Annotated in this window: 32 protein-coding genes; 24 read left to right on the top strand and 8 right to left on the bottom strand. The window is 65.2% G+C overall.

Going from position 1 to position 42,476, the window contains the following annotated elements; translation table 11 throughout:
* Window positions 1-167 precede the first annotated feature (167 nt).
* The 3 genes from B447_RS18020 to B447_RS18010 all read left to right on the top strand — a co-directional run bounded on the left by B447_RS18020 (window position 168) and on the right by B447_RS18010 (window position 4,843).
* Window positions 168-1,379: a ChaN family lipoprotein gene (locus tag B447_RS18020; RefSeq protein WP_002943847.1), complete on the top strand. Its 1,212-nt coding sequence runs from the start codon at window positions 168-170 to the stop codon at window positions 1,377-1,379.
* A 4-nt stretch (window positions 1,380-1,383) separates the two neighbouring features.
* Complete coding sequence (locus B447_RS18015) at window positions 1,384-3,522, top strand: M1 family metallopeptidase (RefSeq protein WP_002943845.1); 2,139 nt, start codon at window positions 1,384-1,386, stop codon at window positions 3,520-3,522.
* A 106-nt stretch (window positions 3,523-3,628) separates the two neighbouring features.
* Window positions 3,629-4,843: a lytic murein transglycosylase gene (locus tag B447_RS18010; protein WP_037983130.1), complete on the top strand. Its 1,215-nt coding sequence runs from the start codon at window positions 3,629-3,631 to the stop codon at window positions 4,841-4,843.
* A 110-nt stretch (window positions 4,844-4,953) separates the two neighbouring features.
* Here the strand turns inward: B447_RS18010 and B447_RS18005 are convergent, their stop codons facing one another.
* Window positions 4,954-5,724 carry a GntR family transcriptional regulator gene (locus tag B447_RS18005; protein WP_002943841.1) on the bottom strand — a complete coding sequence of 257 codons (771 nt, stop codon included), beginning with the start codon at window positions 5,722-5,724 and terminating at the stop codon, window positions 4,954-4,956.
* Between the two features lie 334 nt (window positions 5,725-6,058).
* Between B447_RS18005 and B447_RS18000 the strand changes: the two genes are divergently transcribed.
* The 4 genes from B447_RS18000 (at window position 6,059) to B447_RS17985 (ending at window position 10,779) form a co-directional block, all read left to right on the top strand.
* Complete coding sequence (locus tag B447_RS18000; RefSeq protein ID WP_002943837.1) at window positions 6,059-7,756, top strand: L-lactate permease; 1,698 nt, start codon at window positions 6,059-6,061, stop codon at window positions 7,754-7,756.
* An 84-nt stretch (window positions 7,757-7,840) separates the two neighbouring features.
* Window positions 7,841-8,665: a (Fe-S)-binding protein gene (locus B447_RS17995; RefSeq protein ID WP_002943834.1), complete on the top strand. Its 825-nt coding sequence runs from the start codon at window positions 7,841-7,843 to the stop codon at window positions 8,663-8,665.
* Between the two features lie 2 nt (window positions 8,666-8,667).
* A complete protein-coding gene (locus tag B447_RS17990; protein ID WP_002943832.1) occupies window positions 8,668-10,107 on the top strand; it encodes a LutB/LldF family L-lactate oxidation iron-sulfur protein in 1,440 nt (479 codons plus the stop codon).
* On the top strand, window positions 10,108-10,779 hold the full coding sequence (locus B447_RS17985) for a LutC/YkgG family protein (RefSeq protein WP_002943828.1): 672 nt from the start codon (window positions 10,108-10,110) through the stop codon (window positions 10,777-10,779).
* Window positions 10,780-10,878: 99 nt separating this feature from the next.
* On the opposite strand, the gene ubiG is transcribed toward B447_RS17985, so the two are convergent.
* The 3 genes from ubiG to B447_RS17970 all read right to left on the bottom strand — a co-directional run bounded on the left by ubiG (window position 10,879) and on the right by B447_RS17970 (window position 13,827).
* Window positions 10,879-11,583 carry a bifunctional 2-polyprenyl-6-hydroxyphenol methylase/3-demethylubiquinol 3-O-methyltransferase UbiG gene (ubiG, locus tag B447_RS17980; protein WP_002943823.1) on the bottom strand — a complete coding sequence of 235 codons (705 nt, stop codon included), beginning with the start codon at window positions 11,581-11,583 and terminating at the stop codon, window positions 10,879-10,881.
* Between the two features lie 120 nt (window positions 11,584-11,703).
* A complete protein-coding gene (locus B447_RS17975; protein ID WP_002928097.1) occupies window positions 11,704-12,408 on the bottom strand; it encodes an OmpA family protein in 705 nt (234 codons plus the stop codon).
* A 99-nt stretch (window positions 12,409-12,507) separates the two neighbouring features.
* Window positions 12,508-13,827 carry a TRZ/ATZ family hydrolase gene (locus B447_RS17970; protein ID WP_002943820.1) on the bottom strand — a complete coding sequence of 440 codons (1,320 nt, stop codon included), beginning with the start codon at window positions 13,825-13,827 and terminating at the stop codon, window positions 12,508-12,510.
* A 242-nt stretch (window positions 13,828-14,069) separates the two neighbouring features.
* Between B447_RS17970 and B447_RS17965 the strand changes: the two genes are divergently transcribed.
* The gene (locus tag B447_RS17965; RefSeq protein ID WP_002943818.1) at window positions 14,070-15,431 is read left to right on the top strand and encodes a serine/threonine protein kinase; all 1,362 of its coding nucleotides are present in this window, start codon (window positions 14,070-14,072) and stop codon (window positions 15,429-15,431) included.
* A 39-nt stretch (window positions 15,432-15,470) separates the two neighbouring features.
* Here B447_RS17965 and hemH read toward each other — a convergent pair whose 3' ends face one another.
* Window positions 15,471-16,568 (bottom strand): ferrochelatase, encoded by a 1,098-nt coding sequence (gene hemH, locus B447_RS17960; RefSeq protein WP_002928106.1) that lies wholly within the window; start codon window positions 16,566-16,568, stop codon window positions 15,471-15,473.
* 57 nt (window positions 16,569-16,625) lie between these two features.
* Complete coding sequence (gene hrcA / locus B447_RS17955) at window positions 16,626-17,654, bottom strand: heat-inducible transcriptional repressor HrcA (RefSeq protein WP_002928114.1); 1,029 nt, start codon at window positions 17,652-17,654, stop codon at window positions 16,626-16,628.
* A 119-nt stretch (window positions 17,655-17,773) separates the two neighbouring features.
* Between hrcA and B447_RS17950 the strand changes: the two genes are divergently transcribed.
* Window positions 17,774-18,658 (top strand): NAD kinase, encoded by an 885-nt coding sequence (locus tag B447_RS17950; RefSeq protein ID WP_002928116.1) that lies wholly within the window; start codon window positions 17,774-17,776, stop codon window positions 18,656-18,658.
* Between the two features lie 111 nt (window positions 18,659-18,769).
* Window positions 18,770-20,425 (top strand): DNA repair protein RecN, encoded by a 1,656-nt coding sequence (gene recN, locus B447_RS17945; protein ID WP_002943814.1) that lies wholly within the window; start codon window positions 18,770-18,772, stop codon window positions 20,423-20,425.
* Between the two features lie 20 nt (window positions 20,426-20,445).
* Here recN and fur read toward each other — a convergent pair whose 3' ends face one another.
* Window positions 20,446-20,877 (bottom strand): ferric iron uptake transcriptional regulator, encoded by a 432-nt coding sequence (gene fur, locus B447_RS17940; RefSeq protein ID WP_002943812.1) that lies wholly within the window; start codon window positions 20,875-20,877, stop codon window positions 20,446-20,448.
* Window positions 20,878-21,102: 225 nt separating this feature from the next.
* On the opposite strand from fur, the gene B447_RS17935 reads away from it, so the two are divergent.
* The 6 genes from B447_RS17935 to greA all read left to right on the top strand — a co-directional run bounded on the left by B447_RS17935 (window position 21,103) and on the right by greA (window position 30,149).
* Window positions 21,103-21,516 (top strand): outer membrane protein assembly factor BamE, encoded by a 414-nt coding sequence (locus B447_RS17935; protein ID WP_002943810.1) that lies wholly within the window; start codon window positions 21,103-21,105, stop codon window positions 21,514-21,516.
* Window positions 21,517-21,593: 77 nt separating this feature from the next.
* A complete protein-coding gene (gene dapB, locus B447_RS17930; protein WP_002943806.1) occupies window positions 21,594-22,400 on the top strand; it encodes a 4-hydroxy-tetrahydrodipicolinate reductase in 807 nt (268 codons plus the stop codon).
* Window positions 22,401-22,415: 15 nt separating this feature from the next.
* Window positions 22,416-24,869 (top strand): response regulator, encoded by a 2,454-nt coding sequence (locus B447_RS17925; protein WP_002943804.1) that lies wholly within the window; start codon window positions 22,416-22,418, stop codon window positions 24,867-24,869.
* Between the two features lie 345 nt (window positions 24,870-25,214).
* On the top strand, window positions 25,215-26,357 hold the full coding sequence (carA, locus tag B447_RS17920; protein WP_002943803.1) for a glutamine-hydrolyzing carbamoyl-phosphate synthase small subunit: 1,143 nt from the start codon (window positions 25,215-25,217) through the stop codon (window positions 26,355-26,357).
* Between the two features lie 88 nt (window positions 26,358-26,445).
* Window positions 26,446-29,676 carry a carbamoyl-phosphate synthase large subunit gene (carB, locus tag B447_RS17915; protein ID WP_002943802.1) on the top strand — a complete coding sequence of 1,077 codons (3,231 nt, stop codon included), beginning with the start codon at window positions 26,446-26,448 and terminating at the stop codon, window positions 29,674-29,676.
* Window positions 29,673-30,149 carry a transcription elongation factor GreA gene (greA, locus tag B447_RS17910; RefSeq protein ID WP_002928138.1) on the top strand — a complete coding sequence of 159 codons (477 nt, stop codon included), beginning with the start codon at window positions 29,673-29,675 and terminating at the stop codon, window positions 30,147-30,149. The genes carB and greA overlap by 4 nt, the downstream gene beginning before the upstream one ends.
* 86 nt (window positions 30,150-30,235) lie before the next feature.
* Here greA and yhbY read toward each other — a convergent pair whose 3' ends face one another.
* Window positions 30,236-30,691 carry a ribosome assembly RNA-binding protein YhbY gene (yhbY, locus tag B447_RS17905; protein ID WP_002928139.1) on the bottom strand — a complete coding sequence of 152 codons (456 nt, stop codon included), beginning with the start codon at window positions 30,689-30,691 and terminating at the stop codon, window positions 30,236-30,238.
* 97 nt (window positions 30,692-30,788) lie between these two features.
* On the opposite strand from yhbY, the gene B447_RS17900 reads away from it, so the two are divergent.
* The 8 genes from B447_RS17900 to pstB all read left to right on the top strand — a co-directional run bounded on the left by B447_RS17900 (window position 30,789) and on the right by pstB (window position 42,348).
* Complete coding sequence (locus B447_RS17900; protein WP_002928141.1) at window positions 30,789-31,412, top strand: RlmE family RNA methyltransferase; 624 nt, start codon at window positions 30,789-30,791, stop codon at window positions 31,410-31,412.
* Between the two features lie 122 nt (window positions 31,413-31,534).
* Window positions 31,535-33,427, top strand: a complete 1,893-nt coding sequence (gene ftsH / locus B447_RS17895) for an ATP-dependent zinc metalloprotease FtsH (protein ID WP_002943801.1) — start codon at window positions 31,535-31,537, stop codon at window positions 33,425-33,427.
* A gap of 130 nt (window positions 33,428-33,557) precedes the next feature.
* Complete coding sequence (gene folP / locus B447_RS17890) at window positions 33,558-34,388, top strand: dihydropteroate synthase (protein WP_002928143.1); 831 nt, start codon at window positions 33,558-33,560, stop codon at window positions 34,386-34,388.
* Window positions 34,389-34,419: 31 nt separating this feature from the next.
* Window positions 34,420-35,772, top strand: a complete 1,353-nt coding sequence (glmM, locus tag B447_RS17885; protein WP_002928147.1) for a phosphoglucosamine mutase — start codon at window positions 34,420-34,422, stop codon at window positions 35,770-35,772.
* 274 nt (window positions 35,773-36,046) lie between these two features.
* Window positions 36,047-37,024 (top strand): PstS family phosphate ABC transporter substrate-binding protein, encoded by a 978-nt coding sequence (locus tag B447_RS17880; RefSeq protein ID WP_002943800.1) that lies wholly within the window; start codon window positions 36,047-36,049, stop codon window positions 37,022-37,024.
* Window positions 37,025-37,101: 77 nt separating this feature from the next.
* On the top strand, window positions 37,102-39,735 hold the full coding sequence (locus B447_RS17875; RefSeq protein ID WP_002943798.1) for an ABC transporter permease subunit: 2,634 nt from the start codon (window positions 37,102-37,104) through the stop codon (window positions 39,733-39,735).
* 50 nt (window positions 39,736-39,785) lie between these two features.
* Complete coding sequence (gene pstA, locus B447_RS17870; protein WP_157384725.1) at window positions 39,786-41,507, top strand: phosphate ABC transporter permease PstA; 1,722 nt, start codon at window positions 39,786-39,788, stop codon at window positions 41,505-41,507.
* A 19-nt stretch (window positions 41,508-41,526) separates the two neighbouring features.
* The gene (gene pstB, locus B447_RS17865) at window positions 41,527-42,348 is read left to right on the top strand and encodes a phosphate ABC transporter ATP-binding protein PstB (protein ID WP_002943794.1); all 822 of its coding nucleotides are present in this window, start codon (window positions 41,527-41,529) and stop codon (window positions 42,346-42,348) included.
* Window positions 42,349-42,476 lie beyond the last annotated feature (128 nt).

Genomic DNA, 42,476 nt, shown 5'->3' with positions numbered 1-42,476 from the left:
GGCGCCGCTCCCGCACCGCGCCCCGCCGTAGGAGCGGCGCCAGCCGCGAGCCGTTGAAGGCGATGCGTTCATTCAAGCTCAAGCGACGAGGCTTCCCCGTCGGCCCTTACCGGAACTCGGCCAGCGCCGTGTGCTCTACCGCTAGTCTCTTCTGTGAGCTGCTCATCATGTCCCCGACGATCCGCGCCAGCGCCCTCATTCTTACCGCTGGCCTTCTGGCACTGGCCTCCTCCGCAGCCCTTGCTCAGCCGGGTGGTTCATGCCTTGCACCCGGCGCCTGGACCAGGCTCGATACCGCGCAGCCCGAGCGGGCCGAGTCGAGCGCGCTGCTCGCTGCCATGGCGCGGCGCGATGTCGTGCTGCTGGGGGAGCAGCACGACGACATGGATCATCACCGCTGGCAGTTGCACACGCTTGCAGCGCTGCATGCGCAGCGGCCGCACATGGTGATCGGCTTCGAGATGTTCCCGCGCCGGGTGCAGTCGGTGCTTGACCGCTGGGTAGCGGGCGAACTGAGCGAAGCCGAGTTCCTGACGGCGTCCGACTGGGGCAAGGTGTGGAGCATGCCGGCCGAGCTCTACCTGCCGCTGTTCCATTTCGCGCGCCTGCATCGAATCCCGATGGTGGCGCTCAATGTCGAGGCCGTGTTGACACGCAACGTGGCGCAGAAGGGCTGGAACGCAGTACCCGAGGCCGAGCGCGAGGGCGTGGGCACGCCTGCGCCCGCCTCACGCGACTACGAGGACTTCCTGTACGAGATCCATCGCCAGCATGCCGGCATGCGCGGCCACGGTCCGCGCACGAGCAGCCGGCGCGATGCCGCTTTCCGCAACTTTGTCGACTCCCAGCTCACCTGGGATCGCGCAATGGCGGAGGCCTTGGCGGCGGCGCGCAAGGCCCACACCAAGCCGGATGGCGACAGCCCGCTGGCGGTGGGCATCATGGGCAGCGGTCATGTTCGCTTCGGGCATGGCGTCGCGCACCAGCTCGATGATCTGGGCGTGGGCTCGATAGGGCAATTGCTACCGATGCCGGCAAGCACCGATTGCCGGCTCCTGGCGCCGCGCCTGGCTGACGCCGTGTTCGCGGTACCCGACGCTGTCCAGGCGCCACCGCCCCCGCCGCGGCTTGGTGTGTCGCTGGATGAGCAGGCCGACGGGGTGCGTATCGCCGAGGTCAGCGCCGGCAGCCTGGCTGAACGCAGCGGGCTGCTGAACGGTGATGTCATCACCGAAGCCGCCGGTGCGCCGGTCAGGCGCAACATCCACCTGATCGCTGCCGTGCGCCAGCAACCGCCGGGCACCTGGCTGCCGCTCAAGCTCAGACGCGGCGATGAGGTGCTGGAGTTGGTGGTCCGCTTCCCGGCGCAGGCGCGCTGAGGGCGTGGCGGTGCAGGTCGCGCGCACCCTGTGGCTGCTTGTGCTGGGCTGGTTGCTGGTCGCGCCTCTTGCGGCATCGGCGGCCACTGGCACCGCCGCGCTGCGTGACGGTCTGCGCGACAGCGAGGCCGATGCCTTCGAACTCAGGCTGGATGTCCGCCTCGATCCGGCGGTGCGCGTGCTCGTCGTGCGTGCGGAGGTGCTGCCTGCCGAGCGCGACTTTCGCTTCGTGCTTCATGAGAGCCTGACGCCGCGGGCTGCAAGTGCGGCAGGCAGACCGTTGAAGCTGCAGCCCGCCGGGCAGCGCGGCAGCCTGCGAGGGTGGCGGGTACAGGTGCCCGACGGTGCGCCCCTGAGCATCGAGTACTCGGGCACGCTCGCTGTGCTCGAAAGGGGCCGCGACCATCGCGGCGTGCTGCAGGGCATGCCTCCAATGGCGGCGCCCGAGGGCAGTTTCCTGCCCGCCGGCAGCGCCTGGTATCCGCGCCCGGCCGCGCTGTTCTCCTACCGGGTCGAGTTGTCCGTGCCTGGAGAGCAGCGTGCACTTGTCGCCGGGCGTCTGGTGGAGGAGGCGCTGCCCTCCGCTGCCGACCCGCACTACCGCGCCGTTTTCGAGTTCGACCAGCGCAGCGACGGTATCGACCTGATGGCCGGGCCTTGGGCAGTACGCGAGCACAAGCATGTACAGGCCGATGGCCGGCCCCTGCGCCTGCGCACCTATTTCCCGCATGCGCTCGACACCGAGATGGGGTTGGCGGAAGGCTACCTCGCCGACAGCCTGCGCTACATCGAGCACTACAGCGAACGTATCGGCGCCTATCCCTTCACCGAGTTCTCGGTGGTTGCCAGCCCGCTGCCGACCGGTTTCGGCATGCCGACGCTGACCTACATCGGCGAGCAGGTGCTGCGCCTGCCGTTCATCCGTGCCACCTCGCTCGGCCATGAGGTGCTGCACAACTGGTGGGGCAACGGCGTGCTGGTGGATTACATGCGCGGCAACTGGTCCGAGGGGCTGACGACCTTCATGGCCGACTACGCCTACAAGGAGGCCGAGTCCGCTGAGGCGGCGCGCGAGATGCGCCTGGGCTGGCTGCGCGACTTCGCCGCGGTGCCGGCCGGTGGGCACCAGCCACTGGCGGCCTTCCGGTCGCGCACCCATGCTGCTGCGGCGGCGGTGGGCTATGGCAAGGCGGCGATGGTGTTCGTGATGCTGCGTGACCGACTGGGCGAGGAGGTATTCGAACGTGGCATTCGACTGTTCTGGGCGCAGCAGCGTTTCCGCATCGCCGGCTGGGCTGAGCTGCAGGCGGCGTTCGAGCAGGTGTCGGGGGAGAACCTGGAGGGCTTCTTCCGCCAGTGGGTCGCCTTGCACGGCGGGCCGCAGGTGCGCGTCGTCGCGGCGAGCATCGTCGATGCCGGGGGTGGGCAGGCGAGGGTGGATGATGGCTTGGCTGGCGGCCGTTCTCAGGATACGTCCGGGGCTCGGGTGCGGATCAGCCTGGCGCAGGACGAGCCCCTGCATACGCTTGACTTGCCGCTCGTGGTCCACGGCGAGTCCGCGCGCGAGATGCGCTGGGTGAGGCTGGAAGCTGCGTCGGCCGATGTCGAACTTGACTTCGACTTCGAGCCGGTGCAACTGCATCTCGACCCCGAGCTGCGGGTCTGGCGCCTGCCCGAGGCCGAGCAATTGCCACCGATCCTGCGCCAATGGGTGCTGGCGCGCTCGCCACACCTTGTGATTGCCGATGCGCAAGCCGATATGGTGCAGGCGGCCAGCGCGCTGGCGCAGCGCATCTTCGAGCGCTCGCCCAAGGCGTCCGGGGTAGAAGCGTTGACGCGTGGTCGCGAGCCGGTGTTGCTCGTCGGCAGTCATGACGCCATCGATGCCGTGCTCGCCGATCACGGCCTGCCTGCCCGGCCGGAGGCCTTGCGGGGCAGGGGAACCGCCCAGGTATGGACGCTGGCGCAAGGCGACGGCCCGCCGCTGGCGGTGGTGTCGGCGCAGGATTCCGCCGCACTCGAGGCCTTGTTGCGTCCGTTGCCGCATTACGGCGGCCAGAGCTGGCTTGTCTTCGAAGGCAGCCGTGTCGTGGCGCGCGGCGTGTGGGATGCACCTGGCCGGGCGGTGGCGGTCGGGCGCTGATATAGACTGCCATGTGCGCTTGCCCGTCCCTCTGCCGGTCATGTCCCGCATGCCTCACCGCTCTTGACCCTTCTGCGCACCATGCGCCCCTTTCGACAGCAACGGAATGTCCATGCGCCGCTCCATTCTTTCCACCGCCCTGAGCCTCTGCGTGCTCTCCACCGCTACCCCAGCGCTTGCTGACGAGGCTGCCTTTGCCGCCTGCCTCTCGGGCTTGCGTGCCGAGGCGGCCGCAAAAGGGGTGAGTCGCACAACCTTCGATGCGCACGCTGCGGGGCTGGCACCGGACATGGCGGTGCTCGGCTTCCTCGACGCTCAACCCGAGTTCATCACCCCGATCTGGGACTACATGGCTGGCCTGGTGGATGAGGAGCGCGTGGCCGACGGCCGTGCCATGCTCGCCGAATGGCGTGCGGTGCTCGCACGCGTCGAGGCCGAGTATGCGGTTGATGCCGCTACCGTCGTTGCGGTGTGGGGGGTGGAGAGCAACTACGGACGCAACTTCGGCAGCCGGCCGCTGCTGACCTCGCTGTCGACGCTGTCCTGCTTCGGCCGCCGGCAGGCCTTCTTCCGCGGCGAGTTCTTCACCACGCTCAAGATCATCCAGGATGGCCACGTTGCACCCGAGCGTCTCACCGGCTCGTGGGCCGGTGCGTTTGGCCACACCCAGTTCATGCCCAGCACCTTCATGCGTCTGGCGGTGGATTTCGATGGCGACGGACGCCGCGACCTGGTCGATAGCGTGCCCGATGCGCTCGCCTCGACGGCCAACTTCCTCAAGCGCGCGGGCTGGCGCAGCGACCAGCCCTGGGGCTTCGAGGTGAGCCTGCCGCGCGGCTTCGACACCGCGGGCGCGGGCCGGCGCAACAAGCAGCCGATGAGCGAGTGGGCGGCTCGCGGCGTAAGGCGGGTCGATGGTTCGCCGTTGCCAGCCGGCGCAACCCCGGTCGGCCTGCTGCTGCCTGCGGGGCAGCCTGGGCCGGCCTTCCTGGTGACGCGTAATTTCGATGCGCTGTATTCCTACAACGCCGCCGAGAGCTATGGACTGGCGATCGCCCATCTCTCCGACCGGCTGCGCGGCGCGGGCAGTTTCGTGACGGCGTGGCCGACCGATGATCCTGGACTGTCGCGTGCCGAGCGTCGCGAACTGCAGCAACTGCTGATCGAGCGTGGGCATGACATCGGTGCCGCCGATGGCATGATCGGCGCACGCACCCGCGAGGCCCTGAAGCTGGAGCAACTGCGACTGGGGCTGACGGCAGACGGTCGTGCCGGCCAGCGTGCGCTGGTCGCACTGCGCGCGCAGGCGGGGCGCCAGTAGGCGCTGGTGATGGAATGCTGATCGCTGAGCCGGAGCAGGGCCCTCGGCCCGTCAGGGCCGTCGTAGGGGGCGTTGCCGGCTCGACCGGCGGCGATCGCGCCGGCTGAGGGTCAGGCTGTTGCCTGCCGACGCTGGGCGCGGGCGACGCGCTGAGCTTCGTCGCGTGTCTCGGCCAGCACTTCCTGAACATAGTCGAGATGGGCGCAGGCGATCTGGCGTGCATCCTCGGCACGGCGGTCCATGATTGCCCGGTACAGGGTGCGGTGCTGGTCGAGCAGGGCGTCGCGGATGTCGCTGCCCAGGGGGATCATGCCGCCGATATTGGTCACCACGTTGCGCTCGAGCAGGTCGAACAGGCTGCGGATGGTGTGCAGCAGCACTGCGTTGTGGCTGGCTTCGGCGATGGCAAGGTGAAAGTGGGCGTCAGCCGCGCCTTCCTCGGCGCGACTGACCCGGCCCTTGCGCAGGTAGCAGTCCTGTACGCGCTCGAATGCCGCGCTCAGCCGCTCGCGGTCGGGCTCGGTGGCGCGCAGCGCCGCATAGTAGGCGCAGGAACCCTCCAGCGTGTGACGGAATTCGATCAGGTCGCGCTGCGCCTCCGGGTTGCGCTCCAGCAGATCGTTCATCGGGTCACGGAATGAGGAGCCCAGCGTCTCGCTGACGAAGGTGCCCCCGCCATGGCGGCTGGTGAGCAGGCCGCGCGCGATCAACTTCTGCAGTGCCTCGCGTACCGACGGCCGCGACACGCCGAACTGCTCGGCCAGCGTACGTTCGGCCGGCAGGCGCTCGCCGGGGCGCAGGCTGCCCTCGAGGATCAGGGTCTCGATGCGGTCGATGATGTCGTCGGCGAGGCGGCGTTGCTGCAGGGGGGTGGCTTTCATGGATCCTTCTCCGAGGGCCGGCATGCACTGAGTGTTTGGTCGGCGGCTGGAATCTAGCTGCTGTGGCTGCTGCCGGCAAGCGGTGGATGAACAGCTGCGGCTGCCGCAGGCAGGTCGAGCTGGCGCCCCCTTATGCATGTATCCGAAAAATTGATGTTTTTGATTGACAGCACTCCAGGGCACCCTTAGTCTAGCTCAGCAATTGGTATAGTGGTCTGACCAATTTAGCGATCATGAGTCCTCTTTGAATCCTTGCTGGAGACTTCTATGTCCGGTCTGGTCCTTGTGAATGTGGCGGGCGCAAACAGCCTGCCGTTGCGGGCGGGGTGCTGAGATGCAATCCGGAACGCTCGCGCTGCTCGCGTTTTCCCCGATCCTGCTGGCTGCCATCCTCCTTGTCGGTTTGCGCTGGCCAGCGCGGCGCGCCATGCCGGTCGTGTATGTGCTGACGGCAGGTATCGGTCTGTTCGTGTGGGAGATGAGTTTCAACCGCATCCTGGCGTCGACGCTGCAGGGGCTGATCATCACCATCGGTGTGCTGTGGATCATCTTCGGCGCCATCCTGTTGCTCAATACGCTGAAGTACTCGGGGGCGATCTCGACGATCCGTTCCGGCTTTGCCACCATCAGCCCCGACCGCCGCATTCAGGCCATCATCATCGCCTGGCTGTTCGGCTGCTTCATCGAGGGGGCGTCGGGCTTCGGCACGCCGGCCGCCATCGCCGCGCCGCTGCTCGTTGCGCTCGGCTTCCCAGCCCTGGCGGCGGTGCTGCTCGGCATGCTTGTGCAGAGCACGCCGGTGTCCTTCGGCGCGGTCGGCACGCCGATCATCATCGGCGTCAATAGCGGCCTGGACACGGCAACGATCGGTGCGCAGCTGGTCGAGCGCGGTTCGAGCTGGGAGGTGTTCCTGCAGCTGGTGACCAGCAACGTGGCGATCATCCACGCCATCGTCGGTACGGTGATGCCGCTGATCATGGCGATGATGCTGACGCGCTTCTTCGGTAAGGAGAAGAGCTGGAAGGCAGGGCTGGAAGTGCTGCCGTTCGCGCTCTTCGCCGGCTTTGCATTCACCATTCCCTACGCCATCACCGGTGTGTTCCTCGGCCCCGAGTTCCCCTCGCTGCTGGGTGGCCTGGTGGGCCTGGCGATCGTCACCTCGGCGGCGCGGTTTGGCTTCCTGGTGCCGAAGAAGGCCTGGGATTTTGCCGAGCCCAAGGACTGGCCGAGCGAGTGGATGGGCAGTGTCGAGATGAAGCTGGACCAGCTGCCGCGCCATCAGCAGATCGGCATCGTGCGTGCCTGGCTGCCCTATGTGCTGGTGGGTGCGCTGCTCGTCGCCAGCCGCGTCATGCCCGAGTTTGGTAATGCGCTCAAGGCTGTGGTGCTGAGCTTCCCCAACCTGCTTGGCGAGAAGGGCATCAGCGCCAACTTCCAGCCCTTGTATCTGCCGGGTGGCATCCTGGTTGCGGTGGTGCTGGCCACGGTCGCGCTGCACGGCATGCATGCGCGCTCGCTGGCCAAGGCGGTGGGTGAGTCGTCGCGGGTGCTGCTCGGTGCCGGCTTCGTGCTGCTGTTTACGGTGCCGATGGTGCGCATCCTGATCAATTCGGGCGTCAATGCCGCCGAGCTGCCAAGCATGCCGATCGCGATGGCGCAGTGGGTGGCCGACAGCGTGGGCGGGGTGTATCCGCTGCTGGCGCCGGCCGTGGGGGCGCTGGGCGCCTTCATCGCGGGCTCGAATACCGTGAGCAACATGATGCTCAGCCAGTTCCAGTTCGGTGTCGCCAGCACGCTCGGCATCTCCGGCGCGGTGATCGTGGCCGTCCAGGCGATTGGCGCTGCTGCAGGCAACATGGTGGCGATCCACAATGTGGTGGCGGCCTCGGCAACGGTGGGTCTGCTCGGCCGCGAGGGTGCGATCCTGCGCAAGACGTTCTGGCCGACGGTGTACTACGTGCTGATGACGGGCGTGGTGGCGATGATTGCCATCTATGTGCTCGGTGTCACCGATCCGCTGGTCGCGCAATAGAGCGGCAAGTAGGTAATAGCAGCAGTCGCGGGGCGACCCGCGCTGCTGCAGAATGAAGACGTAATCCCCAAGGAGACGATTCGCATGAGTCACGCTTCTTCCGTGGCGCCGAACGCCACACGGACGGCCCCGGCGATCGAGCCGCCGCGCCAGTACCCCGACAAGCCCGCGGACGTGTTCCTGTTCGGCACCTGCGTGCTGGACCTGTTCTTCCCTGATGCCGGCATGGATGCGATCCGCCTGCTCGAGCGCGAGGGCATCAGGGTGCACTTTCCTCAGGCGCAAAGCTGTTGCGGGCAGCCGGCCTATACCTCCGGCTATACCGACGAGGCGCGCGTGGTGGCGCGTGCTCAACTGGCCCTGTTTGCCGGCGACTGGCCGGTGGTCGTGCCGTCGGGCTCCTGTGCGGGGATGTTCCGCCACCACTACTTCGAATTGTTCAAGGACGAGCCACAGACCTTGAAGCAGGTCGAGTCGCTGGCGGCGCGTACCTTCGAACTGGCCGAGTTCCTGTTGAACGTGTGTCGCGTGCAACTGCACGACAGCGGCGCACCGGTGAAGGTCGCGCTCCATACATCGTGCAGTGCGCGGCGCGAGATGAATACCCACGTGCATGGCCGTGCGTTGCTGGGGCAGCTCGCCGCCGTCGAGCGCGTCGATCATGACCACGAGAGCGAGTGCTGCGGCTTCGGCGGCGCCTTCAGCGTGCGCATGCCGGATATTTCCGGCGCGATGGTCAAGGACAAGACCGCGGCGCTCAAGGGTTCCGGCGCGGCCGAGGTGGTGAGCGCGGACTGTGGCTGCCTGCTCAACATCAATGGTTGCTTCGAGAAGCAGGGTGAGCGCCTCCGCGGTGAGCACCTGGCCAGCTTCCTGCTGCGTCGCACCGGCGGGCACAAGGGAGATTGACGATGAACGCGATGACCGACGTGCCTGCCGTGCCGATCGCCTTCAAGCGCAACGCGCGCGAGGCGCTTGCCGACCCGCAGCTAAGACGCAACTTCCGTGGCGCGATGGACTTCCTGATGGACAAGCGCCGCGTCCAGTTCCCTGATGGCGACGAGCTCGAGCGTTTGCGCGCATTCGGCAACCGCGTGCGCGCGCGGGCGCTGTCCAAGTTGCCCGAGTTACTCGAGCGGCTGGATGCAAACCTGAGCCGCAACGGCGTGAAGGTGCACTGGGCCGAGACGGTAGAGGAGGCCAACGCCATCGTCCACCGCATCGTCGAGCAGCACGCGGCGAAGAAGGTGATCAAGGGCAAGTCCATGGTCAGCGAGGAAATGGAGATGAACCATTACCTCGGCGAGCGCGGGGTGGATTGCCTCGAGTCCGACATGGGCGAGTTCATCGTGCAGCTGCGCGAGGAGAAGCCCTCGCACATCATCATGCCGGCGATCCACCTCAACGTTGGCCAGGTGGCTTCGCTGTTCCACGACAAGCTCGAAGTGGATTACACCGAGGACGTCGACCGCCTGATCCAGATCGGTCGCGAGACGCTGCGGCGCAACTTCTTCGAAGCAGACATCGGTGTTTCGGGGGTGAACTTCGCCATCGCCGAGACCGGCACTCTGCTGCTGGTCGAGAACGAGGGCAATGGCCGCATGTCGACCACCGTACCGCCGGTGCACATCGCGGTCACCGGCATCGAGAAGGTGGTGGAGAACCTGCGCGATGTCATCCCGCTGCTGTCGCTGCTGACACGCTCCGCGACCGGCCAGGCGATCACGACCTACGTCAACATGATCTCAGGCCCGCGCAAGGCCGACGAACTGGACGGCCCGCAGGAAGTGCACCTGGTGCTGCTCGACAACGGCCGTAGCCAGGCCTTCGCCGACGGTGAGCTGCGTCAGACGCTCAACTGCATCCGCTGCGGCGCGTGTATGAACCACTGCCCGGTCTACACCCGCATCGGCGGTCACGCCTACGGGACGGTATACCCGGGCCCCATAGGCAAGATCGTTACCCCGCACATGCTGGGCCTCGACACCACGCGCGACCTGCCCACGGCGTCGTCGATGTGCGGCGCCTGCGGCGAGGTCTGCCCGGTGAAGATTCCGATTCCCGCGCTGCTGCGCCGATTGCGCGAGGAGGCGGTGCGTGCGCCTGAGGCGGTACCGCATCACATGCGTGGGCAGGGCAGCAAGTACTCGAAGAAGGAGGCGATGCTCTGGAAGGCCTGGCGCAAGCTCAACACCTCGCCCGCGCTCTATCGCGCCTTCAGCTTCGCGGGCACACGCTTGAGCGCGCTGATGCCGTCGAACATCGGCCCGTGGACCGAACACCGCAGCGCGCCCAAGCCTGCCGCGCGCAGCCTGCACGAGCTCGCCCGCGAGCATCTGGGAGAAGATTGAATGAGCGCCAAGGACAGGATTCTTGCCAAGCTGCGCGGCAGCCTCGTTGGCACCACCCCGGTCGCGGACGACTACGATGCTGGCCTGCTGACCGAGCCCTGGCGCTATGCGGCCGACGATCGTATCGCTCGCCTGCGCAGCATGCTGGAGGCTGTGCATGGCGAGACACAGCTGACGACCCAGGCCGACTGGCCGCAACGCGCACTGGAAGCACTGGCTGCGCGCAACATCGGCGAGTTGCTGGTTTCCCCGGACACTGCGCATGGCCAGCAGCTGGCAGCGCATGTCGCCGCCAGTGCTGCGGGTCTGCGCCTGAAGGCCTACGACCAGCCCGTCGAGGCGTGGAAGGAGGAACTCTTCTTCCGCACGCCCGCCTCGCTCACCGGCACACTGGGCGGTATCGCCGCCACAGGCAGCCTGGTGCTGTGGCCGACGCCGCAGGAACCGCGGCTGATGAGTCTGGTCCCGCCCCTGCACATTGCCTTGCTCAAGGCCAGCGAGGTGCGCGACAACCTGTATGAGCTGATGCATGCACAGCACTGGGCGTCGGGGATGCCGACCAACGCCTTGCTGGTGTCGGGGCCCTCGAAGACGGCCGATATCCAGCAAACGCTCGCCTACGGTGCCCATGGCCCCAAGGAACTGCTGGTGCTCATCCTCGAGGACGCCTGAGCCGTTCGCCGACCTTGCTGTGCAGTAGACCGGGCCACGACACGCGCACGCGCGCATGTCGTGGCCCGTTTTCATGGCGTGGGCTCGCCGTGCCTTCGTTCAGCCCGGCCGGCGGGTGTGGAGCAGGTAATTGACGTCGGTGTCGCGACCGAGTGAGTACACCTTGGTGAGCGGGTTGTAGCTCATGCCGATCAGTTCCTGCGTGTCCAGGCGAGCCTGGCGGCAGTAGCGGGTGAGTTCGGACGGCTTGATGAATTTGGCGTACTCGTGCGTCCCGGCAGGTAGCAGCTTGAGCACGTATTCCGCGCCGATGATCGCAAACACATAAGACTTGAGGTTGCGGTTGAGCGTGGAGAAGAAGACGTGGCCGCCGGGCTTGACCAGGCGCGCGCAGGCGGCGATGGTGCTGGCCGGGTCAGGGACGTGCTCGAGCATCTCCATGCAGGTCACGACGTCGAAGGCGGCAGGGTTTTCGTCGGCGAAGGCTTCCGCGCTGACCAGTCGGTAATCGACCTTGTGGCCACTCTCGAACAGGTGCAGCCGTGCCACGCTGAGTGCCTTTTCGGACAGGTCGATGCCGGTTACGTCCGCACCGACTGCGCTCATGCTTTCGGCGAGGATGCCGCCACCGCAGCCGACATCGAGCACCTTTTTGCCCGCGAGCGCGGCCTTGCCGTCTATCCAGCCCAGGCGCAACGGGTTTATCTCGTGCAAGGGGCGGAACTCGGAGGCCGGGTCCCACCAGCGGTGGGCAAGTTCGCTGAATTTCTGCAGTTCGGCGGGGTCGGCGTTAAGGGTGCTCATGATTTAAGGCCAGCTTGATGAGGGTGCAGGATGGACCGTGGCGCTCGATGGGCGTTCCGGCGTGCCGTCCAAATGAAAAAGCCCCGCCGAGGCAGGGCTTTTCGGACATCGGGCTCGTGATTACTTGGAGCCGATGACTTCCACTTCCACGCGACGATCCGGCTGCAGGCAGGAGATCAGCGCAGCGCGGCCACGAACGTTGTCGCACTGGTTGCCGGTGACGGGCTGGGTCTTGCCCTTGCCTTCGGTGTAGATGCGGTTGGCGTCGACACCCTGAGCGACCAGGTAGGTCTTGACGGCAGCGGCACGGCGCTCCGACAGACGCTGGTTGTAGGCGGCCGAGCCGATGCGGTCGGTGTGGCCGACTGCAAGGATCACTTCCAGCTTGAGCGACTTGGCCTGGGCGGCGAGGTCGTTCAGGCGGGCCTGGCCTTCGGGCTTGAGCACGGCCTTGTCGAAGTCGAACAGAGCGTCAGCCGACAGCTTGATCTTGTCAGCGGTGGGCTTCGGAGCCGGAGCCGGGGCGGCAGCAGCGACCGGAGCGGCGCACTTGTCGGCGGGGACGATGTCGGAGTCGCAGGCGCAGCCGACCGGGAACTCGCCGGCAAGGGCGGTCGAGGCGGCAGCCGGGCTCCAGTAGCCGGTACGCCAGCACAGGCCGGCACCGCTGCGGGCGACGACGTTGCGCGCGTCGATCACGTAAGGGATTTCGCCCTTGCCAGCTACGACGACGTCGGCAGCCTGCGCGAAGGCGCTGGGAGCGGACACGCCGAGGGAGGCGATGGCGGCCAGCATGAGCACTTGCTTCTTGGTTTGTTTGATCATGGTTTCCTCTTTGATGGGCGAGTCGCCGGAGTTTCCACAGGACGGATTGAAAACGTGCGTTAAGCCGCTTTCGCGTTGGTTTGCACCAGTGTATCCAGTTCAATTACCGAACCTAGTTTGCCACACCGACGCGATGCGCAGCAATTCGCTGTCTCTAATATGCAACAGCTGAACGCCTTTGTCCACGCGGGTTTCTCCGTTTACCCAGACGTGGGAGACGTTCTCCCGACCGGCGACATAGACCAGATGCGAGATCGGATCGAAGCACGGCCGGCAGTGCAGGCCGCCAAGGTCCACCGCACACAGGTCGGCTGCCTTGCCCGGCTCGATCGAGCCGATACGGTCCGCCATGCCGAGCGCATCGGCTCCGCCCAGTGTGGCCATATGCAGTGCGGCGTGGGCGGGGACTGCGCTCGCATCCAGGCTGCCTACCTTGGCAAGCAGGGCGGCATGGCGCATCTCCTGGAAAAGGTCGAGTCGGTTGTTGCTCGCTGCGCCATCCGTGCCCAGGCCGACACGGATGCCTGCTTCGAGCAGGCGGGGAATGGGGGCAATGCCGCTGGCCAGCTTCATGTTCGAGGTCGGGCAGTGGGCGACACTGCAGTTGTGGCGCGCGAGCAGTTCGATGTCGGCGTCGTCAAGATGCACCGCATGCACACCGATGAGGTTCTCGCCGAGCAGCCCCAGCCGGGCCAGGCGGGCGAGCGGGCGCAGGCCGTGCGTCGTGATCGAGTCGGCGATCTCGCCCGCGGTCTCGTGTACATGGATGTGGATTGGTAGTTCGAGCTCCTCGGCAAGGGCGAGCGCGCGTGCGAAGCTCCTGTCGCTGACCGTGTAGGGCGCGTGAGGGGCGATGGCGAATTCGATCAGCGGCTCGCGTTGCCAGCGGTCGCGTGCGGCAAGGCCCTTGCGCAGGTAGTCGTCGGCGTCGCTTGCGTAAGGGGTGGGGAACTCGAGCATGACGATGCCGACCACCGCTCGGATGCCCGCGGTGGCAAAGGCCTCGGCGGCGGCTTCGGGGTGGAAGTACATGTCGTTGCACGTGGTGATGCCGCCGCGCAGCATCTCGGCGGCGGCGAGCAGGCTGCCGTCATGCACGAAGGCGGCCGAAACGTGGCGCGACTCGGTCGGCCAGATCGCCTCCTGGAGCCAGCGCATGAGCGGCAGGTCATCGGCCAGCCCGCGCATCAGGTTCATCGCTGCATGGGTATGCAGATTGACCAGGCCGGGCATGAGTACATGGTCCGGCAGGTCGAACACCTTGCGGGCGGCGAGCCTTCCGCGTGCGTCCGCGCTGGGAAGGATGTCGGTGATCCGGCCTTTCGAGACGACGACAGTGTGGTCATCGAGGACGACGCCCGCCGGTTGGACGGGAATGACCCAGCGTGCGTGGATGAGCAGGTCGGCAATCTCGTTCAAGATGGAGCTCCGCAATGTCCCGGTCGATCAGGTGGCGTGCCGGGCAGGTTGTCGCAAGGGTTGGGCGGCGAATGCATCGACCATTATTAGCATGGGCGTTCGTGGCCAACAACACGACCGCTGGCCCTGTGGCCAGGGGGATGTGAGAAATGCGCCGGCGGTTCGCCCGCAGCGCATCGCTTCATGCAACAATTCGGCCATTCCTATTGGACTGATGGCGGCTCTGCGGCCACCGCGAATGTATGAACGCGACTCCAAGCCGGATCGGCAAATACAGGATCATCAAGGAGGTCGGGCGTGGTGCTACCGCGATCGTCTACCTCGCCGAGTCTGACGACCGGCCCGAGCCTGTCGCCGTCAAGCATGTGCGTTTCGATGACAAGGTCAAGGACGAGGCGAAATGGAACCGCCGCCTGGTCAAGCTGCTCAGGGCCGAGCAGGTGGTGTCGAGCCGTCTGAACCACCCCAACATCATCCGCATCCACGATGCTTCGATCGAGCCGACACAGGCCTATGTGGTGATGGAGTACTTTCCGGGTGGTTCGCTGGAGCGCTACTGCAGCTTCGACAAGCTGCTGCCGATACACCGCACGATCGGCATCGTCTTCAAGTGCTGCATGGCGCTCGATCATGCCTACCGGCAGGGCATCGTGCATCGCGACATCAAGCCGGCCAACATCCTCGTCGACGACGAGGACAACGTGAAGATCACCGACTTCGGGCTTGCGCTCAACATCAACAAGAAGCTCGATACCGACTCGACCTTCATCATGGGTGTGGGCTCGCCGGCCTACATGAGCCCGGAGCAGATCAAGGGCTACCCGCTCAACCAGAAGACCGACCTCTATTCGCTGGGCGTCCTGCTTTTCCATCTGCTCACGGGCCGATTGCCTTTCCGCGCCAGCAACCCTGCCCAGCTGGTGTACAAGATCATCAATGCCGATCCGCCCTCGGTGTCGCAACTCAATCCGGATGTGCCCGAGCAGATGGACGCGGTGATCCGCAAGGCGCTGGAGAAAGATCTGTACTCGCGCTATCGCAATGGCGCCGAGTTCGCGAAGGATCTTGCTGCGGTGCGCTACCAGATCCTCGATGAGGACCAGGCTCCGCTTGACCAGGCCCGCTTTGCGCGCTTGCGCAGGCTCGCGTTCTTCACCGAGTTCGAGGACATCGACCTGTGGGAGGTGATGCGCATCTGCGCGTGGCGCAAGGTCGGGCCGCAGGTCGCCTTGATGCGCGAGGGCGACAACGACCAGCGCTTCGGGATCGTCCTCGAGGGCAAGGTCGAGCTGTCGATCGAGGGGCGCCGCGTCATGCAACTCGGGCCGGGCGAGGTGTTCGGGGTGCAGGCCTGGCTCGACCAGCTCGAGCGCAGGCACATGATGACCGTTGTGTCGGTCGGCGAGCTGAGCTATCTGGAGGTCAACCCGGCTGCACTCGCGCTCGCCAGCGAGGAGGTGCTCGAACGCTTCCGCCGCGAGATCTCGACCGTGGTGGTGCGGCGCCTGGCGCAGGTTTCGCGTGAGCTTTCCGCGACTGCGCCCGCCGCGCTGCGCGCGGAACACACCGCAACGGGTTTCGATCTGCAGCTGCTCGATAACTGAAGGCCTGCCAGGCTATGCCAGGCCGGGCAGCGGCCCTGCCTAGCGGGCCGCGCCGAGCGCGCGTGCCCTGGTGGCGCTGGCTTCGCGCGCGGCCGCGTCAGGCGCCTGGATCTCGAGCCAGTGGCCGAGATGGCGACAGGTGAGTTCGGAGAGGGCCTGCATCCATTCATGACGCTCGTTGAGGCAGGGAATGTAGTGGAACACCTTGCCGCCTTTCTCGAGGAAGGCCTCCTTGCACTCCATGGCGATTTCCTCGAGCGTTTCCAGACAGTCTGCGACAAAGCCGGGGCACATCACATCGACGCGTCCGACGCCTTGGGCAGCAAGCGCCTCCAGTGTCGGCTGGGTGTAGGGCTTGAGCCACTCGGCCTTGCCGAAACGGGACTGGAAGGTGACCAGTACGCGCTCGGGTGCGACGCCCAGGCCTTCGGCCACGAGGCGGCCGGTCTTGTGGCATTCGCAGTGGTAGGGATCGCCGAGGTCGAGGGAGCGCCGTGGTACGCCATGGAAGCTCAGCAGGAGTCGATCCGGTTCGCCATGGACAGCCCAGTGCTCGCGTACGCTCGCGACCAGGGCGGCAATGTAGCCGGGATCGTCCTGGAAGCTGCGCACGAAGCGGATCTCTGGCTGGTTGCGCCAGTGCGCGAGGCAGCGCCCGACCTCGTCGATGACGGTCGCCGTCGTGCTGGCCGAGTACTGCGGGTACATCGGCACCACCAGGATGCGCGTACAGCCGCGGCTGCGCATGCCGTTGAGCGTGTCGGCGATGGAGGGCTTGCCGTAGCGCATGGCGTAGGCGATGTCGAGTTCGCCATGGCCGGCCTTGAGCAGGTAGCCTGCCAGCAGCTTGGCCTGGCGTTCGGTGTGGACTTTCAGCGGTGAGCCTTCGTCCATCCACACGCTCGCGTACTTGCGCGCCGAGGCCTTGGGACGGGTGTTGAGGATGATGCCGTTGAGGATCGGCCACCAGATCAGGCGCGGGATCTCGACCACGCGCGGGTCGGACAGGAACTGCTTGAGGTAGGGGCGTAGTGCGGCAGCGGTGGGTGCGTCGGGTGTGCCGAGGTTTACCAGCAGCACGCCGGTGCGGGTTTCGGAGCCGTGCTTGAACGGCGGTTCGGTCCAGTAACGAGACATCGGGGTCCTTGTCGGCGGGCGGGCGAGCGAGCCGGGCCGAAGGCCGGCTACGGCCCATCAATGGTTCGAAGACAGGGCGTTCGAGAGCAGTCGTGCCGTGATGTCGACGATCGGAATCACGCGGTCGTAGGCCATGCGGGTGGGGCCGATGACCCCGAGCGAGCCCACGATGCGGCCGTCGACCTCGTAGGGTGCGGTGATCACGCTGCAGCCGTCGAGCGGGGCCAGGCCGGATTCGTCGCCAATGAAGATCTGGACGCCGTCGGCACGGTTGGAAAGGTCCAGCAGCTGGATCAGGCCGGTGCGCTGCTCGAACAGCTTGAACAGTTCGCGCAAGCGGGACATGTTTGACGACAGGTCCTCGAAGTCGAGCAGATTGGTCTCACCCGAAATCACGTAGCTCGAAGCGTTCTCTTCTGCAGCCTCGGTGCCGGCATCCACGGTCGCCGTCATCAGTTCGGTCATGTCGCTGCGCAACTGGCGCAGTTCCTCGCCAAGGCGGCGGCGGATCTCGTCGAAGCCAAGGCCGGCGAAGTGTTCGTTGAGGTAGCTTGCGGCCGCGCTGAGTTCGGCGCCGCTGTAGCCGCGACGGGTGACCAGAATCCGGTTCTGCACGTCGCCGGCGGTGGTGACGATGATGAGCAGGATGCGCGTCTCGGCCAGGCTGACGAACTCGAACTGGCGGATGCGGATGGCTTCCTTGCGCGGCGCCACGACGATGCCCGCGAACTGGGTGAGTTCGGACAACAGGTGCGAGGCGGAGTTGATCAGGCGCTGGGGCTGGTCGGGCAGGAACTGGCCCTCAAGGGCGCGCACGCGGGCGTTCTCGAGCGGCTGCACCGTGAGCAGCGAGTCGACGAAGAAGCGGTAACCGCGTGCGGTGGGGATGCGCCCGGCAGAAGTGTGCGGACTGGCGATGAGGCCCATCTCCTCGAGATCGCTCATCACGTTGCGCACCGTGGCCGGCGACAGGTCCAGACCGGAGAAGCGGGACAGTGCGCGCGAACCGACCGGCAGACCGTCCGCAATATAGCGTTCGATCAGGGTCTTGAGCAGGATCTGGGAGCGGGCGTCGAGGGCGTTCATTTCAGTCGAGAACTATACTTCGAAATGCACCGGAATGCCGCGTGCAGGCGCACTGAGAGGGGTATCTTCGACGTCGGGTGTTGTCGGCGGCTTGCATGAATGTGGTTTAATCCGCGCTCATGAGCTTCAGCTTCCAGACCATCGCCCTGATTGGCAAATACCAGAGCGCCGACGTTGCCGAGTCGGTGACTTCGATTGCGCGTTTTCTACGTGAGCGCGGGCTCAAGGTACTGATCGAGCAAGGCACGGCAAGTTTCATCGGCGGCACGCCCGACTTTCCGGTCGCCAGCTATGAACATATCGGTGCCGAGGCCGATCTGGCCGTGGTCATCGGCGGCGATGGCAGCATGCTGCACAGTGCGCGCCGGCTGATCGAACACGGTGTTCCGCTGGTGGGGGTCAATCTCGGGCGCCTCGGCTTCCTGACCGACATCTCGCGCACCGACGCTTGCGAGCGCCTCGGCGAGATGCTCGATGGCCGCTTCAGCGAGGAAACCCGCTTCATGCTCGACGCCGAGGTGCTGCGCGCGGGCGAACGCGTGTTCCACACCCTGGCGCTCAACGATGTCGTGGTGAACAAGGGCGACCTGGGGCGCATGATCGAATTCGATCTCTCCATCGACGGTGAGTTTGTCTACACCCAGCGCTCGGACGGCATGATCGTGTCGACGCCGACAGGGTCGACCGCCTATGTCCTCTCCGCCAATGGTCCGATCCTGCACCCGAGCGTGGGCGGGATCGCCCTCGTGCCCCTGTGTCCGCATGCGCTCACGGCGCGTCCGATCACCATTCCCGATACCTGCCGGATCGACATCGACCTCTTGCCGCACCAGGATGCGCGCGTGCATTTCGACGGCCAGACGCGTTTCGATCTGCGCTCAGGGGATCGGGTGCGCCTGACGCGGTCGTCGCGCGCGCTGCGTCTGCTGCATCCGGAGGGGTACAGCTATTTTGCGATGTTGCGCGAGAAGCTGCACTGGAGTGCTTCGCCCAGACACAACTGATTCCCCGCGGTGGTCGTGACCTTGCGGCTCGTGAGCGCCCGGGCTGCGCCGGGTCGAGCACGCTGTCGTGGGTTGTTTCCACCGCGCCTTGCCTCCGACTGATCGATTCCCATGCTGCGTAATCTGACCATCCGCGACTTCGTAATCGTCGATCGCCTCGAGCTGGAGTTCGAGGCCGGTTTCGGCGCCCTGACCGGGGAGACCGGCGCCGGTAAGTCGATCTTGCTCGACGCGCTGGGGCTCGCCCTCGGCGGCCGTGGCGAAGCGGCGATGGTGCGGCAGGGCTGCGAGCGTGCGGAGGTGAGCGCGGAGTTCGACCTGCCTGCCGCCGGCGAACTGCTTGACTGGCTGCGCGAGCAGGCCTTGCCCACTGACGATGGGGCGTTGATCCTTCGTCGCACGCTTGATGCAGGCGGGCGCAGCCGGGCCTGGATCAATGGCAGCAGCGTCACGCTCGCGCAGTTGCGCTGCGCGGGAGAGTGGCTTGCCGACATCCACGGCCAGCATGCGCATCATGCGTTGCTGCGCGCCGATGCTCAGCGCGCGTTGCTCGATGCCCATGCGGGCGCGTTGCCACTGGCGTCCGAGGTCGCCAGGTGTCATCGCGAATGGCAGCGCCTCGTGCGGCTGCGGCGCGAGGCCGAAGCCGACTCGGAGAGCTCGGCGCGCGAGCGCGAGCTGCTCGCCTGGCAGTTGCGCGAGCTTGACGACTTGGGCTTCGACCCCGCCGAGTGGCAGGAGATCAATGCCGAGCACGGCCGCCTTGCGCATGCAGCCGGCCTCATCGAGGGGGCGGAGGAGACCTTGGTGGCGCTCGCCGAGGGGGATGGCGCGGTGTGTTCGGTGCTGCGCCATGTCGATGCTCGTATTGCAGCGCTGGCCGACTACGATCCGGCGCTCGCCGACGTGCGCGACCTTCTTGCTGCGGCCGCGATCCAGGCCGACGAGGCGCTGCATGCGCTGCGCCGCTACCGCGACCGTCTCGATCTCGACCCCGGCCGCCTTGCCGAGGTGGAGCAGCGCATCGCTGCCGTGCTGGATATGGCGCGCAAGCACAGGGTCGCGCCCGAGGCGCTCGGCGAGCTCAGGCAGCAATGGCAGGCAAGACTGGAGGCGCTCGAGGCGAGTGCCGATCCGCAGCGCATGGCTGTTGCGGAGGCCGAGGCGCGCAGGCGCTTCGATGCCGCAGCCGCCGAGTTGTCCGCCTGCCGGGCACCGGCCGCGCAGAGCTTGTCGGCGGAGATTACCGAGGCGATGCAGACCCTGGCGATGGCCGGTGGACGGTTCGAGGTCGCCCTCGAGGCCTGCGAGCCTTCCGCGAACGGTGTGGAAACTGTCGAGTTCCGTGTTGCGGCCAACTCGGGCCAGGCCCTGCGCAGCCTGGCCAAGGTCGCTTCAGGCGGCGAATTGTCCCGTATCGGGTTGGCGATTCAGGTCATGACCAGCCGTGATTCGGCAGTGCCGACACTCATCTTCGACGAGGTGGATGTCGGTATCGGCGGTCGCGTCGCGGAAATCGTGGGCACCTTGCTGGCGCGCCTTGGCGCCGATCGCCAGGTGCTGTGCGTGACCCACCTTCCGCAGGTGGCGGCGTGTGCGGACTGGCAGTGGCGCATCGCCAAGCGCGAACATGATGGCGCTACCGTCAGCGAGGTGGTGGCGCTGGGGGCGAGCGAGCGGGTTGAGGAGATCGCGCGCATGCTCGGCGGGGTGAATATAACGGCCACTACCCGAGAGCACGCGGCAGAAATGTTGAGCCGCAGCTAGGTGCCTGCAGGCACCTGGCGTCAGGTTTCGCGGTTGGGGCAGTTCTCGCGCTTGCAGTCGGCGTACAGGTAGAGCGCATGTTCGCGGATGGAGAAGCCGCGTTCTTCGGCGATCTTGTTCTGCCGGCGTTCGATCTCCGGGTCGAAGAATTCCTCGACCTTGCCGCACTGCATGCACACCAGGTGGTCGTGATGGCCGCCCTCGTTGAGCTCGAACACGGCCTTGCCCGACTCGAAGTAATGGCGCTCGAGGAGTCCGGCCTGTTCGAACTGGGTGAGAACGCGATAAACCGTGGCAAGCCCGATGTCCATGCCTTCGTTCATCAGCGAGCGGTAGACGTCTTCCGCGGTGAGGTGGCGCTGATCCGAGCTCTGGAAGAGATCGAGGATCTTCAGGCGGGGGTAGGTCGCCTTGAGGCCGATGCTTTTGAGGTTCTTCGAGTTGTCGGACATGGGAGCCTGAATTGCGTGCAAGTGGAAGAGAGATTGGCCCGGAGTCTGTGTGCGTCGCGGAGCATGCATGCCGCAAGTGTGCGGGCCGGTATCCGGGGTGCAGGCTTGCGCAGGGGCAGAACCCGAAGGTCTTCATGCGCCAGCGCCTCGGCAACACGGCGTATGTTATATTTTTTACCCCCTTCTGAGAACCGCGACCCGGTCGCGTCAGGCTTGAAATCATCCATGCGTTCCTACATCGCTGCGGTAACCGTCACTGCCGTCCTGCTTGGCGGCTGCTCTCTAGACTCCGCGATCGGAGTCGTAGACCCGTATCGGATCGACATCCGTCAGGGTAATTACGTCGATCAGGACATGCTTGCCCAACTGCGCAAGGGCATGTCGCGCGAGCAGGTGCGCTTCGTCCTGGGGTCGCCGCTGGTCGCGGACGTGTTCCGCAATGACCGCTGGGACTACGTCTATCACCACCGTTCGGGTCGTGCTGCGCCCCAGCAGCGCGTGATCTCGGTGTTCTTCGTCAATGATGTGCTCGATCGCGTCGAAGGTGATGTGCAGGCCGCCGATGCGACGGGCGAGGGCGCGCAGGCGTCGACGCGTGTCCGTGTCGTCGAGGTGCCAGGGCCTGCCCGGCGCGACTGAAAGCCGCTCAGTCCGGCGAGCGCGCACGACGCGGCGCCGGCTAGTGCTCATACCATCTACTCCAGGATTGCAACAGAATGTCCGATGTCAGGGTTGCCATTGCCGGTGCCTCCGGCCGCATGGGGCGCATGCTGATCGAGGCGGCGCTCAAGGAGGAGGGGGTCGTGCTCGCCTCGGCCTTCGACCGTCCGCAGACCCCCTTCATCGGCCGTGACGCCGGTGAGATGGCCGGGGTCAACACCGGGGTGCAGATCACCGATGATGCGGCTGCAGCCATCGCTGCGGCCGATTGCGTCATCGACTTCACGCGCCCGGAGGGTACGCTCGTTCATCTCGCCCTGGCGCGTGAGCTGGGCAAGGCCGTCGTGATCGGTACCACCGGGTTCGACGCTGCCGGCAAGGCGGCCATTGCCGAAGTTGCGCAGCAGGTTCCGGTCGTGTTCGCGCCCAACATGGCGGTCGGCGTCAACGCCGTTTTCAAGCTGCTCGAGGTCGCTGCGCGCATTCTCGACGAAGGCTACGACGTGGAAGTGATCGAGGCGCATCATCGCTTCAAGGTCGATGCCCCGTCGGGTACCGCCCTGCGCATGGGTGAGGTCGTTGCCCGCGAACTGGGTCGCAATCTGGATGCGTGTGCGATCTACGGCCGCGAGGGCTACACCGGAGAGCGCAAGCCCGAGACGATCGGCTTTTCCACCATTCGTGGCGGTGATGTCGTCGGCGACCATACCGTGCTGTTTGCCGGCCTCGGTGAACGTATCGAAATCACCCACAAGTCGGGCAGTCGCATGCCCTACGCCACTGGTGCAATGCGCGCCGCGCGCTTCCTTGGCGGCCGTTCGTCCGGTCTGTTCGACATGCAGGATGTTCTCGGTCTGCGTTGAGCGGCAGGACTGCTGATGAGCGCAGATCCGCAACTTGACCGCGATGAGGCGCTGGCCCAGTTGCGGCGGGTTCGCGCGCAGCTCGAACTGATCGAGCGCCATACGGGCGCGAGCGTGTGGGAGCTCGATCTCCAGAGTGGCAGCATCGACTTCGACCGCGGTTTGTCGCTCGCGCTCGGGCATGGTCCCGAAGTTGCGCTGGACTGGCTGAAGCGGGTCAACGAGGAAGACCGCTCGCTGCTGCATCGCCGCCTCGTCGATCATCTGCGTGGTGTCACGCCAGAGTTTCGTGCGGAGATCAGAGCGTTGTCGGCCGCGGGTGAGTGGCGTTGCCTCGAGATCGAGGGCGAGGCTTTCGACCGTGCTGCAGACGGGCGCTGGTTGCGCGTGGTCGGTACGCTTCGCGATGTCAGCGCGCGCAAGCGGCGAGAGCTCGAGTTGCTCGAGGCCAAGGAGGCGGCGGAGGCCGCCAGTCGGGCCAAGGGCGACTTCCTCGCCAACATGAGTCACGAGATCCGCACGCCGATGAACGGCATTATCGGCATGACCGAGCTTCTTCTCGACTCGGGCATCGTCGGCGAGCAGCGCGAGTATCTTGAGACGGTGAGGACGTCGGCGCAGGCGCTGCTCACGATCATCAACGACATCCTTGATTTTTCGCGCATCGAGGCCGGTCGGCTCAACGTCGAGGCAATCGACTACTCGGTCGCTGCGGTGTTCTCCGAGACGGTGCGCAGCCTTGGCCTGCGGGCGAGCCAGAAAGGGCTGGAGTTGTTCTACGAGATTGCGCCCGACGTGCCGGCCGTTCTCAGAGGGGATCCTACCCGTCTGCGTCAGATCCTCACCAACCTCATCGGCAATGCGATCAAGTTTACCGACGCGGGCGAAGTTGAGGTCAGCGTCGGTCGTGCCCACGATGCCGCAGGTGCAGCAGTGCTGGCCGTGGCTGTTCGTGACACCGGCTGTGGTATTCCGGCGGACAAACTGGAATCGATCTTTGGTGTGTTCTCGCAGGCCGATACGTCGACAACGAGAAAGTACGGCGGTACCGGTCTTGGCCTGGCGATCACCCGTCAATTGCTCGACTTGATGCACGGCCGGATCGAGGTCGAGAGCACGCCAGGGGTTGGTAGCGTGTTTCGCTTCACACTGCCGCTGGAAGTCGTGGCGGGGCCGACTCCGCTGGACGCCACTGCATTACGGGCCACGCGGGTGCTGGTGGCCGCGCGCAACGAGGCGTTCTCGGCATCGATCTGCCGCCAGCTGAGCGCGTTCGGTGCGCGTGCCGAACGCGTTGCCGGCAGCGGGGATGTCCTTGGAGCGCTGGTGGCGGCCCGCGATGGCTCGGAGCCATACGACTTCCTTATCATGGATGCCAGCCTTCCCGATCCGGCAGGCTTTGCCCTGGCTCAGCGCTTTGCCGATGCGGACTCGCGCCTCGATCGCATCGTCATGATGATGGCGAGCCATTCGCAGCGCAACGATGCAGCCCGCTGCGCGGAGATAGGCCTGAACTCGAGGCTCGTGAAACCCTTCTCCCAGGAAGACCTGCTCGACGTCTTGCGGATGGCGCGCGCGGGCGGCGAGGCTGTGGACGTGCAGGGCTCGGCGTTGATGGCGAACCTGCGTTTCGACCTGGGTGAGGGTGTTGGCGCCGAGCCGGTGGGTGGAGGACGGCGGCTGGAGGTGCTGGTGGTGGAGGACAACCCGGTAAACCAGACCGTCGCTCAGCGCATGCTGGAACGCGCTGGCCATTCGGTCACGCTCGCCAATAACGGCGAGGAGGCGCTCGAAGCCTTCGATCAGGGGCGCTTCGATCTCATCCTGATGGACGTCCAGATGCCGGTGATGGGCGGCCTCGAGGCAACCCAGGCCATTCGCGCGCGCGAGGCCCGTCGCAGCTGGGTCGTGCAGGGTGACTGGCGGCCGATGCCGATCATTGCCATGACTGCGCATGCGATGGAGGGCGACCGGCAGCGTTGCCTGGACGCCGGTATGGACGACTATGTCTCGAAGCCGGTTCATCCTCGCGAGCTGCTGGCCGCGATCGAGCGCGCCTGTGGTGAGCGCGCAGGGGGCGAAGCGGATGAAGAGGCCGACGTCAGCCTGCTCGAGCTCGGCGAGGCGGGGCGCAGGCAGATCGCCTGCCTGGACGAGGCCCGTGCGATGTTCGACGGTGACGAGGATATCGTCCGCCAGTTGGTCGACGTGTTTCTCCGCGATCACGAGCGCACGGTGGTCGAATTGCAGCGCGCGTCATCGGCGATGGACTACGCCCAGCTCGCCGAGATCGGTCACGCGGTCAAGGGGTCGGTGGGCTTGTTCTCTGCCAATCGGGCGGTCGAGGCTGCACGCAAGCTCGAGTCGCTCGCGCGTACCAGCGATCCAGAGGCGGCGACCTCGCAGGCGCGCATCCTCATTTCCGAGCTCGGCTTGCTCGCGCGCGTGTTGCGTAACGACTCGGCGTAGGGGGCTGGCCATCCCGGACGGCCTGCTCGGGTGTCGAATCCATCGTGGGGTTTGCCTTCAAAGGCCCAAAAATATACAATTTCACAGTTTTCATCGACCCGGGCATGAAAGGTTTCTTCCCCGAATCAAACACTTTCGTCTGCGGTGCGGCCGCGGATCGGTTGTCGTCGTGATTGACGACCATCGTTCGGGTCATGGCGAATTGGAGCCAGGTGGCGATGACTGCCGGCTCAACAAGCGGGATTGGCCCCGAGGCCCGTCCCGCTTTTTGTACGTCTTGCTTTTTCTCGTATCGGGGCGCGCCATGCGTGTCCCGGATCTACAAGCTGAATCCAGGAGCTTCTCGTGAGTGCATACCCGTCCGCCCTTCTTGCGCTTGCCGACGGAACGATCTTCCACGGCAAGGGTATCGGCGCGGTTGGCAGCACGGTTGGCGAGGTCGTGTTCAACACATCGATGTCGGGTTACCAGGAAATCCTGACCGACCCGAGCTATTCCCGCCAGATCGTCACGCTGACCTACCCGCACATCGGCAATACCGGTGTCAATGCCGAGGACGTCGAGTCCACCCGCGTCCACGCAGCCGGCCTCGTCATTCGCGACCTGCCGCTGCTGCCCTCCAACTTCCGCATGACGCAACGTCTGGACGCCTACCTGCGCGCCGAGAACATCGTCGCGATCGCCGGGCTCGATACCCGCAAGCTCACCCGCGTGCTGCGCGAGAAGGGGGCGCAGGCCGGCTGCATCGTCACTGCCGCAGACGGCGAGGCGCTGAATGCAGATGCCGCCATCGCCCAGGCGCGCGCGTTCCCGGGCCTGGCCGGCATGGACCTGGCCAAGGTCGTGAGCGCGACCGAGTCGTACGACTGGAAGCAGGCCGAGTGGAAGCTTGACCAGGGCTACGTCGATCAGGCCGAGCCGCGCTTCCACGTCGTCGCCTACGATTTCGGCGTCAAGTTCAACATCCTGCGCATGCTGGCCGAACGTGGCTGCCGCCTGACCGTGGTGCCGGCGCAGACGCCCGCCAAGGACGTGCTGGCGCTCAAGCCGGATGGGGTGTTCCTGTCCAACGGCCCGGGCGACCCCGAGCCGTGCGACTACGCCATCGAGGCCATCCGCGAGATCGTCGCCACGCGCACGCCCACCTTCGGCATCTGCCTTGGCCATCAGCTGCTGGCGCTCGCCTCCGGGGCGAAGACCATGAAAATGAGCACCGGCCACCATGGTGCGAACCATCCAGTGAAGGACCTCGACACCGGCAAGGTGCTGATCACCAGCCAGAACCATGGCTTCGCCGTCGATCCGTCGACGATGCCGGCGAACCTGAGGGTGACCCACGTGTCGCTCTTCGACGGCACCAACCAGGGTATCGCGCGCACCGATGTGCCGGCCTTCTCCTTCCAGGGACACCCGGAAGCCAGTCCCGGTCCGCACGACGTCGCCTATCTGTTCGACCGCTTCATCGGTCTGATGGAAGCCGCCAAGTAAGCCGTCACCGGGCAGGCCACGGCCTGCCGCTACTGTTTTGGACGCGCGCGCATCCTGCGCGCCGTCGAGGAATCATCGAGGCAAGACAATGCCGAAACGTACAGACATCAAGAGCATCCTGATCATCGGCGCAGGCCCGATCATCATCGGCCAGGCCTGCGAGTTCGACTACTCCGGCGCCCAGGCCTGCAAGGCCCTGCGCGAGGAAGGCTTCCGCGTCATCCTGGTCAACTCGAACCCGGCCACGATCATGACCGATCCCGAGACGGCCGATGTCACCTACATCGAGCCGATCACCTGGCAGGTCGTCGAGCGCATCATCGAGAAGGAGCGCCCCGACGCCATCCTGCCGACCATGGGCGGACAGACGGCGCTCAACTGCGCGCTCGACCTCGGCCGCCACGGCGTGCTGGCCAAGTACGGCGTGGAACTGATCGGCGCCTCCGAGGAGGCCATCGACAAGGCCGAAGACCGCCTCAAGTTCAAGGACGCGATGACCAAGATCGGTCTTGGTTCGGCGCGCTCGGGCATCGCCCACAGCATGGAAGAGGCGCTGCAGGTGCAGGGCGGCATCGGTTTCCCGGTCATCATCCGCCCGAGCTTCACGCTCGGCGGTACCGGCGGCGGCATCGCCTACAACATGGAAGAGTTCCACGAGATCTGCAAGCGCGGTCTCGAGGCCAGCCCGACCAACGAACTGCTGATCGAAGAGTCGCTGCTCGGCTGGAAGGAATACGAGATGGAAGTCGTGCGCGACCGCGCCGACAACTGCATCATCGTGTGCTCGATCGAGAACCTCGATCCCATGGGTGTGCACACCGGCGACTCGATCACCGTCGCGCCGTCGCAGACGCTGACCGACAAGGAATACCAGATCATGCGCAACGCCTCGATCGCGGTGCTGCGCGAGATCGGGGTGGATACCGGGGGCTCGAACGTGCAGTTCGCCATCAACCCCCAGGATGGTCGCATGATCGTCATCGAGATGAACCCGCGCGTGTCGCGTTCGTCGGCGCTGGCGTCCAAGGCCACCGGTTTCCCGATCGCCAAGGTCGCGGCCAAGCTGGCGGTGGGCTATACGCTCGACGAGCTCAAGAACGACATCACCGGCGGCGCCACGCCAGCCTCGTTCGAGCCCTCGATCGACTACGTCGTCACCAAGATCCCGCGTTTCGCCTTCGAGAAGTTCCCGCAGGCCAACGACCGCCTCACCACCCAGATGAAGTCGGTGGGCGAGGTCATGGCCATGGGCCGCAGCTTCCAGGAGTCCTTCCAGAAGGCCCTGCGCGGCCTCGAGGTGGGGGCTTACGGCCTGGACGAGATCGAAGCCGATGACGCCGATCTCGAGCACGAGCTCTCGAGCGCCGGCCCGCAGCGCATCTGGTACGTCGGTCAGGCCTTCCGCGAAGGCATGACGCTCGAGCAGGTGCATAACCTCAGCAAGATCGACCCCTGGTTCCTCGCTCAGATCGAGGACATCGTGCTGTCCGAGAAGGCGCTCTCCGGCCGATCGCTGAAGGCGATCCAGGCTGCCGAGTTGCGCGAGCTCAAGCGCAAGGGTTTCTCCGACCGCCGCCTGGCCAAGCTGCTCAACGCCGACGAGACCGCGGTGCGTCTGCATCGCCACGCGCTCGGCGTGCGCCCGGTGTTCAAGCGCGTCGACACCTGCGCGGCCGAGTTCGCGACTTCGACCGCCTACATGTACTCCTCCTACGAGGAAGAGTGCGAGGCGCGTCCGACCGACAAGAAGAAGATCATGGTGCTCGGCGGCGGTCCCAACCGCATCGGCCAGGGCATCGAGTTCGACTACTGCTGCGTCCATGCCGCACTCGCCCTGCGCGAGGACGGTTACGAGACCATCATGGTCAACTGCAACCCCGAGACCGTGTCCACCGACTACGACACTTCGGATCGCCTGTACTTCGAGCCGATCACGCTCGAGGACCTGCTCGAGATCGTGCACATCGAGAAGCCGGTCGGCGTCATCGTGCAGTTCGGCGGCCAGACGCCGCTCAAGCGCGCCCAGGCGCTGCAGGACAACGGCGTGCCCATCATCGGTACCAGCCCCGACATGATCGACGCCGCCGAGGACCGCGAGCGCTTCCAGAAGCTGCTCAACGACCTTGGCCTGCGTCAGCCGCCCAACCGTACCGCGCGTACGCCCGAAGAGGCCGTGCGCCTCGCGGCCGAGATCGGCTACCCGCTCGTGGTGCGCCCGTCCTACGTGCTGGGTGGCCGCGCGATGGAGATCGTGCACGAGCAGAAGGATCTCGAGCGCTACATGCGCGAGGCGGTCAAGGTGTCCAACGAGTCGCCGGTGCTGCTCGACCGCTTCCTCAATGACGCTACCGAGGTGGACGTCGATGCGCTGTCCGACGGTAAGCAGGTGATGATCGGCGGCATCATGGAACACATCGAGCAGGCCGGCGTGCACTCGGGCGACTCCGCGTGCTCGCTGCCGCCCTACACGCTGTCGGCCAAATTGCAGGACGAGCTGCGCCGCCAGACCGAGGCGATGGCGCGCGCGCTCAACGTCGTCGGCTTGATGAACGTGCAGTTTGCGATCCAGGGCGAGGGCGACAACGCGGTGGTGTATGTGCTGGAGGTGAATCCGCGCGCCTCGCGTACGGTGCCCTTCGTGTCCAAGGCCTGCTCGTTGCCGCTGGCGAAGATCGCGGCGCGCTGCATGGCGGGCCAGAGCCTGGTCAGCCAGGGCGTCACCGGCGAGATCGTGCCGCCTTACTACTCGGTCAAGGAGGCGGTGTTCCCCTTCGTCAAGTTCCCGGGCGTGGATACCATCCTCGGGCCGGAGATGAAGTCCACCGGCGAGGTCATGGGCGTCGGCCGCAGCTTCGCCGAGGCCTTCGTCAAGAGCCAGATCGGCGCGGGCGTCAAGCTGCCGACCAGCGGCGCGGTGTTCATCAGCGTCAAGCCGAGCGACCGCCCTGTCGCGGTGGAAGTGGCACGCGAGCTGCACGACCTTGGCTTCACCCTGGTTGCCACGCGCGGCACCGCTTCGGTAATCGAGGCCGCAGGCATCCCGGTTGCTGTGGTCAATAAGGTCAACGAGGGGCGTCCGCACATCGTGGACATGATCAAGAACGAAGAGATCGTCATGGTCATCAACACGGTCGAGGAGAAGCGCCAGGCGATCACCGATTCGCGCTCGATCCGTACCAGCGCGCTGGCCGCCAAGCTGTCGATCTTCACCACGATCGAGGGCGCTCGCGCCGCGTGCATGGGCATGCGCCATCTCGCTGGCGGGCTCGATGTCTATTCCGTGCAGGATCTGCACACCGAGCTGAAGCAGCAAGCATGAACAAGACTCCGTTGACCGTCGCAGGTGCAGAGAAGCTGCGCGCCGAACTGCACCGCCTGAAGACCGTGGACCGTCCGAACGTGATTGCGGCGATCGCCGAAGCGCGCTCGCATGGCGACTTGTCCGAAAACGCCGAGTACGAGGCTGCCAAGGACCGCCAGGGCTTCATCGAAGGCCGCATCATGGAGGTCGAGGCCAAGCTCGCCAATGCCCAGATCATCGACCCCAAGCTGCTCGATGCCGATGGCCGTTGCGTGTTCGGTGCCACGGTCGAGCTCGAGGACATGGATGCCGGGCAGGTCGTGACCTACCAGATCGTCGGTGACGACGAGGCCGATATCAAGGAGAACAAGATCTCGATCAGCTCGCCGATCGCGCGTGCGCTGATTGGCAAGTTCGCCGGCGATATTGCGGAGGTTCAGGCACCGGGCGGCGTGCGCGAATTCGAGATCATTGACGTACGCTACGTCTGATTGTCGCCGGACGTGAAGAAGGCGGTGCGATGCACCGCCTTCTCGCATGGCCGGCTCAGGCGTGGCGCCGATCACGGCGCCATACTTCAGCGGCCGCGTGCTCCAGTTGTACGGCCGCGTGCAGCCGGTGCGCGGGCGGGTGAACGACGGGTTTCTGCGCTTGCCTTGGCAAGGGCGGCACGGCGCGCAGCGGCGGCGAAGGCCGCAGCGGACTTGGCGGTCGCGGCCCGGGCGGGTTTCTTTTCGGGTGCTGCAGCGGGCTTGTCTTGCTCACGGCGTTCGCGCCAGACGACGAGGATGCTGCCGATGTGCTGCACAGCCTGGGCTTCCAGGCTCGCACACAGCGCTTGCATGAGGGCGTCACGCTGTTCGCGCTCGGTGCCCTGGACCTTGACCTTGATGAGTTCGTGCGCCTGCAGCGCGCGTTCGATCTCGGCGAGGACGGCAGGCGTAAGGCCGTTACCGGCGATGGTGACCACCGGGTTGAGGTGATGGGCGCGGGCGCGCAGGTCGCGGCGCTGCGCCGGGGTAAGCTCGGTCATTGAGATTCTCTGGATACTTGAAGCATCGGGAACCGGATTCTACTCCGACGAAGGCCTGGCGGCCGTGTGGAAATGCCCCTTAGTGGCGGATGGAGCGATGAAAAAGAACAAGACGAGCCGGGCCTGGGTCCATGACCATGTGAATGATCCCTACGTCCAGCGGGCGCAGGCAGATGGTTACCGCGCTCGCGCGGCTTACAAGCTGCTCGAGATCGACGAACGCGACCACCTCCTGCGCCCCGGCGCAGTCGTGGTCGATCTAGGCGCGGCGCCGGGCTCGTGGTGCCAGGTGGCGGTCAAGCGCTGCGGGCCGAAGGCGAGGGTGTTCGCGCTCGATCTGCTGCCGATGGAGCCTGTTGCGGGCGTTGATTTCATCCTCGGCGACTTCACCGAGGACAGCGTGCTCGAACTGCTCGAGGCCCGTCTCGAGGGCGCGCGGGTCGACGTCGTGCTCTCGGACATGGCGCCCAACCTGTCGGGTGTTGCAACCGTTGACCAGGCGCGCTCGATCCATCTGTGCGAACTGGCACTCGATTTCGCGGCGCGGCATCTCAAGCCGGGGGGGCAGTTTGTCGTAAAGGTTTTCCAGGGCGAGGGCTTCATGGACTTTCGCAAGCAGATGGAGGGCGCATTTGCGTCGGTCCAGGTGCGCAAGCCGAAGGCCTCGAGGGACCGCAGTGCCGAGGTTTATCTCGTCGGCAAGGGGCCGCAGACAGCCTGACCGGCATGCCGGCGCGGGGATTGCCTTTGCCAATCGCCGTCATTGGTTTGCCGGTGGGAACGTTCACCACTAGAATCGGTCTGTCGCGTACATGGCCGGAATGGCTTTCGGGGAATAGAAAGTTGAACAATCTCTTCAAGAATCTCGCGATCTGGATGGTTATCGGCGTCGTGCTGATGACGGTATTCAACCAGTTCAATGCGCGCCAGGCTCCCATGAACACCATGGAGTATTCCCAGTTCCTGGAAGAAGCCAAGGCGGGACGCATCACGAGAGCGACGGTGGACGGTCGCGTGCTCAAGGCAACCACGCAGGAAGGACGCACGATCACGGTCTATACGCCGGGCGTGCAGGATATCTGGATGGTGTCCGATCTCATGCGCTACGGCGTGCAGGTCAACGCCTCCAAGCCCGACGAGGAGCAGTCCTTCCTTGCGAGTGTGTTCGTCTCCTGGTTCCCGATGCTGCTGCTGATCGGCGTATGGATCTTCTTCATGCGTCAGATGCAGGGCGGGGGCAAGGGCGGTGCGTTCTCCTTCGGCAAGAGCAAGGCGCGCATGCTCGACGAGTCGGCCAACTCCATCACCTTTGCCGACGTTGCCGGTTGCGACGAGGCCAAGGAAGAGGTCTTCGAGCTGGTCGAGTTTCTGCGTGACCCCTCCAAGTTCCAGAAACTCGGCGGACGCATTCCCAAGGGTGTGCTCATGGTGGGCTCGCCCGGTACTGGCAAGACCTTGCTCGCCAAGGCGATCGCGGGCGAAGCCAAGGTGCCGTTCTTCTCCATCTCCGGCTCGGACTTCGTCGAGATGTTCGTCGGTGTGGGTGCGGCACGGGTGCGCGACATGTTCGAGCAGGCCAAGAAGCATGCGCCGTGCATCATCTTCATCGATGAGATCGACGCTGTCGGCCGTCAGCGCGGTGCGGGCCTTGGTGGCGGTAACGACGAGCGCGAGCAGACGCTCAACCAGCTGCTGGTCGAGATGGATGGTTTCGAGGGCCAGACCGGGGTCATCGTCATCGCGGCGACCAACCGTCCGGACGTGCTCGATCCCGCGCTGCTGCGCCCGGGCCGCTTCGACCGTCAGGTCGTGGTGTCGCTGCCCGACATCCGCGGCCGCGAGCAGATCCTGAAGGTGCACATGCGCAAGGTGCCGATTGCACCCGATGTCGACCCGCAGGTGCTGGCGCGCGGCACGCCTGGCTTCGCCGGAGCTGATCTCGCCAACCTGGTCAACGAGGCTGCACTGTTCGCGGCACGGGGCAACAAGCGACTTGTCGACATGGACGACTTCGAGCGTGCCAAGGACAAGATCATGATGGGCGCGGAGCGCCGCTCGGTCGTTATGCCCGAGGAGGAGCGTCGCAACACGGCCTATCACGAGTCGGGCCACGCAGTGGTGGCGCGACTGCTCGACAAGACCGATCCGGTGCACAAGGTGACGATCATCCCGCGCGGTCGCGCGCTGGGTGTGACCATGCAACTGCCCACCGAAGATCGTTACAGCCAGGACCGCGAACGTCTGCTGCAGACCATTGCGGTGCTGTTCGGCGGTCGAATCGCCGAAGAGATCTTCATGAAGCAGATGACCACCGGCGCGTCGAACGACTTTGCACGTGCCACCGACCTGGCACGTCGCATGGTCACGCAGTGGGGCATGTCCGACAATCTCGGACCGATGGTGTATGGCGAAGAGGAAGGCGAGATCTTCCTTGGCCGCCAGGTCACCACGCACCGCAACGTGTCCGAGGCAACGATGCAGAAGGTCGACGCCGAGATTCGTCGCATCATCGATCAGCAGTACGGTCTGGCCCGGCGTCTGATCGAAGACAACAGCGACAAGGTCGAGGCCATGACCAAGGCGCTGCTCGAATGGGAGACCATCGACGCCGACCAGGTCAACGACATCATGGACGGTCGCCCGCCGCGTCCGCCCAAGCCGGTTGCGGCACCGACGCCCCGTCCCAAGGACGATGCGCCGGGTGCAGCACCCAACGCGGCTGCGCCTGCTGCCTGAGCGCTTACGTTGTATTGCTTGCGGGCCTCCGGGCCCGTCCCCTGAAAGGGCCGGTCGATCCGGCCCTTTTTCATGATGGGCCGATGACGATGCAGCCCATTCCGATTCCTCCGTTGCCGAGTGAGTGTTCATGAGCATCCTGCAATGCGGTCGCTTCCGCCTCGATCTTGCCCAGCCCAAGGTGATGGCGATCATCAACCTGACCGATGACTCGTTTTCGGGCGATGGCGTGCATGGCGACGTTGCCGCCGCCCTTGGTCGCGCCGAGCGAGCGATCGAGGAGGGGGCCGACATGCTCGACATTGGCGCCGAGTCCTCGCGCCCGGGCGCCGAACCGGTGACCGAGGCGCAGGAGCTGGAGCGTGTGGTGCGCTTCGTCGAGCACGCGCGCGGCTGGCAGGTGCCATTGTCGATCGACACCCTGAAGCCCGCAGTGATGCGCGAGGCACTTGCGGCCGGCGCAGACATGATCAACGACATCAACGCCTTTCGTGCCCCTGGCGCGATCGATGCCGTCGCTGCCGGCGACGCAGCCGTGTGCGTGATGCACATGCAGGGCGAGCCGCGCACCATGCAGCTCGACCCGCGCTACGACGATGTCGTGGGCGAGGTGGCGGCCTTTCTCGATGAACGGGTGGCGGCGCTTCAGTCTGCGGGCGTCGATCGCGGGCGCATTGTCCTCGACCCCGGTTTTGGCTTCGGCAAGCGCACGGTGCATAACTACACCTTGCTGCGCGAACTCGCCCGCTTCGGCGCGGGCGGGCTGCCTGTGCTGGCGGGCATGTCGCGCAAGTCGATGCTGGGTGCCGTCACGGGGCGTGAGGTCGGCGAGCGCACGGCGGCGAGTGTGGCCGCGGCCCTGATCGCGGTACAGCGTGGGGCGGGCATCGTGCGTGTACATGACGTTGCTCCCACGGTGGACGTCCTCAAGGTATGGCAGGCGGTGTCGGCAGTGTCATAATCGCGCTTTCGTCTAGTTCACGGGAGCAGGGATGGGGCGCAAGTATTTCGGTACCGATGGGGTGCGCGGCCGCGTGGGTGAGGAGCCGATCACACCCGAGTTCGTGATGCGCCTGGGTTACGCCGCGGGCGTGACTCTGGTGGCGCGGGAAAAGCTGCCTGCGGGAGAGCACCCCGCAGTGCTGATCGGCAAGGACACGCGCGTCTCGGGCTATATGCTCGAAGCGGCGCTCGAGGCCGGTTTTGCCGCGGCGGGGGTCAACGTGATGCTCGCCGGGCCCATCCCGACGCCTGCCGTGGCCTACCTCACCCGCGCCCTGCGGTTGCAGGCCGGGGTCGTCATCTCGGCTTCTCATAACCCCTTCTACGATAACGGCATCAAGTTCTTCTCCGCCGGTGGTACGAAGCTGCCGGATGCGGTAGAGGCCGAGATCGAAGCCCACCTTGACGAACCGATGGGCTGCGTGGATTCGGCGCAGCTCGGACGCGCGCGCCGGGTGGAGGATGCGGCAGGGCGCTACATCGAGTTCTGCAAGAGCACCTTTCCCAACGAGCTCGACCTGCGCGGCCTGCGCATCGCGGTCGATTGCGCACACGGCGCTGCCTACCACATTGCGCCCAAGGTGTTGCACGAGCTTGGCGCCGAAGTGTTGCCCGTCGGGGTGGAGCCCAACGGGCTCAACATCAACGACGGCGTGGGTGCGACCCGTCCGGAGAATCTCCGCAGCGCAGTGCTGGCACAGGGAGCGGACCTCGGCATCGCGCTCGATGGCGATGCAGACCGCCTGATGATGGTCGATGCGCGCGGCGAGATCTACGACGGCGACAAGCTGCTCTACGTGATCGCGCGAGCGCGCCATGCCGAAGACCGGCTCGATGGTGTGGTCGGTACGCTGATGAGCAATCTCGGCTTCGAGCACGCAATCGGCCGCCTCGGTGCCCCCTTCGCCCGCGCAAAGGTGGGCGACCGCTATGTGCTCGAACTCTTGCACGAGCGCGGCTGGAAACTCGGCGGCGAGAACTCGGGCCATATCATCTGTCTCGATCGCCACACCACGGGCGATGGCATGGTCTCTGCCCTGCAGGTGTTGGCCGCGCTCAAGCAGCGCGGAGAGACGCTGGCAGATGCCTGCGCCGACCTGGTGTTCTACCCACAGCGCCTCATCAACGTGCGCATGGCAGCGGGTTTCGACTGGCAGGCCGACGCCACGATTGCACGTGCGCGCGACGACGCCGAGCGCGAGCTGGGCGAGAGCGGGCGAGTGTTGCTGCGCCCCTCGGGCACCGAACCGCTGCTGCGAGTGATGGTGGAGGGGTGTGACGGGGCGCAGGTGGACCGCCTTGCCAAGTCCATCGCCTCGGCGGTGGAGCACGCCATCGGTTGACCGCCGATTATTTTTCTTGCGCCGCAGCATGCGGCGTCGCCAGGCAAGGGCTTGCTGCGGAATCGCGGCAAGCCCTTTTCACATATGAGGTTCAGGTTCTCAAGTCGAGGGGTTTAATGTCATCTGGAAGTATTGAAGATGCTGCCCCTGCGATTGTTTCGTGACGTTTAACAGAACTGTCATCTTGGGTCCTGATAATCCAGTCCGTTCCCCGTGTGACGGGGGCACCGGCCCGCAGGGGCAAGATGAATTCACGAATCTGGAGAGTCTGTACATGTTCAAGAAGAGCCTCATCGCGACCGCCGTCGTGGCCATGACCGCCTCGTTTGCCGCTCAGGCGCAGGTGCAGGTCGATCCCTCGCTGCCGTCCTACGAGCCGGTCAGTGGCGTGTCGGGCAACCTGAAGTCGATCGGTTCCGACACCCTGAACAATCTGATGACGCTGTGGGCCGAAGGCTTCAATGCGATGTACCCCAACGTCAAGATCGAGATCGAGGGCAAGGGCTCGAGCACCGCTCCGGCCGCGCTCATCGCCGGTACTGCGCAGTTCGGTCCGATGTCGCGCCCGATGAAGTCGAAGGAAGAAGACGACTTCGAGAAGAAATACGGCTACAAGCCTACCGCCATCCGCGGTGCGGTCGATGCGCTGGCCGTTTATGCACATAAAGATAACCCGATCGAGTGTCTGACCCTGCAACAGGTTGACGCTATCTTCTCCAAGACCCGCAATGGTGGCCTGGACAAGGACATCAAGACCTGGGGTGACGTCGGCGTGACCGGCGAGTGGGCGAGCCGCCCGATCTCCCTCTATGGCCGCAACTCGGCCTCGGGCACCTACGGCTACTTCAAGGAAGTCGCGCTCTTCAATGGCGACTACAAGGATGAGGTGAAGGAGCAGCCGGGTTCTTCCACTGTGGTTCAGGGTGTAGCTTCGGATATCGGCGGTATCGGCTACTCGGGCGTGGGCTACAAGACCGCCGACGTCAAGTTCGTGAAGCTGGCTTCCGCCCCGGGCGAGACTTGCTACGAGCCGAGCGCTGAGCACGCTTCGAGCGGTGACTACCCGGTCTCGCGCTTCCTCTACATCTATGTCAACAAGAACCCGAACGAAGCTCTGGATCCGGTCCGCGGCGAGTTCATCCGCTTCGTCTATTCGAAGCAAGGTCAGGAAGCGGTGGTCAAGGATGGCTACTTCCCGGTCGTGAAGGCCCTGGCTGACGACGACCTGAAGCGCTTCGGCCTGGCCAAGTAAGCGCTTTGGCGTGCTGAGGGCGGGCACGGCTTTCGCCGTGCCCGCCATTCGTTCCAACGTAGCAATGGATATCCTCCATGAGTGAAACAACGGCCAAACAGTCGGGCAAGCGAGAGGGCTACAAGCGTCTGCTGCCCATCGGCCGGACGACGCGCAAGTCCGTCCTCCTCGCGGATCGCACGGCGGATGTGACGATCACCGTCGGCGGCCTTCTCGTCATCCTCGCCGTATTCGGCATCCTCGCCTTTCTCGCCAAGGAGGCGATCCCGCTGTTCATGGGCGGCGAACTCAAGAAACAGGATACCTATGTCCTGCAGCCGATGCAGGACGTGATCTGGAGCAATGCCGACGAGTACCAGACCATGGGGCTGCGTATCGGCAGCAACGGCCGGGTCGACAGTTTTCACATCAATTCGGGGCGCCCGCTCTCCTCACTGGAACTGGATTTCGGCGGCGATACTGCGACTGCGGTAGGGGCCACGAACAGTCGCAGCGACATGATGTTCGGCTTCGCCGACGGTAGCGTGCGCTTCGCCCATATTGCACTCGAGGTCCAGGTGCTGCGCGCCGAGGACATGCCTGCAGGCCTGACGCAGCTCGACGAGTATGACTATACCGACGGCAGTGCCGTGTATCGTCGCATTCCCGGCAACCAGATTCGCCGTATCTTCATCGATGCCAAGGTGATGCCGCCCGAGCAGATTGCGGCTGAGGGTGTAGCGATCAAGGCCATCGGCTTCGCGCTTGGCGGTACGGTCGAGCGCCCGACACGCTCTTATGTCAGCTTTGATGCAGAGGGCATTGGCCGGCTCACGCGCTCCGAGACCCGGGTCAATCTGATGACCCGCCAGGAGACCGTAACGACCCGCAGTTCGACCCTGCCGCCGCTGCCCGAGGGTACGAAGGTCGCGAAAGTGCTTCTGACCGCACAGGCGGACCAGGTTTACGTCGGCCTTGCCGATGGAACGGTGCATCGCTTCGATACCCGCGACTTCAACAAGCCGGTGTTGGCCGAGACTGCTCGCCTGACGCCGGACGGCGCGCAGCTCGGTGTGCTTGGTTTCCTGATCGGCGACCAGACCATCGTCGTCGGCGGCAACGACGGCTCGCTGCGTATGTATTTCCGGCTGCAGCCCGAGAACGCGGGCACGGTCGATGGCTACAAGATGGTGCTCGCCCGCGAACTGGAGCGCCAGCCGGCAGGGATCGTCGCCTATGACGTTTCGCAGCGCCGCAAGAGCCTGGTGACGCTCGATGCCGCGGGCAACCTGTGGTTCCGCCATGCCACCAGCGAGCAGGTGCTGCTCCAGCTCAAGCAGGACAAGCCGCTTGCCGAGGTGGGCGTGCAGGTGATGCTGATGCCGCGCGACGACGGCGCGGTGGCGATCACGCCGGCCGGCCTGGTCGACCACTGGACCTTCTACGTGCCGCACCCGGAGACGACCTGGCGCGCGATCTTCGGCAAGAGCTGGTACGAGGGTTACCAGGAGCCGAGCTACACCTGGCAGTCCTCCTCGGGTACCGACCTCTTCGAGCCCAAGTTCTCGCTCGTGCCGCTGATCTTCGGCACCCTCAAGGCCACCGTCTATTCGCTGATGTTCGCCGTGCCGATCGCGCTGTTGGCGGCGATCTACACTTCGGAGTTCGTACACCGTAAGGTCCGTGCGACCGTCAAGCCAATGATGGAGATGATGGAGTCGCTGCCGACGGTGGTGCTGGGCTTCATCGCGGCACTCATCCTGGCGCCCATCGTAGAGAGCTGGATTGCAGCCGTGGTGCTCGGCTTTGTCGCCTTGCCGATGGGTTTGATGATTGCCGCCTATGTGTGGCAGATGCTGCCGCCCGCTATGGCGCTGAAGCTCAACGGCATCCCCAAGTTCAGTTTCATGTTCGTGGTCATCGCGCTGTCGGTGTGGGTCGCGGCCGCACTCGGGCCCTGGTTCGAGCAGACCTTCTTCTATGGCGACTTCAAGGCCTGGACCAACCACGACGTCGGTACTGGCACGCCCTTCATGGGCCTGCTGCTGTGGCCGCTGTCCTTCGTGCTGCTCACCATGCTGTTCAATCGAACGGTGGGCACATCCTATCGCCTGCATGTGCGTGGCCTGAGCCGGCAGCAGGCGGGTGTGCTCGATGGCGCGCGCTGGCTGGTGATGATCGTGCTGTCGATCGCGCTGTCCTTCGGCTTGGCAATGGCGCTGACGGCGGTGGGTTTCGATCCGCGTGGTGGCGTGGTTGATACCTACGTGCAGCGCAATGCACTGGTCGTCGGCATGGTCATGGGCTTCGCCATCATCCCCAACATCTACACGTTGGCGGAGGATGCGCTCAACTCGGTGCCCGCCCAACTGCGCGCAGCCAGCCTCGCCGCCGGTGCTACGCCCTGGCAGACGGCGATGTGGGTGGTGCTCCCGACCGCGATGTCCGGGGTGTTTGCCGCCTGCATGATCGGTATGGGCCGCGCCGTGGGTGAGACGATGATCGTGGTGATGGCGGCGGGCAACACCGCGCTGCTCGACTGGAACATCTTCAACGGCCTGCGCACGCTGTCGGCGAATATCGCGGTGGAGCTGCCCGAGGCCGTGATCGGCGGCACCTTGTACCGTATGCTGTTCCTCGCCGCGCTGACGCTGTTCATCATGACCTTCGTCATCAACACCGTGGCGGAGATCATCCGCCAGCGCTTCCGCAAGCGCGCCTTCCAGCTCTGACCGGGGAGGAACAGACCATGACGACACATGTGGAAGAAAAGGCGCCGAACATGAGCACCGCAAACGCTGCAAGCAAGGAAGCGAAGGCCGTCCGTCGCTACACCGCGGACCTTTCGGCGGTGGGTGAGCCCGCACTCTGGGGGTTTGGTGGCGCGCTGGCGCTGGGCATCATACTCATCTGTGGTTTTCTGCTGATGATCTTCTGGAACGGCATCACTACCTTCTGGCCTAAGCCGATCGAGGTAGTGACGCTCAATAGTGGTCAGAAGGTGGCGGGGGAGCCTTCGCGCTTCAATGTCTATCGGCCGGAAGGCGGCTTCCTGGCTGGTCTTCCCGCTGAGATCCAGCAGCAGATCGCGGACAATGATGGCTACGCCGAACGTACCCTCTACCGTATCGGCAACTATGACCTGTACAACGAGGATTTCCGCTGGGTAAATACCTTCGATGTCGCCACCGTCGTCCGCGACCCTGCGTTCTACTACCTTGAGCGCCAGGAGTGGGGGCCGTTCGTCGGCCGTATCAAGTCCGTGATCATCGATGGTGTCGAGCAGGATCCGGCTGCGCTGGGCCTGTCCCGGCTGCGCCAGGAGCAGGTCGCCGCACGCGCTCGCTTTGCGGAGATTCGCAAGATCGAACGCTCGGACATCGGTGTCATCAACCATGAGCTCAACCAGCTTCGCCTCGGCTTGCGCCGCGTCGAGCTCAACAGCGGCACGGACAGCGCCGAGTATCGTGCCGAACTGACGCGCGTCGAGCAGCGTACTGCTGAACTGCAGCGCGAGTTCGATCGCCTGCAGGCCCAGGCCAACGAGATCAAGGCCCGGGATGCGCGCTATCGCATCGTGCTCGAGGAAGTGGGCGGCAATACCAAGAACACGCAGCTGTCACAGATCGTGCGCTTCTATCCCGCGAACGACCTTACCGTGTTCCAGAAGATCGGCATCTATTTCTCGCGTTGGGGCGAGTTCCTGAGCGCAGAACCGCGCGAGGCGAATACCGAGGGCGGGATCCTGCCCGCAATCTTCGGCACCGTGGTGATGACCTTGCTGATGGTCGTCGTCGTGGCCCCATTCGGCGTGATCACCGCGCTCTACCTGCGCGAATACGCCAAGCAGGGCAAGGTTGTGGCGATGGTACGGATCGCGGTCAACAATCTCGCTGGCGTGCCCTCGATCGTCTACGGTGTGTTCGGCCTCGGCTTCTTCGCCTACACCGTGGGCGGCTCCATCGATGCACTGTTCTTCCCCGAGCGCCTGCCCAATCCCACCTTTGGTACCGGCGGCATCCTGTGGTCGGCGCTGACCCTGGCGCTGCTTACCGTGCCGGTCGTGATCGTGGCCTCGGAAGAGGCGCTGTCGGCGGTGCCGCGCTCGATTCGTGAGGGCTCGCTGGCTTGTGGTGCATCCAAGTGGCAGACCATCCGCTCGGTGGTGTTGCCCCATGCCATGCCGGGCATCATGACCGGCCTCATCCTGGCCATGGCACGCGGCGCGGGCGAGGTGGCCCCGCTCATGCTGGTCGGTGTGGTCAAGCTCGCGCCGGAACTTCCGATCGACGGCTTCGCACCCTTCATTCACCTCGAACGCAGCTTCATGCACCTGGGCTTCCATATCTTCGATGTGGGCTTCCAGTCGCGCAACTCAGAGGCCGGCAAGCCCATGGTGTTCGTCACCACGCTGCTTCTGCTTGCGCTGATTGTGCTGATGAACTCGTCCGCCATCTACATCCGCAACCGACTGAAGAAGAAGTTCGTCGGCAGCCAGTTCTGAGATTCAGGAGTCGAAAGCAATGAGTACTGCAACCCTGGAAGCGCCGAGCATTCCCAAGACCGTCTATCACGTGACCGATTCCGGTCAGGGATCGGCGATCTCGATCCGTGACTTCAACCTTTTCTACGGTGAGGCCCAGGCACTCTACAATGTCAATATGGAAGTGCAGCGCGGCATGGTGACCTCGCTCATCGGCCCTTCGGGCTGCGGCAAGTCGACCCTGCTGCGTTCGCTCAACCGGATGAACGACCTCATCGACAACCTGCGCATCAGGGGGAAGGTGATCGTGCATGACAACGATATCTACGCGCCCGGCGTGGATGTCATTGCGCTGCGCAAGCGCATGGGCATGGTGTTCCAGAAGCCGAACCCCTTCCCGAAGTCGATCTTCGAGAACGTGATCTTCCCGCTGCGGGTAGAGGGCATCAGCGACAAGGCGATGCTCGAGGAGGCCTGCGAGCGTGCGCTCAAGGGCTCGGCACTGTGGAACGAGGTCAAGGACCGCCTCAACGAGAGCGCGCTCGGCCTCTCGGGTGGCCAGCAGCAGCGCCTGTGCATCGCGCGCGCGATTGCAGCCGAACCCGAGATCCTCCTGATGGATGAGCCGTGCTCGGCGCTCGACCCGATTGCCACCGCGAAGGTCGAGGAGCTGATTCATGAACTGCGTGGCCAGTTTTCGATCGTGATCGTGACGCACTCGATGCAGCAGGCGGCACGCGTCTCTGACAATACCGCCTTCATGTATCTCGGCAAGCTCATCGAATACGGCGCGACTGACACCGTGTTTACCACGCCCAAGGATAGCCGTACCGAGGACTACATCACCGGCCGTTTCGGCTGATCGAAGCCCGGGCGGACATTCATGGGGCAAGGGGGGGCGCAATTGCGCCCCTCTTGCCGTTTCTGAACCGCGACCTGCGCGCGCCCGCCACAGGCGTGAGCGTATGCCGTGGCGGGGGGGCCGATCAG

The sequence above is a fragment of the Thauera sp. 27 genome, assembly GCF_000310125.2.
Taxonomy (GTDB): domain Bacteria; phylum Pseudomonadota; class Gammaproteobacteria; order Burkholderiales; family Rhodocyclaceae; genus Thauera; species Thauera mechernichensis.
This window is presented reverse-complemented; position numbering and strand designations above follow the sequence as displayed.

What these genes read in the sequence shown, in the direction of transcription:
- B447_RS18005 (WP_002943841.1), bottom strand. Translation starts at nt 5,724, where the DNA reads ATGAAAGCCACCCCCCTGCAGCAACGCCGCCTCGCCGACGACATCATC.
- hemH (WP_002928106.1), bottom strand. Translation starts at nt 16,568, where the DNA reads ATGTCTCGTTACTGGACCGAACCGCCGTTCAAGCACGGCTCCGAAACC.
- pstA (WP_157384725.1), top strand. Translation starts at nt 39,786, where the DNA reads ATGAGCACCGCAAACGCTGCAAGCAAGGAAGCGAAGGCCGTCCGTCGC.
- B447_RS17925 (WP_002943804.1), top strand. Translation starts at nt 22,416, where the DNA reads ATGAGCGCAGATCCGCAACTTGACCGCGATGAGGCGCTGGCCCAGTTG.
- B447_RS17880 (WP_002943800.1), top strand. Translation starts at nt 36,047, where the DNA reads ATGTTCAAGAAGAGCCTCATCGCGACCGCCGTCGTGGCCATGACCGCC.
- B447_RS18010 (WP_037983130.1), top strand. Translation starts at nt 3,629, where the DNA reads ATGTCCATGCGCCGCTCCATTCTTTCCACCGCCCTGAGCCTCTGCGTG.
- B447_RS17900 (WP_002928141.1), top strand. Translation starts at nt 30,789, where the DNA reads ATGAAAAAGAACAAGACGAGCCGGGCCTGGGTCCATGACCATGTGAAT.
- B447_RS17965 (WP_002943818.1), top strand. Translation starts at nt 14,070, where the DNA reads ATGAACGCGACTCCAAGCCGGATCGGCAAATACAGGATCATCAAGGAG.
- hrcA (WP_002928114.1), bottom strand. Translation starts at nt 17,654, where the DNA reads ATGAACGCCCTCGACGCCCGCTCCCAGATCCTGCTCAAGACCCTGATC.
- fur (WP_002943812.1), bottom strand. Translation starts at nt 20,877, where the DNA reads ATGTCCGACAACTCGAAGAACCTCAAAAGCATCGGCCTCAAGGCGACC.
- B447_RS17875 (WP_002943798.1), top strand. Translation starts at nt 37,102, where the DNA reads ATGAGTGAAACAACGGCCAAACAGTCGGGCAAGCGAGAGGGCTACAAG.
- pstB (WP_002943794.1), top strand. Translation starts at nt 41,527, where the DNA reads ATGAGTACTGCAACCCTGGAAGCGCCGAGCATTCCCAAGACCGTCTAT.
- carB (WP_002943802.1), top strand. Translation starts at nt 26,446, where the DNA reads ATGCCGAAACGTACAGACATCAAGAGCATCCTGATCATCGGCGCAGGC.
- B447_RS17935 (WP_002943810.1), top strand. Translation starts at nt 21,103, where the DNA reads ATGCGTTCCTACATCGCTGCGGTAACCGTCACTGCCGTCCTGCTTGGC.
- B447_RS17995 (WP_002943834.1), top strand. Translation starts at nt 7,841, where the DNA reads ATGAGTCACGCTTCTTCCGTGGCGCCGAACGCCACACGGACGGCCCCG.
- greA (WP_002928138.1), top strand. Translation starts at nt 29,673, where the DNA reads ATGAACAAGACTCCGTTGACCGTCGCAGGTGCAGAGAAGCTGCGCGCC.
- recN (WP_002943814.1), top strand. Translation starts at nt 18,770, where the DNA reads ATGCTGCGTAATCTGACCATCCGCGACTTCGTAATCGTCGATCGCCTC.
- B447_RS18000 (WP_002943837.1), top strand. Translation starts at nt 6,059, where the DNA reads ATGCAATCCGGAACGCTCGCGCTGCTCGCGTTTTCCCCGATCCTGCTG.
- B447_RS17950 (WP_002928116.1), top strand. Translation starts at nt 17,774, where the DNA reads ATGAGCTTCAGCTTCCAGACCATCGCCCTGATTGGCAAATACCAGAGC.
- B447_RS17990 (WP_002943832.1), top strand. Translation starts at nt 8,668, where the DNA reads ATGAACGCGATGACCGACGTGCCTGCCGTGCCGATCGCCTTCAAGCGC.
- glmM (WP_002928147.1), top strand. Translation starts at nt 34,420, where the DNA reads ATGGGGCGCAAGTATTTCGGTACCGATGGGGTGCGCGGCCGCGTGGGT.
- dapB (WP_002943806.1), top strand. Translation starts at nt 21,594, where the DNA reads ATGTCCGATGTCAGGGTTGCCATTGCCGGTGCCTCCGGCCGCATGGGG.
- B447_RS17975 (WP_002928097.1), bottom strand. Translation starts at nt 12,408, where the DNA reads ATGATCAAACAAACCAAGAAGCAAGTGCTCATGCTGGCCGCCATCGCC.
- B447_RS17985 (WP_002943828.1), top strand. Translation starts at nt 10,108, where the DNA reads ATGAGCGCCAAGGACAGGATTCTTGCCAAGCTGCGCGGCAGCCTCGTT.
- yhbY (WP_002928139.1), bottom strand. Translation starts at nt 30,691, where the DNA reads ATGACCGAGCTTACCCCGGCGCAGCGCCGCGACCTGCGCGCCCGCGCC.
- ubiG (WP_002943823.1), bottom strand. Translation starts at nt 11,583, where the DNA reads ATGAGCACCCTTAACGCCGACCCCGCCGAACTGCAGAAATTCAGCGAA.
- folP (WP_002928143.1), top strand. Translation starts at nt 33,558, where the DNA reads ATGAGCATCCTGCAATGCGGTCGCTTCCGCCTCGATCTTGCCCAGCCC.
- B447_RS18020 (WP_002943847.1), top strand. Translation starts at nt 168, where the DNA reads ATGTCCCCGACGATCCGCGCCAGCGCCCTCATTCTTACCGCTGGCCTT.